Annotated in this window: 54 protein-coding genes (1 of these 54 running past the window's edge); 38 read left to right on the top strand and 16 right to left on the bottom strand. The window is 65.7% G+C overall.

All coding sequences use genetic code 11. The features are described 5' to 3' along the window. From rbsK to DBZ32_RS20720, 4 genes are all read left to right on the top strand, one after another. A protein-coding gene (gene rbsK, locus DBZ32_RS20735) for a ribokinase (protein WP_235830293.1) crosses the window boundary here: on the top strand, positions 1-319 show its final stretch. Its footprint begins 590 nt before the window's first position; the window shows 319 of its 909 coding nt (coding positions 591-909); its start codon lies off the left edge, out of view; the stop codon is at positions 317-319. Further along, positions 319-1764: a sugar ABC transporter ATP-binding protein gene (locus DBZ32_RS20730; protein WP_119169170.1), complete on the top strand. Its 1446-nt coding sequence runs from the start codon at positions 319-321 to the stop codon at positions 1762-1764. The genes rbsK and DBZ32_RS20730 overlap by 1 nt, the downstream gene beginning before the upstream one ends. Next, entirely contained in the window at positions 1745-2776 is a 1032-nt protein-coding gene (locus tag DBZ32_RS20725) for an ABC transporter permease (protein WP_119169169.1), read from the top strand. The genes DBZ32_RS20730 and DBZ32_RS20725 overlap by 20 nt, the downstream gene beginning before the upstream one ends. A gap of 67 nt (positions 2777-2843) precedes the next feature. Further along, a complete protein-coding gene (locus DBZ32_RS20720) occupies positions 2844-3737 on the top strand; it encodes a D-ribose ABC transporter substrate-binding protein (RefSeq protein ID WP_208539353.1) in 894 nt (297 codons plus the stop codon). A gap of 205 nt (positions 3738-3942) precedes the next feature. Here the strand turns inward: DBZ32_RS20720 and DBZ32_RS20715 are convergent, their stop codons facing one another. From DBZ32_RS20715 to DBZ32_RS20685, 7 genes are all read right to left on the bottom strand, one after another. Further along, positions 3943-5190 (bottom strand): ABC transporter substrate-binding protein, encoded by a 1248-nt coding sequence (locus DBZ32_RS20715; RefSeq protein ID WP_119169167.1) that lies wholly within the window; start codon positions 5188-5190, stop codon positions 3943-3945. A 102-nt stretch (positions 5191-5292) separates the two neighbouring features. Then, positions 5293-5835, bottom strand: a complete 543-nt coding sequence (locus tag DBZ32_RS20710; RefSeq protein ID WP_119169166.1) for a carboxymuconolactone decarboxylase family protein — start codon at positions 5833-5835, stop codon at positions 5293-5295. Continuing rightward, the gene (locus DBZ32_RS20705) at positions 5783-6784 is read right to left on the bottom strand and encodes a branched-chain amino acid ABC transporter permease (protein ID WP_119169165.1); all 1002 of its coding nucleotides are present in this window, start codon (positions 6782-6784) and stop codon (positions 5783-5785) included. Before DBZ32_RS20705 ends, DBZ32_RS20710 begins: the two co-directional genes overlap by 53 nt. Continuing rightward, complete coding sequence (locus tag DBZ32_RS20700; RefSeq protein WP_208539352.1) at positions 6781-7644, bottom strand: branched-chain amino acid ABC transporter permease; 864 nt, start codon at positions 7642-7644, stop codon at positions 6781-6783. The genes DBZ32_RS20705 and DBZ32_RS20700 overlap by 4 nt, the downstream gene beginning before the upstream one ends. After that, positions 7641-8399: an ABC transporter ATP-binding protein gene (locus DBZ32_RS20695; RefSeq protein WP_208539351.1), complete on the bottom strand. Its 759-nt coding sequence runs from the start codon at positions 8397-8399 to the stop codon at positions 7641-7643. The genes DBZ32_RS20700 and DBZ32_RS20695 overlap by 4 nt, the downstream gene beginning before the upstream one ends. Continuing rightward, entirely contained in the window at positions 8396-9196 is an 801-nt protein-coding gene (locus DBZ32_RS20690; protein ID WP_119169164.1) for an ABC transporter ATP-binding protein, read from the bottom strand. Before DBZ32_RS20690 ends, DBZ32_RS20695 begins: the two co-directional genes overlap by 4 nt. Positions 9197-9204: 8 nt before the next feature. Continuing rightward, a complete protein-coding gene (locus DBZ32_RS20685) occupies positions 9205-10185 on the bottom strand; it encodes a TauD/TfdA family dioxygenase (protein ID WP_119169163.1) in 981 nt (326 codons plus the stop codon). Positions 10186-10294: 109 nt separating this feature from the next. Here DBZ32_RS20685 and DBZ32_RS20680 point away from each other — a divergent pair, with 109 nt between their 5' ends. The 8 genes from DBZ32_RS20680 to DBZ32_RS22220 all read left to right on the top strand — a co-directional run bounded on the left by DBZ32_RS20680 (position 10295) and on the right by DBZ32_RS22220 (position 18683). After that, entirely contained in the window at positions 10295-11149 is an 855-nt protein-coding gene (locus DBZ32_RS20680) for a LysR substrate-binding domain-containing protein (RefSeq protein ID WP_119169162.1), read from the top strand. Between the two features lie 162 nt (positions 11150-11311). Continuing rightward, positions 11312-12367: a magnesium chelatase ATPase subunit I gene (bchI, locus tag DBZ32_RS20675; protein WP_119169161.1), complete on the top strand. Its 1056-nt coding sequence runs from the start codon at positions 11312-11314 to the stop codon at positions 12365-12367. Between the two features lie 7 nt (positions 12368-12374). Continuing rightward, positions 12375-14174: a magnesium chelatase subunit D gene (locus DBZ32_RS20670; RefSeq protein WP_119169160.1), complete on the top strand. Its 1800-nt coding sequence runs from the start codon at positions 12375-12377 to the stop codon at positions 14172-14174. A 96-nt stretch (positions 14175-14270) separates the two neighbouring features. Then, positions 14271-15194, top strand: coding sequence for an alpha/beta fold hydrolase BchO (gene bchO, locus DBZ32_RS20665; RefSeq protein WP_119169159.1), 924 nt, complete (start codon positions 14271-14273; stop codon positions 15192-15194). A gap of 50 nt (positions 15195-15244) precedes the next feature. Further along, positions 15245-16798 carry a phytoene desaturase gene (locus DBZ32_RS20660; RefSeq protein ID WP_456236570.1) on the top strand — a complete coding sequence of 518 codons (1554 nt, stop codon included), beginning with the start codon at positions 15245-15247 and terminating at the stop codon, positions 16796-16798. A 16-nt stretch (positions 16799-16814) separates the two neighbouring features. Further along, on the top strand, positions 16815-17900 hold the full coding sequence (locus DBZ32_RS20655) for a phytoene/squalene synthase family protein (RefSeq protein WP_119169158.1): 1086 nt from the start codon (positions 16815-16817) through the stop codon (positions 17898-17900). A 105-nt stretch (positions 17901-18005) separates the two neighbouring features. Next, positions 18006-18503 (top strand): TspO/MBR family protein, encoded by a 498-nt coding sequence (locus DBZ32_RS20650; protein ID WP_235830292.1) that lies wholly within the window; start codon positions 18006-18008, stop codon positions 18501-18503. Positions 18504-18506: 3 nt separating this feature from the next. Beyond that, on the top strand, positions 18507-18683 hold the full coding sequence (locus tag DBZ32_RS22220) for a hypothetical protein (RefSeq protein ID WP_162906890.1): 177 nt from the start codon (positions 18507-18509) through the stop codon (positions 18681-18683). An 84-nt stretch (positions 18684-18767) separates the two neighbouring features. Here DBZ32_RS22220 and DBZ32_RS20645 read toward each other — a convergent pair whose 3' ends face one another. Beyond that, positions 18768-19475, bottom strand: coding sequence for a carotenoid 1,2-hydratase (locus tag DBZ32_RS20645; protein ID WP_235830291.1), 708 nt, complete (start codon positions 19473-19475; stop codon positions 18768-18770). Positions 19476-19594: 119 nt separating this feature from the next. Next, positions 19595-21181 (bottom strand): 1-hydroxycarotenoid 3,4-desaturase CrtD, encoded by a 1587-nt coding sequence (gene crtD / locus DBZ32_RS20640; protein ID WP_119169157.1) that lies wholly within the window; start codon positions 21179-21181, stop codon positions 19595-19597. Between the two features lie 117 nt (positions 21182-21298). Between crtD and DBZ32_RS20635 the strand changes: the two genes are divergently transcribed. From DBZ32_RS20635 to pufC, 12 genes are all read left to right on the top strand, one after another. Continuing rightward, positions 21299-22171, top strand: a complete 873-nt coding sequence (locus DBZ32_RS20635) for a polyprenyl synthetase family protein (protein ID WP_119169156.1) — start codon at positions 21299-21301, stop codon at positions 22169-22171. Further along, complete coding sequence (locus DBZ32_RS20630) at positions 22164-23348, top strand: acetylserotonin O-methyltransferase (protein ID WP_235830290.1); 1185 nt, start codon at positions 22164-22166, stop codon at positions 23346-23348. Before DBZ32_RS20635 ends, DBZ32_RS20630 begins: the two co-directional genes overlap by 8 nt. Positions 23349-23529: 181 nt before the next feature. Next, a complete protein-coding gene (bchC, locus tag DBZ32_RS20625; RefSeq protein ID WP_119169155.1) occupies positions 23530-24468 on the top strand; it encodes a chlorophyll synthesis pathway protein BchC in 939 nt (312 codons plus the stop codon). 74 nt (positions 24469-24542) lie between these two features. Beyond that, positions 24543-25514: a chlorophyllide a reductase iron protein subunit X gene (locus DBZ32_RS20620; protein WP_119169251.1), complete on the top strand. Its 972-nt coding sequence runs from the start codon at positions 24543-24545 to the stop codon at positions 25512-25514. Positions 25515-25534: 20 nt separating this feature from the next. Then, complete coding sequence (gene bchY, locus DBZ32_RS20615) at positions 25535-27151, top strand: chlorophyllide a reductase subunit Y (RefSeq protein WP_235830289.1); 1617 nt, start codon at positions 25535-25537, stop codon at positions 27149-27151. Further along, positions 27145-28602, top strand: a complete 1458-nt coding sequence (gene bchZ, locus DBZ32_RS20610) for a chlorophyllide a reductase subunit Z (protein ID WP_119169154.1) — start codon at positions 27145-27147, stop codon at positions 28600-28602. Before bchY ends, bchZ begins: the two co-directional genes overlap by 7 nt. Positions 28603-28794: 192 nt before the next feature. Next, positions 28795-29079 carry a hypothetical protein gene (locus DBZ32_RS20605; RefSeq protein WP_119169153.1) on the top strand — a complete coding sequence of 95 codons (285 nt, stop codon included), beginning with the start codon at positions 28795-28797 and terminating at the stop codon, positions 29077-29079. A gap of 152 nt (positions 29080-29231) precedes the next feature. Further along, entirely contained in the window at positions 29232-29453 is a 222-nt protein-coding gene (pufB, locus tag DBZ32_RS20600) for a light-harvesting antenna LH1, beta subunit (RefSeq protein ID WP_119169152.1), read from the top strand. Between the two features lie 13 nt (positions 29454-29466). After that, positions 29467-29664, top strand: a complete 198-nt coding sequence (gene pufA / locus DBZ32_RS20595) for a light-harvesting antenna LH1, alpha subunit (protein ID WP_119169151.1) — start codon at positions 29467-29469, stop codon at positions 29662-29664. A 110-nt stretch (positions 29665-29774) separates the two neighbouring features. After that, positions 29775-30599 (top strand): photosynthetic reaction center subunit L, encoded by an 825-nt coding sequence (pufL, locus tag DBZ32_RS20590; RefSeq protein ID WP_119169150.1) that lies wholly within the window; start codon positions 29775-29777, stop codon positions 30597-30599. A gap of 12 nt (positions 30600-30611) precedes the next feature. Further along, on the top strand, positions 30612-31589 hold the full coding sequence (pufM, locus tag DBZ32_RS20585; RefSeq protein ID WP_119169149.1) for a photosynthetic reaction center subunit M: 978 nt from the start codon (positions 30612-30614) through the stop codon (positions 31587-31589). Then, entirely contained in the window at positions 31586-32665 is a 1080-nt protein-coding gene (gene pufC, locus DBZ32_RS20580; protein ID WP_119169148.1) for a photosynthetic reaction center cytochrome PufC, read from the top strand. The genes pufM and pufC overlap by 4 nt, the downstream gene beginning before the upstream one ends. Positions 32666-32952: 287 nt before the next feature. Here pufC and DBZ32_RS20575 read toward each other — a convergent pair whose 3' ends face one another. From DBZ32_RS20575 to DBZ32_RS20545, 7 genes are all read right to left on the bottom strand, one after another. Further along, complete coding sequence (locus tag DBZ32_RS20575) at positions 32953-33477, bottom strand: DUF3833 domain-containing protein (protein WP_119169147.1); 525 nt, start codon at positions 33475-33477, stop codon at positions 32953-32955. Between the two features lie 27 nt (positions 33478-33504). Further along, the gene (locus DBZ32_RS20570) at positions 33505-34002 is read right to left on the bottom strand and encodes a TspO/MBR family protein (protein WP_119169146.1); all 498 of its coding nucleotides are present in this window, start codon (positions 34000-34002) and stop codon (positions 33505-33507) included. Between the two features lie 47 nt (positions 34003-34049). Further along, complete coding sequence (locus tag DBZ32_RS20565; protein ID WP_119169145.1) at positions 34050-35288, bottom strand: geranylgeranyl diphosphate reductase; 1239 nt, start codon at positions 35286-35288, stop codon at positions 34050-34052. A gap of 22 nt (positions 35289-35310) precedes the next feature. Next, positions 35311-36651 (bottom strand): BCD family MFS transporter, encoded by a 1341-nt coding sequence (locus DBZ32_RS20560; protein ID WP_119169144.1) that lies wholly within the window; start codon positions 36649-36651, stop codon positions 35311-35313. Positions 36652-36664: 13 nt separating this feature from the next. Further along, positions 36665-37600, bottom strand: coding sequence for a chlorophyll synthase ChlG (chlG, locus tag DBZ32_RS20555; protein ID WP_119169143.1), 936 nt, complete (start codon positions 37598-37600; stop codon positions 36665-36667). 186 nt (positions 37601-37786) lie between these two features. Further along, positions 37787-39226 carry a transcriptional regulator PpsR gene (gene ppsR, locus DBZ32_RS20550; RefSeq protein ID WP_119169142.1) on the bottom strand — a complete coding sequence of 480 codons (1440 nt, stop codon included), beginning with the start codon at positions 39224-39226 and terminating at the stop codon, positions 37787-37789. Next, positions 39186-40097 carry a cobalamin B12-binding domain-containing protein gene (locus tag DBZ32_RS20545; protein WP_162906889.1) on the bottom strand — a complete coding sequence of 304 codons (912 nt, stop codon included), beginning with the start codon at positions 40095-40097 and terminating at the stop codon, positions 39186-39188. Before DBZ32_RS20545 ends, ppsR begins: the two co-directional genes overlap by 41 nt. A 403-nt stretch (positions 40098-40500) precedes the next feature. Between DBZ32_RS20545 and bchF the strand changes: the two genes are divergently transcribed. The 14 genes from bchF to DBZ32_RS20475 form a co-directional block, all read left to right on the top strand. After that, a complete protein-coding gene (gene bchF, locus DBZ32_RS20540) occupies positions 40501-41082 on the top strand; it encodes a 2-vinyl bacteriochlorophyllide hydratase (RefSeq protein WP_119169140.1) in 582 nt (193 codons plus the stop codon). Beyond that, a complete protein-coding gene (locus tag DBZ32_RS20535) occupies positions 41079-42374 on the top strand; it encodes a ferredoxin:protochlorophyllide reductase (ATP-dependent) subunit N (protein ID WP_119169139.1) in 1296 nt (431 codons plus the stop codon). Before bchF ends, DBZ32_RS20535 begins: the two co-directional genes overlap by 4 nt. Positions 42375-42378: 4 nt before the next feature. Next, entirely contained in the window at positions 42379-44022 is a 1644-nt protein-coding gene (bchB, locus tag DBZ32_RS20530; RefSeq protein ID WP_119169138.1) for a ferredoxin:protochlorophyllide reductase (ATP-dependent) subunit B, read from the top strand. Next, entirely contained in the window at positions 43997-47836 is a 3840-nt protein-coding gene (locus tag DBZ32_RS20525; protein ID WP_119169137.1) for a magnesium chelatase subunit H, read from the top strand. Before bchB ends, DBZ32_RS20525 begins: the two co-directional genes overlap by 26 nt. A gap of 61 nt (positions 47837-47897) precedes the next feature. After that, on the top strand, positions 47898-48782 hold the full coding sequence (bchL, locus tag DBZ32_RS20520; protein ID WP_119169249.1) for a ferredoxin:protochlorophyllide reductase (ATP-dependent) iron-sulfur ATP-binding protein: 885 nt from the start codon (positions 47898-47900) through the stop codon (positions 48780-48782). Next, positions 48782-49498 (top strand): magnesium protoporphyrin IX methyltransferase, encoded by a 717-nt coding sequence (gene bchM / locus DBZ32_RS20515; protein ID WP_119169136.1) that lies wholly within the window; start codon positions 48782-48784, stop codon positions 49496-49498. Before bchL ends, bchM begins: the two co-directional genes overlap by 1 nt. Then, positions 49495-50946 carry a BCD family MFS transporter gene (locus DBZ32_RS20510; RefSeq protein ID WP_119169135.1) on the top strand — a complete coding sequence of 484 codons (1452 nt, stop codon included), beginning with the start codon at positions 49495-49497 and terminating at the stop codon, positions 50944-50946. The genes bchM and DBZ32_RS20510 overlap by 4 nt, the downstream gene beginning before the upstream one ends. Before the next feature lie 41 nt (positions 50947-50987). Then, positions 50988-51767, top strand: coding sequence for a photosynthetic reaction center subunit H (gene puhA, locus DBZ32_RS20505; protein ID WP_208539350.1), 780 nt, complete (start codon positions 50988-50990; stop codon positions 51765-51767). A gap of 37 nt (positions 51768-51804) precedes the next feature. After that, positions 51805-52527, top strand: coding sequence for a photosynthetic complex putative assembly protein PuhB (gene puhB / locus DBZ32_RS20500; protein ID WP_162906887.1), 723 nt, complete (start codon positions 51805-51807; stop codon positions 52525-52527). Positions 52528-52575: 48 nt separating this feature from the next. Then, a complete protein-coding gene (gene puhC / locus DBZ32_RS20495; RefSeq protein WP_119169132.1) occupies positions 52576-53115 on the top strand; it encodes a photosynthetic complex assembly protein PuhC in 540 nt (179 codons plus the stop codon). Further along, complete coding sequence (locus DBZ32_RS20490; RefSeq protein WP_119169131.1) at positions 53112-53414, top strand: hypothetical protein; 303 nt, start codon at positions 53112-53114, stop codon at positions 53412-53414. The genes puhC and DBZ32_RS20490 overlap by 4 nt, the downstream gene beginning before the upstream one ends. After that, the gene (gene acsF, locus DBZ32_RS20485) at positions 53411-54547 is read left to right on the top strand and encodes a magnesium-protoporphyrin IX monomethyl ester (oxidative) cyclase (RefSeq protein WP_119169130.1); all 1137 of its coding nucleotides are present in this window, start codon (positions 53411-53413) and stop codon (positions 54545-54547) included. Before DBZ32_RS20490 ends, acsF begins: the two co-directional genes overlap by 4 nt. Positions 54548-54566: 19 nt before the next feature. Beyond that, on the top strand, positions 54567-55472 hold the full coding sequence (gene puhE, locus DBZ32_RS20480; protein ID WP_119169129.1) for a putative photosynthetic complex assembly protein PuhE: 906 nt from the start codon (positions 54567-54569) through the stop codon (positions 55470-55472). A gap of 45 nt (positions 55473-55517) precedes the next feature. Continuing rightward, positions 55518-55898 (top strand): aminotransferase class I/II-fold pyridoxal phosphate-dependent enzyme (locus tag DBZ32_RS20475; protein WP_119169248.1); only part of this gene is annotated, 381 nt, incomplete at its 3' end.

The following is a 55898-nucleotide window of genomic DNA, read 5'->3' as shown; positions in this document are numbered from 1 at the left end:
CCCTGAGATCGCCGTCGAAAATCTCGCGGCACGGGTTCCAGCCGTCGTGCTGACTCTGGGCGCGGCCGGCGCCTGTTGGGCCGAGCGCCGCGCTCTGGGTCGTGTCCCCGGTTTTGCTGTCGAGGCTGTCGATACGACAGGGGCGGGAGACTCCTTTACCGGCGCCTTGTCGGTGGCATTGGGGGAGGGGTTGGCGCTGCCCGACGCGGTGCGGTTCGGGAACGCCGCCGGCGCGCTCGCGGCCACCCGAATCGGTGCCCAGCCGGCGATACCGAAACGCGCCGAGATCGATGCCTTCCTCGCCGGGCGGAGCGCCTGATGCCGCTTCTGGAGATGCGGGGGATTACGAAGAACTTTGGGTCTTTCCAAGCGCTCAAGGGCGTCGATTTCACGCTGGAAGAAGGCCAGCTTCACGCCCTGGTCGGTGAGAACGGTGCCGGCAAGTCGACGCTGATGAAGATCGTGTCCGGTGTCGAGCGGCGCGACGGCGGCACGATGACGGTCGCCGGTGAGCCGGTAACCCTGTCGAACGTCGCCGATGCCCGGGCGCGCGGCATCGTCATGGTGTATCAGGAACTGGCCCTGGTCCCCAGCCTCAGCGTTGCGGAAAACCTGTTTCTGGGCGACCTGCCGCCGGTCCTCAGCCACCGGGATCTGCGGGTCCGCGCCGCGGCGCTGCTGCGCGATATCGAGCTGGATATCGATCCGGCGGTCGAGGTGGAGCGACTGAGTATCGGTGAGCAGCAGCTTGTCGAGATTGCCGGAGCCCTGGCGCGCGAGGGCCGCATCCTGGTGCTGGACGAACCCACGGCGGCCTTGTCGGCCCATGAGACGGAACGGCTGTTCCAGCTCATCGAGCGGGTGCAGCGCAGCGGCGTGGCCGTGGTCTACATTTCCCACCGGCTGGAAGAGATCTTCCGGATCGCCGACCGAGTGACGGTGCTGCGCGACGGCGCGCTGGTCGGCTCGGTCTCCGTGTCCGACGCCACCCCGGAACAGGTCGTCCAGATGATGGTCGGCCGTGCCGTCCGCGCCCAGGAGCAGGTCAGCCGCAGGACCGGCGGGCAGCCGGTGGGAACCTTCCGATTTCAGGCTGATGGGTTGGAGGCCAACGAGATTTGTTTGGCAGCCGGCGAGGTTGTCGGTCTGGCCGGTGTCATCGGCTCCGGGCGCAGCCGTGTGCCGGCGGCGCTGTTCGGGCTGGAGGGCGAGGCGGACTGGGACGGCCGGCCGATCCGGTCGCCGCACGATGCGATCGGCCGCGGGATCGTGCTGGTGCCCTCGGACCGCAAGAGCCAGGGTCTGGTTCTGGGAATGTCCGTCCGCCACAACCTGACCCTGGCGGTCCTGAAGAAGGTGTCGAGACACGGCCTCCTGTCGCCGCGCCGCGAGCAGGAGGAAGCCCGCACCTGGATCGAGCGTTTGTCCTTGCGACCGCCCGACCCAATGAAGATCGTCGGCGAACTGTCCGGCGGAAACCAGCAGAAGGTGGTGGTCGGCAAAGCCCTGGCCACGCGGCCGAAGGTGCTTCTGCTGGACGAACCGACCCGCGGCGTCGACATCGGCGCCCGGGCCGAACTGTACGACGTGATCCAGTCCTTGGCATCCCAGGGACTCGGCATCCTGGTTTCATCCAGCGACACCGAAGAACTCGTCGGTCTTTCCGACCGCATTCTGGTTTTCCGCGAAGGGCGCGTCGCGACCGAACTGGTCGCCCCGGTCGCGCATGAGGAGGTGGTTGCCCATGTCACAGGGGCCCAATAAAGAGCGCAACGGATCGGGGGGCGGAACGCCCCGGCCGCTGTTCGACTGGGGCACCCTGTTGGCCCGGTTCGGACTGGTGCTGGCGCTGCTGGCGCTGATCGTTGTCTTGTCGGTGATGTCCGACCGGTTTCTGAGCTGGAACAACATCGTCAATATCCTGCGGCAGATCTCGATCAACGCCATCATCGCCTTCGGCATGACCGTGGTGATCATCGGTCGCGGCATCGACCTGTCGGTTGGATCGCTGGTGGCGCTGACCGGCGTGATCGGCGCCAGCATCGCGGTTCTCGGTGTTCCCGAACGAGGCCTGGAGCCGACCTTCCTGCAGCTGGCGTATCCCTGGCTGGCGATGGGCGCCATGCTGCTGATCGGCACCCTGCTTGGCCTCTGGAACGGCGCCTTCGTGGCCTATGCCGGCATTGCCCCCTTTATCGTCACCCTGGCCGGTCTGACGATGTTTCGCGGCGGCGCCTTGGCCTACACCGAAGGACGCCCGATCAGTGGCATGCCGGAGGCGATATACCAGATCGGTAACGGCGAGATCCTGTGGCTGCCGACGCCGATCTGGATCATGCTGATCTTCTTGGCTGTCTCCTACTTCCTGCTGCGGCACACCTCGCTGGGCCGGTCGATCTACGCCATCGGCGGCAACGAGGAAGCGGCCCGGCTGTCCGGCATTCCGGTGCGGCGGGTCAAGCTCTTCACTTACGCCTTTTGCGGTTTTGCCGCGGCGCTGGCGGCGATCATCCTGACCTCGCGGGTCAACTCCGGCCAGCCGTCGGCCGGCGTGGCCTTCGAACTGGACGCCATCGCCGCCGTCGTGGTTGGCGGCACATCGCTGTTCGGTGGCCGCGGCGGCGTCTTCGGAACGCTGGTCGGCGCCCTGATCATCGGCGTCATCAACAACGGGATGAACCTGCTGGACGTCCCGTCCTTCTACCAGCAGATCGTCAAGGGCGGCGTGATTCTGGCCGCCCTGCTGATCGAGCGCATCGTAGCGAAGCGCCGCTGAACCCTGGACCGCCGGACTCGCTTGAGTGAAGTGTTGCGATCAACGAAGCAAATGAGGAGGACTGCCTGTGCGTAAGCTCATGTTGACGGCTGTCATCGGCCTGATGGCCAGCCCGGCCCTGGCCGAAGACGGCACCATCGGTTTGTCGGTGTCGACCCTGAACAACCCCTTCTTCGTCACCCTGCGCGACGGTGCCCAGGAAGCTGCCGGCAGACTCGGCCTCGACCTGGTGGTGGTGGACGCCCAGGACAGCGTCTCGAAGCAGGTCTCGGACATTGAGGACCTGGTGACCCGCGACGTGCAGGTGCTGATCGTCAATCCGACCGATTCCGACGCCGTCATGCCGGCCGTGCGCGGCGCGATCGAAGCCGGCATCCCGGTCGTGGCCGTCGACCGAGGCGTCAACTCCGTCGAGCTGGCCTCTTTCGTGGTCTCCGACAATGCCGCCGGCGGTGTGCTGGCGGGAACCTTCATCTGCGAGCAGATCGGCTCCGAGGGCAGTGTCGTCGAGCTCGAAGGCATTCCCGGCGTGTCGGCCACCCGCGACCGCGGCGCCGGCTTCAACGAGGCCATCGCCGAGAGCTGCCCGGACGTCGAAGTGGTGGCCCGCCAGACCGCCAATTTCAACCGGGCCGAAGGGTTGTCGGTGATGGAGAACATCCTCGTCGCCCAGCCGGAGATCGATGCCCTCTTCGCCCATAACGACGAGATGGCACTGGGCGCCCTGCAGGCCGTCGAGTCCTCGGGCCGCGACATCCTGGTGGTCGGTTTCGACGCGACCGATGACGCGGTCGGGGCGGTGGAGGAGTGCCGCATGGGGGCCACCGTCGCCCAGCAGCCCGACCAATTGGGCGCGCAGGCGATGGAGATCGCCAGCGAGATCATCGCCGATGGGCCTCCGGACGCGCAGGTCGACGTCTTCGTCGACCTGCGTCTGGTGACCAACGACGCCTGCGACTAAGCGTCGGCTAGAGCGCGATCGTCTCAGGCGGAAGCGCTTCGCTTCCGCCTGAGACGCGGATCGCCCTCTCAACTGATGGTGAGAGCAGGATCGCTTCGAGACGGAGTTGACCGTCGACTCCGTCTCGAGGCGTGAAATTCGCTCTAACCGGGCCTCCCCGAGGCTTTGTCTGGGAAGGGGCGACCTCTCAAGTGCCGGCGCCAGGTCAGGTGATGACCTGAACCTTCACGTTCTCGCCGTCGCGGATCACGCGATGGAGGAAGTGGCGGTTCACCTGGTCGCCCTGATCGTCGAAGTCGCAGTCCGATCCGGCGCCGATGAAGTCGATGTCCTCGCCCGCACGCAGCAGATCCAGCGCTTCGATCGGATCCATGGTCTTCACGCCGCCAGGGTTTGCGAGACCCATCACCTCTTTCGTCCAGACCTTGCCGTCAGCGTTGCCTGCCTTCTCGATCGCCAGTGCCGTCATCGACATCTGGTCGTAGGCATTTCCGGCGAAGAGGAAGACCGTATCCGCGGACTCGCCCATCTCCGTGAGGAAACGCTTGTAATTTTCGCTGTCGATCGGCGGCGCCGGCTGAAAGTGATGCACGCCTTCGGCGATTTCCGCGCCGACGTTCTCCAGGAACTTGCCGTTGGCGTCAGCGGCGATCGAGAGGGAGGTGATCGGCGTGGTGAAGCCGGCGCGGTAGTACTCCTTCACGATAGAGCTGAAGTCGGTCAGCAGGCCGGGGATGAACACGCCGTCCGGCTCCATGGCGAAGACCTCTTCGACCTCGGCGCGATACGACGGCTGATCGGGGTTGTAGACCACCTCCTTGACGATCTCGCCGCCGTTGCGCTCGATCTCTGCACGGAAGGGCTCGACCATCGAGATGACGAAGGGATTTTGCTGCGCCAGCACGGCCACTCTGTTCTGGCCGTTCTGCTGCATGATCTTCGCGCCGGCAGGTCCCCATTGCGTGCTCTTGGCCTGGAAGCGCCAGATGTGCCCTCCGTGCGGCTCCTGGGTCACGGCGTCGGCGGCGCAGGAGACCATCATGACCTTGCCGGCGTCGAGGATCAGCTGCTTGGAGGCCATCGCGATCGGGCTGCCCCAATAGCCGATGATCGCCTCGACCCGGTTCACCTCAAGCAGTTTCTTCGTGGCCGCAACGCCGGCGGTCGGAATGCTCTCCGAGTCCTCGATGATAAGTTCGATCTGCCGGCCGCCGAGCAGGCCGCCCGCGTCGTTGATCTGCTTGGCCACGAGACGCGCGGCCTTCTCCATTTCCGGACCGTAGGCGCCGGTCGCGCCGGTGAAGGGAATGACCATGCCTATGGGGATCGGCTCGTTGGCGGCGGCCGGGCGGACCCAGGGCGCTGCCACGGCGGCTCCGGCCAGGGCGCCCATGCCCTGAAGCGCCCGGCGCCGGGTGATGGAGGTTCGGGTGGATCGTTCGGTCTTGGACATCTTTCCTGTCTCCTCGTGAAACTCTGTTTTCTTTGAAGTGCTCTCCCTCGGCCCGATCTTTGCGGGCTCGTGTTCGTCGCGTGGTCAGGTTCGTGGCAATGGTCAGGCCTGTTCGGCTTCGGTCTCCATTTGGATCATCAGCGCGTCGTTGAAGCGGTTGAAGAAGCCGCAAAGGGCGATGCGCAGGGTCAACTCGACGATCTGCGCTTCGGTGAAGTGCGCGCGCAGCCGCTCGAACATGCGGTCGCGGATCCGCTGGGGCGTCTGGGTGACCTGGATCGCGTATTCGATGACGACCCGATCGGCCTCATCCAGTTCGGGGTGGTCGTCGTAGTCCAGGATGCGCGCGATGCCGGCCTGCGAAACGCCCTCGACCTCCAGGACGGGGGCATGATGCGCAACGCAGTACTCGCAGTCGTTCAGCTTGGAGACGACGACGATCGCCAACTCGATGTAACGCCAGGGCACGGCTTTCTCGCGCTTCAGATCCATCAGCAGCGCCGGGATATGCTCGACGGCCGCCGGCACGTGCGCCATTACCTCGACCTGATTGCGAAAGGGGCCGTAGGTGCCGGCGTAGGCCTCGAAGATTTCAGCGATCCGGGGCGGCAGCGCGGACGATGGGACGGGACTGACGCGGGCCATTCTGGTCTCCAGGTTGTGGCAAGGTGGGATGCGGGGCGTCCGGCCTGTCGAGCAGGCGGCCGGCGCTCAGGCGCGGCTCCCGGCCGAAGCCCTGCGGGTAGAAGATCAGGAAGAGGATGAGGCCGAGTCCGATCAGGATCAGGCGCACTGCGGCGAGCTGATCGGAATCGAGAACCTCGACGAAGTCCTTCAGGAAGCGGCTGCCCTCCAGCAGCACCATGACCGTACAGGCGCCGAGCAGGATGCCGCGATTGCTGCCGCGGCCTCCGGCGATCACCGCCATGAAGGCATAGGCGGAGACGATCGGGGTGAACTGGCTGGGGTCGATGTAGCTGAAGAAGAAGGCGTGCAGGGCACCGGCGATCGCGGTGACACCGCTGCCGATGGCGAAGGCGATCACACGGGTGCGCACCACGTTCTTGCCCAATGTCGCGGCCACGACGCTGTCCTCGCGCACCGAGCGCACCAGGCGCCCGAACGGCGAGCGCGTCAGGCGCTCGAGACCGAGGAAAACGCCGAACAGCACCAGAAGGCAGAGTCCGAGGAAATAGACTTCGTAGGACCCGGCGGGAACGAGATCGAAGAAGGGGCGGGGAATGCCCGGCAGGCCCAGCGCGCCGCCGGTCAGCCAGGCCTCGTTCAGCGAGACAAGGCGGACGATTTCGCCGAATCCCAAGGTGACGATGGCGAGGTACTCCTCGGCCAGTCTGAGCGACAGCAGCGCGACCAGGGCACCTGCCGCGGCGCAGATCGCGATCGCGCCGAAGGTCGCCGCCACGGGGCCGACCCCGGCCATGGCCAGCAGCGCGGCGGTGTAGGCGCCGAGGGCGAAAAAGCCGACGATACCGAAATTGACCATGCCGCAGAGGCCCCACTGCAGATTGAGGGCGAGCGCGAGAATGGCGGCGATGCTGACGAGGGTGAGGATGGTGACGAGGTAGGCGATCACCGCGCGATCCTCACTTGGCCCAGTAGTCCCTGCGGACGGAAGAGAAGCAGCAGTGCGATGGCGACGAAGCTGACGGCCTGTCGATATTGGGACTCGATGACGAGCACGGAGAGTTCCTGCACCAGGCCGACCGCAAGCGCCCCCAGAACGGCCCCCACCGGGCTGCCCAACCCGCCGAGAATCGCCGCCGCGAAGATGGTGATGATGTAGCTCCAGCCCATCATCGGATCGATCGCGCGGTCCATGCCGACCAGCACGCCGGCGATGACGGTCAGGCTCGCGGCCAGGATCCAGGTCCACATGATCGTGCGGTCGCGATCGATGCCGCGCGCGGCTGCCAGCGAGGGGTTGTCGGCGACGGCGCGCATGGCGCGGCCGAGGGGACTGTGACGCAGCAGCAGGTAGACCGCCGCCATGGCCAGCAAGGTGACGATCGCGGTGGTGATCTGCTCCGGGTTGATCCGCAGACCGGCGATACGGTAGGGCCGTTCGATCGGGATATCGAAGTTGCGGGCGAGATTGCCGAAGAACAGGCGGCAGACGTTCTCGAGGATGAAGGAGAGGCCCATCGAGGCGACCAGGAGCGTGATCGGACCACGGTCGCGCAGTGGTCGGAAGACCAGTTTGTCGCTCGCCACCATGATCGCCGAGAAGGCGAGGATGGCTGCGAAGGCCGCGGCCAGCAGCGGTAGACCGGCGAGCGTGTTGAAAGCCCAGGCCAGGTAGGCTCCGGCCGTCAGCATGCCGCCGATCGCGAAGTTGGGGAACTTCAGGATCGAGAAGATCAGGGTCAGCGCGACCGCCGGCAGGGCGATGATCATGCCGGTGATCAGGCCGTTGATGGCGAGCTGAGCGATCATGCCGCGCGGCCCAGGTAGAGTTGGTGCAGGTCGTGGTCGGCGAGCAGGCGGTCGGCCGCCGTGACCAGCCGCACTTCGCCGGCGACCAGCACCAGGGCCGTGTCCGAGAAGGGCAGGGAGGCCGCCACGTTCTGCTCGATCATGAAGATGGTAACGCCTGAGTCGCGCACCGTTCGCACGGCGGCGAAGATCTGCTCCACGAACTTGGGCGACAACCCCGCGGAGGGCTCGTCCAGCAAGAGCAGCTCCGGGTTCGCCATCAGGGCGCAGGCGAAGGCCAGCATCTGACGCTGTCCGCCGCTGAGGTTCCCGGCCTGCAACTGCAGCCGTTCGGCCACGTCCGGAAACATCTCCAGCACCTTGTCACGCTGCGTTTTCGTCGCGACGCGGGTAGCGTCCAGGAACTCGGTCGCGAGCTTGAGATTCTCGCCGACCGTCATGTTGCGGAAGACGTTGTGCTCCTGCGGAACGTAGGCCAGGCCGTTGTTCACCCTCTGGTTGGCGGGCAATCGTGTGATGTCGCTTCCGAGCAGATGAACCGCACCCTCCCGCGCGGGCACGAGACCTGCGACCGCCTTGATCAGCGTGGATTTGCCGGAGCCGTTCGGCCCGACGATCGTGAAGATCGCGCCCGGCGGCACCTCGAAGCTCACACCCTTCAGAATGTCGCCGGCGCCGTAGCCGACTCGCAGATCGCGGACCGAAAGCGGCGCTATGAGCGCGGACGAAGCGGATGCGGAGACGGCCGGCGTCACGCGACGCCTCCCAGATAGGCTTCGACCACCCGCGCGTCCCGCGTTACCTCCTGAAAGGAACCGCCGGTCAGGTTGCGGCCTTCCGCGAGGACGTCGACGCGATCGGCCAGCTCGGCCACCAACTCCATGTCGTGTTCGACCAGGCCGATGGTCAGTCCCTCGTCGCGCAGCTCGCGGATCGTCCGCGCCAATTCCCGGACCATCGGCGGACTGACGCCCGCCGCCGGCTCGTCGAGCAGGATCAGTTTCGGCTCGAGCATCAGGGCTCGCACGAGTTCGAGCAGCTTCTTCTGGCCGCCCGAGAGCCCGGCCGCCGGCATGTCGGCCAGCCGGAACAGGCCGACGCGCTCGAGCAGCTCCTCTGCGCGCCGGGCGAGCCGGCGTTCCTCGCGCCGGACCGTCCGGGGCATCAGGAAGGCGGCGAAAGGGCTCTCGATCTCGACCGGCTGACCGGCCAGCAGGACGTTCTCGAAGACCGTGAGCTGGGCCAGTTCGCGCGAGATCTGAAAGGTGCGCATCAGGCCGCGCTTGGCCCGCCGATAGGGCGGCAGGGCAGTCACGTCCTCGCCATCGAACAGGATCCGGCCGCTGTCCGGCCTGTAAAGGCCGCCGATCAGGTTCATCAGGGTCGACTTGCCGGCCCCGTTCGGTCCGATGATGGCCGTAATCGTTCCGGCTTCGATGGAGAGCGAGCAGTTGTCGACGGCGGTCACGCCCCCGAAGTGCTTCGACACACCTTGGATCGTGAGCAGGCCGGAGTCGGCCTGGCCGGTCGCTTCGCGCGGCACCACCGTCATACTCGCTCTCACCCGGGGTAGGACCTGTCTCCGCTGTCGCGGAGCCAGAGCCTGACGAGATGCCGGCGGCGCTCCGGCGCTTCGAAATCTTCGAACTGGGTACGGCTGTGACCGACGGTCAGGTTGTGGACGAACTGCACCTGGCCCGCCTCCATGGCGAAGTCGAACTGCAGGTCGGGATCCGCGAAGACCTGCTGAAGGGCGTCGATGGCCTGCCGCCCCTCCGAATCCAATTCCTCGCCGCGCATGGCATAGGCGTTGCGGACCTGATGCAGACCCAGCCTGGCCTGAACTTCTCCCGCCGCATCCACGAAGATCGGCGCGGCGAAAGTCGGATCCTCGTCATCACGGTGTTCGCGCTGCCGGTCGAACCAGAAGGGTTCGTAGAGGCGCGGCACGACCTGAGGTGCGCGCTCGAGCAGCGCCCGGTGCGCGGTCTGGAAGCTCATCACCCGGCTGCGGCCGCCGCTGCGTGCGGTCTTCAGGCAGAGCAGTCCGACCACCTCCGGCATTCGCGCGTTGTAGGCGTTATCGTTGTGGAAGGTCAGGTCGATGTTGGTCTTGTCCGGCCGGACACCGGAGCCGGGATCCGCCTTCAGGCCCGTATCCCGGACGTCGTAGATCATGGTGCCGTCGAGCTTCTGGGCGACCGGCCGGCAGACCAGCGAGGACAGCAGCCAATAGCAGGCCTTGGCTTCGTCGGAGGTCATCTCCTCGACCGGCAGCCGGTCGACCAGACAGAAGCGCGGCCCCCCGTCCAGCAGGCGCTGGATCTCCGCGGCAAGGCGGCGACTGGCCGGCAGCTCGAAAACCGACGGCGAGAGCAGGATCGTCGGCAGCGGACGGTGCCGGAGATGCGCGACGACGGCCAGCATCTCCTCGCGAACCTTGGCGTCGACGGGAAGCGTCACGCGGTCCAAGGCGATATCGCTGCGGACCCAGGCACTGCGTCCGCCTGTTCGATCGGAGGCCGATTGGGGTTGAGACATCTGGTTCACTCACGTCCGATTGCGCGCGCCGAGGCAGAAAACGCTAGTCGAATGGATACAGAAGCGGAAATGATGTTTCGAACTGTATTTCATTAGGAACTGTTATGTGATGCGTTACGATGTCGATCCGGTCCTGCTGCGCACGCTGATCGCCGTGGTCGATCATGGGGGGGCGACGGCGGCGGCACGGCAGCTTTCCCTGACCCAGTCGGCGGTCAGTCAGCATCTGCGGAAGCTGGAGGGACACCTCGCCTGCAAACTCTTCGAGCGGCAGGGCCGCCGCCTGATGCTCACGGCGACCGGCGAAGTGGCGCTCGGCTATGCGCGGGGCATTCTGCGCATGCAGGACGAGATGAAGGCACGCCTGGACCGGCCGCCGGTGGTCGGCACCGTCCGCCTGGGCACGCCGGACCTCTATGCCGCCTACCTTCTTCCCTCGGTGCTCGGAGAGTTCGGCCGGGCCTTTCCCGAAGTGCAGATCGAGCTGCGCTGCCGCCTCAGTCACGTCCTGCTCGACGACCTGGGGCGCGGCGAGATCGATATCGCGCTGGTCACACGCCAACCCTCGATGGCGGGCGGCAGCCGGGTGCGCGACGAGCAACTCGTCTGGATCTCCGGCCTGGGCCTCGACGCCACCGCCCGCAGTCCCCTGCCTCTGGCGATGTTACCGGCGGGAAACCTCTATCGGACCATGGCGCTCGACGCGCTCGAGAGGTCGGGGCGGCAGTGGAAGGTCGTCTGCGAGAGCGCGAGCATCGGCGGCCTCTACGCCGCCGTCATGTCCGGTCTCGCCGTCTCCGTTGTCGCGCGCAGCACCGTCACGGCCGACGTCCGGGAGGTCGGACGTGCCGAAGGCCTGCCCAACCTGCCGAGCGTCGAACTCATTCTCTACCGTGCGCCCAACGCGACCTCCGATGCCGTGCGCTGCCTGGAGGACTACATCCGCCGGAAACTGCGGGTCTGAAGCACTTCCTGTCGCCAGTTCGATTCTGGGCCGTCGCGGCCTCGAGAACGTGAGGTTGGTAAGCAAAGGCAGAAAGTATAGGTTTGCGGTTGTGCCGATGATCGAGAGACGGGGCAGGGAAAACAGCATGGGCAGTTGGCCGACAACCGGGGAGCCCGACGCATGAGTTCTGCGGCGAAGCGGCTCGCTTTCCCCTTTCCGGCGATCGTCGGGCAGGAGGAGATGCGGCAGGCCTTGCTGATTTCCGCCGTCGACCCCGGTATCGGCGGCGTTCTGGTGTTCGGCGACCGGGGAACCGGCAAGTCGACGACGATCAGGGCGCTGGCGGCCCTCCTGCCGGAGCAGCAGGTGATACTCGGCTGTCCCTATGGCTGCGACCCGGCAACGCCGCAGGGGCTTTGCCCCGTGTGCGAGCCTGCGGACCCGGCGCACGGTCATGAGCACCTCAAGCCGAAGGTGGCCAAGGTGCCGGTCCCTGTCGTCGATCTGCCTCTCGGCGTCACTGAAGATCGCGTGGTCGGCGCGCTCAACCTGGAACGGGCCTTGACCCACGGCGAGAAGGCCTTCGAGCCCGGTTTGCTGGCGCGGGCCAACCGGGGCTTTCTCTATATCGACGAGGTCAATCTCCTGGAAGACCACATCGTCGATCTCCTGCTGGATGTTGCGGCCTCCGGCGAGAATCTGGTCGAGCGGGAAGGCCTGTCGGTTCGGCATCCGGCCCGCTTCGTGCTGATCGGCTCGGGGAACCCCGAAGAAGGCGAACTGCGCCCGCAGCTGCTCGACCGCTTCGGTCTCTCCGTCGAAGTCACCACCCCGGAGGACCTGGACACGCGGATCGAGGTCGTTCGCCGTCGCGACAACTTCGAGCGCGATCCCGCCGCCTTCTGCGAAGTCTGGGCGAAGGACAGCGACAAACTGCGCCGCCGTCTCCTCTCGGCGCGCAAGAAGCTGAAGGGCGTCGAGGTGTCGGAGGCGGCCTATCGCCGGGCGGCGACGCTCTGCGTGTCGCTCGGAACAGACGGCTTGCGGGGCGAACTTACCCTGGTGCGGGCAGCGCGGGCGTTGGCTGCTCTGGAGGGCAAGGCGGCCGTTTCGGACGATCATTTGCGACGTATCGCGCCCTCCGCGCTTCGCCACCGCCTGCGCCGTGATCCTCTGGACGAGGCCGGTTCCGGAGTGAGGGTGGAGCGGGCCTTGGGGGAGGTCTTCGCTGCCTGACTCCGTTATGCCTGACTCGGCCGTCGCTCCTCCGTCCGAAGATCCGCCTCCCGGACTGCGGGCCTGGCGGACCGCCGGGCTGGCGGCGGCGGTTTTCGCAATCGATCCGAGAGGCCTCGGGGGAGTCGTGCTGCGCGCCCAGGTCGGCCCCGTTCGCACGCGCTGGACGGCGCTGCTGAAGGCCTTGCTGCCGGCTGATTTGCCGGTCCGGCGGGTGCCGGCCGGTATCTCCGACGACCGCCTGATCGGTGGGTTGGACCTGACGGCGACCTTGCGCAGCGGCAAGCCGGTTGCCGAGAAGGGCTTGCTGGCCGAGGCAGACGGTGGCGTGCTGGTCCTGGCCATGGCCGAGCGGTTGTCGCCCGCCGCGGCGGCGCGAATTGCCTTGACCCTGGACAGCGGCGAGGTGGCCGTCGAGCGCGACGGCCTGGCGGCCCGGCTACCGGCGCGTTTCGGCGTCGTGGCGGAGGACGAGGGATTGGCGGACGAAGCTCCGCCCGTCGTGCTGACCGAGCGCCTGGGTCTCTTTCTGGATCTCGAGCGGCTCTCGCTGCGCGACCTGGTCGAGCTGCCGCTGGATGCCGAAAAGGTGGCGGCTGCGCGCGCGCTCCTGTCTCGGGTCGAGGTCGGCGAAGGGACTCTCGAAGCGCTGTGCGGAACTGCCGTCGCCTTGGGCATCGCCTCTTTGCGCGCGCCGCTCAGGGCTCTGCGTGCGGCCTGCGCTCTCGCTGCCCTGAGCGGCCGGACTGAGGTCGAGGACGCCGATGTTGAAACGGCCGCCGCGCTCGTGCTGGCCCCGAGAGCGACGCGGGTGCCGATGTCGGCTCAGCCGAACGAGCCCGAGGAGGAGACGCCGCCGAGCGAGTCCGAGCCCTCGCCCGAGGAGCCTCGTGACGACAGCGATGCCGGCGAAAGCAGCGAACCCGATCTATCCGACAGGGTGCTGGAGGCCGCGGCGGCGGCGATTTCCAGAGGGCTGCTCGATAAGCTCAAGCTGGCCGGTCAGGGTCCGCGCGGAACGCAGACGGCCGGTACGGCGGGTGTCGCCAAGCTCTCGTTGCGCCGGGGGCGGCCGATCGGCGCGCATGCCGGACGGCCCAGGCCGGGTGTCCGGTTGAATCTGGTGGAGACTCTGCGGGCCGCGGCCCCCTGGCAGCGGCTGCGGCGGCCCGGTACGACGGGGCAGACCGGCGCCCGGATCGCGATCCGAGCCGAGGACTTCCGGGTCACGCGCTTCAAGCAGAGGAGCGAGACGGCGACGATCTTCGCGGTGGATGCCTCCGGGTCGACCGCCTTCAATCGCCTCGCCGAAGCCAAGGGGGCCGTGGAGCTGCTGCTGGCCGACTGCTACGTGCGCCGGGATCAGGTCGCACTGCTCGCCTTTCGCGGCAGCACGGCCGAGCTCTTGCTGCCGCCGACCCGTTCGTTGGTCCGCACCAAGCGCGCGTTGGCCGCCTTGCCAGGCGGCGGCGGAACGCCCTTGGCGGCGGGGATCGATGCGGCCGCCGGGCTCGGCATCGATCTGCTGCGGCGAGGCATTACGCCGTTGCTTGTCTTCTTGACCGACGGCCAGGCCAACATCGCCCGCGACGGCCAACCGGGCCGCCCCCAGGCCCGGGAGGATGCCGAGGCCGCCGCCCGCCGGCTGGCGAACCAGCGGCTGACGGCCTTGCTGATCGACACCTCGGCACGGCCCAACGAGAAGGCACGCTCGCTTGCCGCGGTCATGGAGGCGCTCTATCTGCCGCTGCCCCAGGCCGACGCGCGCAAACTCGATGCGGCCGTTCGCGCCACGCTCGCGGGCTGAGCTTCTGCTGTAACATACCGGCGGGCTTGGCTCCGATCCGGATGATCGGTTGCGAAAGCGCGGGGCAGAGGAACTGGCGGAACGGACCGGAAGCTGATGTTCGGCGAACGCTTGAGGTGGGAGAGAGACGGGCACGACTGGCCGAACCGGAAGGCCAGCCGGTTCGTGCAGGCCGGACGACTGCGCTGGCACGTACAGGTGCTGGAAGCGGAGCCACCGCGCGATGAGGCACCGGTGCTGCTTCTGCTGCACGGGACCGGTGCCTCCAGCCACTCCTTCGGTGATCTGGCGCCATTGCTGGCGCGGCATTTTACCTGTGTGATTCCGGATCTGCCGGGCCACGGCTTTACCGATCTGCCGCCGCTCCGGGGATTGTCGCTGCCGGCCATGGCGCGCGGGCTGCAAGCGCTTCTACGCCAGCTCGATCTTTCTCCCACACTGGTCGCGGGACACTCGGCCGGCGCGGCCGTTCTGGCGCGCATGTGCCTAAAGGACCAGATTGCGCCGGCTGCCTTGATCGCGCTCAACGGCGCGCTGCTGCCTTATCCGGGCGCCTCCAGTCCCTGGTTCGCGCCGACCGTCAAACTCGCGGTCTGGAATCCGGTCGTCCCGCGCGTCTTCTCCGCGCGTGCGGATGAGCGGAGCGTTCGGCGTCTGATCGCCGGGACGGGGTCGACCCTGAAGCCGCGCGGGATCGATCTCTACGGCCGTCTCGCCCGCAACTCGGTCCATGTGGCCGGCGCGTTGGGCATGATGGCCGGCTGGGATCTGTTGTCCTTGCGGCGTGCGCTGCCGAAGCTGGAGGTGCCGCTGGCGCTGTTGGTGGGGAGCGAGGATCGCGCGATTCGACCCTATCAGGCGCGTCAGATTCTCGAACAGGTGCCGGGTGCGGAGTTGATTCTCTTCGAGGGCTTGGGCCACCTGGCGCATGAGGAGGACCCTGCCGGCACGGCCGAGGCCATGCTGCGGGTCGCGCTCAAGCACGGCCTTCCGGTCGAGGCGACTGTCAAATTAACTTGACGGTCTTTTATGTAGTGACGGCTGGACGAATGGCCTGCTAGGCTTTCGTCATGCGCGCGATGGATATCAGCGGGCGCGACGGGGCATTGCCCGTCGACAGGCCGGACGAAGGGCGGGACGGGCGGCCCCACGCCGTGATCATCGGCAGTGGCTTCGGCGGCCTCGCGGCCGCCGTGCGATTGGGCGCGCGCGGTTATCGCGTGACGGTGCTGGAGAAGCTCGACGCGCCGGGAGGCCGCGCTTACGCCTTTCGTCAAGATGGCTTCGTTTTCGACGCTGGACCGACCATCGTTACGGCGCCCTTTCTGTTCGAAGACCTTTGGGCGCTTTGCGGCAGGCGCTTCGCCGACGACGTTACCCTGCAGGCGATGGATCCTTTCTATCGGATCCGCTTCCACGACGGCGCTCACTTCGACTATTGCGGCGATCCGGAGCGGATGCGAGCCGAGGTTGCGCGTTTCTTTCCCGGCGATGTGGCGGGTTACGAACGCTTCCAACGGGAGACCGAAACGGTCTTTCGCATCGGGTTCGAGGAATTGGGCCACGTGCCCTTTGCGCGCGTGTCGGACATGCTGCGCGTTCTGCCGGACCTCTTGCGGCTCGGCGGCCATCGCTCTGTCTACGGCATGGTGGCGAAATACCTACGCGACCCAAGGCTGCGCGTCGTCTTCAGTTTTCATCCCCTGCTGATCGGGGGCAATCCCTTCGCTGTTACATCGGTCTACACCCTGATCAATCACCTGGAGCGCAAATGGGGCGTCCATTTTGCGATGGGCGGCACCAACGCGCTGGTGCGCGGGCTGGCGGGCCTGATCGCGGGGCAGGGCAACGCGATCCGCTGCAACGCGGAGGTTGCGGAAATCCTGCTCGATGGCCAACGCGCCGTTGGCGTGCGTCTTGAGAGCGGCGAGACCGTCGCAGCCGATCTCGTCGTCTCCAATGCGGATACCGCCTGGACCTACAAACATCTCCTGCCGCAGGCCGCACGGAAACGCTGGCGCGACCGCAAGCTGGAGCGGGCGAACTACTCGAACGGTCTCTTCGTCTGGTACTTCGGCACCGACCGGCGCTACGAGGATGTGCTGCACCACACGATCCTGCTCGGCCCGCGCTATCGTGGCCTGATCCGCGATATCTTCCGGAACAAGAGGCTGAGCGACGACTTCAGCCTTTACCTCCACCGTCCCACGGCGACCGATCCCTCGCTGGCCCCGGAGGGCTGTGACGCCTTCTACGTTCTGTCGCCCGTACCGCATCTGGATAGCGGAATCGATTGGGCGGAAGCGGCCGAACCCTACCGCCGCAAGATAGAGGCTCACCTGGAGGCGACGTTGCTGCCGGGTTTGAGTGCGTCGCTGATCAGCCAACGCATGATGACTCCGGCCGACTTCGAGACCCGGCTTCTGAGCTACAAGGGCGCCGGCTTCGGTATGGAGCCGCGCCTGACCCAGTCGGCCTGGTTCCGGCCGCACAACGCCAGCGAAGATATTGAGCGCCTCTACATTGTCGGTGCCGGAACTCATCCGGGCGCGGGCTTGCCTGGCGTGCTCTCCTCCGCACGCATTCTCGATGAGGTGGTTCCCGATGCAGCCGCACTGGTCTGAGCCCGGCTTTCGTCCCATGCTGGCGCGGGCAGCCGATCGTACCGCTTGCCGCAGTCTGATCCGTCAGGGGTCGAAGTCTTTCTATCTGGCGTCTTTGCTGTTACCCGCGCGGATGCGCGAGCCGGCCTACGCGCTCTATGCCTTCTGCCGGTTGGCTGACGATGCGGTCGACGAGCAGGCCGGGGGGTGCGGTCTGGCCGCGGTCGCGCGTCTGCGGGATCGGTTGGAACGTGTCTACGACGGCCGACCGGAAAACGTGGCGGTCGACCGCGCCTTTACCGAGGTGATCGAGCGCTACGCAATCCCCCATGTCCTGCCGGAAGCTCTGATCGAGGGTTTTGCCTGGGACGCCCAAGGCCGCAGCTACGAGACTTTCAGCGACGTTTTGGCCTATGGGGTACGGGTTGCCGGGTCGGTCGGTGCGATGATGGCGCTGCTGATGGGCGCACGGTCTCCGGAGGCGGTCAGCCGCGCTTGCGACCTGGGCGTCGCGATGCAGTTGACCAATATCGCGCGCGACGTCGGCGAGGACGCGCGGGCCGGTCGGCTCTATCTCCCTCAGGCCTGGTTGCGCGAAGCCGGCATCGATCCTGCAACCTGGCTGGCCGCCCCCGGTTTTCAGCCGGAGATCGGCGAGATCGTCGCGCGGTTGCTCGCCGCAGCCGAGGGGCTCTACCTGCGCGCCGGCCCCGGCATTGCCGGCTTGCCGGCGGCTTGCCGGCCCGGCATCTACGCCGCCCGCTATCTTTACGCCGAGATCGGCCGGGAGGTGGCGCGCCGCGGCCACGATTCGGTCTCGTCGCGCGCCGTGGTCGCGCGGGGCAGGCAACAGGTCTTGCTCTGGCGTGCCTTGGCATCGTCGGCAGCGCCGACCAACGCGCCGAACTGCGCGCCCCTGGCGGAGGCGGGTTACCTTGTCGAAGCCGTTGCCGGTGCGCCGCTGCGGCGCCGTTCGGTCGGTGCGCAGAACCCCTGGTGGCACCTGGGGGCGAACATCGGAGCCGGCCTCGAGATTCTGGGGCGGCTCGAGGAGCGCGAGCGAGAGGGACAGGCGGCGGCTGCGGCGTCGTCTGGCTCCGTGGAGGCGGCAGGTCAAGGCTGACGCCGATCGGCAATCCCACGCCCGAACGGTAAGATGGCTTGCAGCCAGCGCTTTCTTTCCCAAGTCTAGCGTTGGCCGATTTTACAGTCGTACGCTGGACACACAGTGATCGAGACGCTGACCAACCCTGTGAACCTTGCTCTCCTGGGCTTCGTCGCGGCGAATTTCCTGGTGGCGATGAGCGGAGCCTTCTTCAAGCCGGGGGCTTGGTACAAGGACTTGCGCAAGCCGAGCTGGGTCCCGCCGAACTGGCTGTTCGGCCCGGTCTGGATGGTGCTCTACGGTATGAACGCCTTCGCCGGCTGGCTGGTCTGGCAGAAGGTCGGGTTCGAGGCCCTGGCCGTGGTCGTCTATCTGCTTCAGCTCGCATTCAACGCCTTTTGGTCCGCGGCCTTCTTCGGGCTGCGGAACATGCGTCTCGCGCTCTACGACGCCGGCCTTCTTTGGTTGGCCGTCGCCGCGAACATCGCGGTCTTCGCTCAGTTCGATACCAGGGCGGCCCTGCTTCTCGTCCCCTATCTTTGCTGGTCCGCTCTGGCCTTCACGCTGAACTACAGGATGGTGCAGCTCAATCCGGCAGCCACCCGGCAAGCGGAGGCTTGAGACATGAGCGGCGCGGGACTGAAGCTGTTGGAGCTGATTCTGCTCCCGGGCCTGGTCTTCGCGTGGGGCTTCTGGGAGCTGTATCAATTGAAGAAGCACAAGCAGAAGCGCGAAGCCGAGAAGAAGGCCGAGCAACTCCGGACGTCAGACGGAGACGGCGGCAGCCGGACTCAATCCTGACATCGCCCTCTCACCTGATGGTGAGAGTAGGAGTCACGCCCTAGGTGGGATCGCCAGAGCGAGTCCATCTAGGGCGATCCTGCTCTATCCGGGCCTGCGCGGCATGCGAAACGGCAGCATCAGCTTGATCAGCGGATTGGCGAAGCGGTCGAGATCGAGACTCTCGTGTACCGCCTCGACCTCGCGGCTGCAGAGCCGGCCGGTGAGCTGCGAGCGGGTATAGAAGGGCGCGTCTTCGAAGGTCCGCACGAGTCGAACCTCTCCTCGGTCGCCGCGCGCGGGCCTGCGCACGCCCCATAGGCCGGATCGCAGGGCGGTTTGGGGCGGGAGTTCGATCTCCGCGACCTCCCCGCGCCGATCGAAATCGAGGCCGAGCGAAACCTCGCTGCCGTCGCGGCGTTGTGCGTCATAGGCGATGGTCGTGCCTTCGTCATGCGCCGCGCGGGACCAGGCCCAGAAGCGAAAACCGGTCTCCAGCGGTTCCTCACCGCCGTTGCTGTCCAGATACGCGGGACCGGACCAGTGGAGATCCGGACTGTCCAGTTCCACCTCGATCCGGCTGACGGGTGCAAGCGGCCACCAGCGGTGGCGTTCCTTGCCGTCCAGGACGAAACTTCGTTCGGTCAAGGCTTCGGGGAGCAGCCGCACGCGGCCCCGGACCCGGCGCGGGAGGGGAACGGCGATCTCGTCGATCTCGACGGTCAGGGCACTGCCGTCCCAACGGAGCGCAGAGGGACCGATGGACAGACGGCTTGCGCTGCGTTCGAGCGCGGGGCGCCCGCGTTCCGTCATGGCCCAGCGCGCGCGGGGACCGTAAAGCGCGACGTTCAGGCAGACATGGTTCTCCGGCTCCCGGCGTCCCGCCCAGGCGTAGTAGGGCGAGAAGACGCTGCCGACGAAGGCGATGATCGTCAGTCCGTGGCGCCCGTCGTCGCTGAGCGCGTCCAGATACCACCAGCGATACCCGCCCGGAACGACCGGCGTCGCGAAGTCGAGTCCGCCAGCAGGCGCTCCACCGCCAGCCGGCCCGACAGTGCCGCCATCGGGACTCCCGGACCGGGATGTACGCTGCCCCCCGCCAGGTAGAGACCCGGCAGCTTCGAGCGTGCGCCCGCCCGTTGGAAGCTCGCGGTCCAGCCGTGCGAGGCGCGGCCGTAGAGCGCTCCGCCCGTCGCCGGGAACAGCCGATGGAAGTCGTTCGGCGTCGTCGCCTGCATCGTGTCCGGCCGTGGCTCGATCTCCAGGCCGCAGCGGCGCAGCAGGGCGAAAGCTCGCTCCGCGCATTGTTCAATCTCCTCTGAATTCAGGGGATGGCGATCGCCGCGCGGCGGCGCGTTGACCAGCAGATAGAGGCGCTCGTCGCCGTCCGGGCGGGACCTGTCCTCGCCCCGGTCATCCTCGTCCCGATCTTGGGCGCAGAGGTAGACGGTCGGCTCGTCGGGCAGGCGATCCTGTCTGAAGACGGCATCGAATTCGGCCCGGTAGGCGTCGGAGAAGAAGACGTTGTGATGCTGGAGCGGAAAGCCGGCCGGCCGTCCCAGCAAGGTCCAGACGATGGCGGAGAGGGAGCGTTTGTCGACCGGCATTCCAGGCACGGCGCGCCCTGCCGCGCGCCCCAAGAGGCCGGTCGAGAGCGCGGCCGCGTCGCCGTTGAAGATCACGCTTTCCGCCGGCAGCACCTCGCCGTTCGCCAGTCTGACGCCGCTCGTGCGGCCGCGTTCGACCAGGATCTCCGCGGCTTCGCATCCATAGATCACCTGCGCGCCGCAGTCGCTCGCCAGACTGCTCATGGCTCTGGCCAGGCGATGCATCCCTCCTCTGATTCGCCAAAGCCCCTCAAGTTCGACATGCGCGACCAGCATCAGCGTCGCCGGGGCATCGAAGGGGGAACTGCCGCAATAGGTCGCGTAACGGGCGAAGAGTTGACGCAGTCGCGGATCCTGGAAGTAACCGCCAAGTGCGCTCCAAAGGCTGGCGAAGGGCTTGATCGCGGTCAGGTCCGGAATGCCGGCGCGGCGGGTCAGTTCCAGCGGGCCGGGACGTTGGGCGGCGATGTAGCTGTCCTTCAGCGTCTCGAAGATCCGTCTGGCGTCTTGGCGGAAAGCCTGGAAGCGCGGTACCTCCGAAGCGCCGGCGAAGGCGCCGATGGCGTCGTCGTTGCAGGCTGGATCGGCAAAGAGGTCGAGACGGCTGCCGTCGGTCCAGCCATGGCGGGCGAGGGTTTCTGCGCGCTCCAGTTCGAGGTGGTCTTCCAGGCTGGTTCCGGCTTCCGCGAAGAGCGCGTCGAAGACCCACTTCATCGTGAAGACCGTTGGGCCGGCGTCCAGCAGAGCGCCGCCGGCGGCCACCTCCCGCATCTTGCCGCCCGGAGTCTCCGCTCGTTCGACCAGCGTGACCTGCAAGCCGCGTGCTGCCGCCGTGATGGCTGCGGCCAGTCCGCCGATGCCGGCGCCGATCACCACGACGCGCTCCGCTGCGGCTGGATCGGGAATAGGCATCTGTCAAAGACTCCTGCCAGCTCGTTCGAGAAAGAGGCATCGAAACTGTACAACAAACTTGACAGTTAGAAATGACAAGTTAGCCTTACATGCATCTTTTGTGCGGAGGAGGCTGCAATGGATGCTGCCACGCGAATCGAACAGGCCTTGAACGGGGCCGTGGCGCGCGCGGAGGTCTCTACGGCACCTCCGAAGCTGGCGGCGGCCATACGCTACGCCGTCTTTCCCGGTGGCGCGCGGGTCCGACCGCAGCTCTGTCTCGCGGTCGCCAGGGCCTGCGGCGACGATACGCCGGCCATGAGCGATTCGGCGGCCGCTGCGGTCGAGTTGTTGCACTGCGCCTCGTTGGTGCATGACGACCTGCCTTGTTTCGACGATGCCGATCTCCGCCGGGGCAAACCGACGGTTCATGCCGTCTACGGCGAAGCGCTCGGAGTCTTGGTCGGCGATGCTCTGATCGTGATGGCCTTCGAATGCCTGGCGCTGGCGGGCGCCGCGATGCCCCAACGGCTGCCCGCGCTGACGGTGACGGTGGCGCGCTCCGTCGGTACGCCCAGTGGCCTGATCGGGGGCCAGGCGTGGGAGAGCGAACCCAATCCCGATCTTGGCCGGTATCAGCGTGCCAAGACGGGTGCGCTCTTTGTCGCCGCCAGTGTGGCCGGCGCGGTTTCGGCAGGTGCCGACCCGGGTCCCTGGCGCACTCTGGGCGACCGGCTGGGCGAGGCCTATCAGGTTGCCGACGATCTGCGCGACGCGCTTTGTACGCCGGAGGAACTGGGCAAGCCGGCCGGTCAGGACGAGGCCTTGGGCCGCCCGACCGCTGTCGCGGAGTTCGGCTTGGAGGGCGCTTGTGTTCGCCTTCAACAGCTTTTGGAGGAAGCGGTCGACTCGATTCCCGCTGCTCCCGGTGCCGAAGAACTGAGACAGTTGGTGCTGCTTCAGGCCAAGCGGCTGACGCCGAAGCACTTGGTCCGGGCGAGCGTTGCCTGAAGTCGCCCAGCCACGCGAAAGCGATCCGGCGGGGCTGTCCCGCACCGGCGAGACCGGTGGCATGAGGCCGACCCTGCACGACCGTTGGCTGGAGTGGCGCGATCGGCTCCTGTCCAGCCCCAGGTTTCAGCGCTGGGCAGCGACCTTTCCTCTGACGCGACCGATCGCACGGCGCCGGGCTGCCGCGCTGTTCGACCTCTGCGGCGGCTTCATCTACTCGCAAATCCTGCTGGCCTGCGTGCGCCTGCAGCTGTTCGAGAAGCTGGCTGATGCGCCGCAGACCGTCGCCCAGTTGGCGCCGAGACTCGCCCTGAGCGAGGCACAGACCTATCGTCTGCTCGAAGCGGCGGTGGCCCTGAAGCTGGTTCAGAAGCGCAGCGCCGGAAGCTATGGCCTGGGGCCGCACGGCGCGGCTCTGCTCGGCAACGGCGGGGTCGCCGAGATGGTCGCGCATCACGCCCTGCTCTACGAGGATTTGGCGGACCCCGTCGCCTTGTTGCGCGGCGAGGTCGGCGAAACCCGCCTGCAGCGCTTCTGGGCCTACGCCGGAAATCCCGCTCCGGAAGAGGTGGCGCCCCCGGGGGTGACCGGTTACTCCGACCTGATGTCCGCCTCCCAAGCGATGATCGCCAAGGAGGTGCTGAACGCCTATCCGCTGGCGCGTCATCGCTGTCTGATGGATGTCGGCGGCGGGCAGGGGACCTTCCTGCTGGCTGCGGCGCGGCGCTGGCCGCAACTGCATCTGCGTCTTTTCGACCTGCCGGCGGTGGCGGCCCGCGCCGAGTCGGCTTTTGCGATGGCGGGGTTGGGCGCGCGCGCCGCGGCGACCGGCGGTGACTTCCATGGCGATCCGCTGCCGGGTGGCGCCGACGTCATCTCTCTGCTCCGCATCGTTCACGATCATGACGACGAAGCGGCGCTGGCCCTCTTGCGGTCGGTGCGCATGGCGTTGCCCGAAGGCGGCCGCCTGCTGCTGGCCGAGCCGATGAGCGGTGCGCCTGGCGCGGAGCCCGCCGGTGCCGCCTACTTCGGCTTCTATCTGCTGGCGATGGGCAGCGGGCGGCCCCGTTATCCGGAAGAATTGAAAGCACTGCTGGCCGAGGCTGGATTTCGCCGCAGTCGACTCGTCGCAACCGATCGGCCTCTGCTGACCAGGCTTCTGGTGGCCGAAGCATGAGGATGAGGCGGAAAGAGTCTTTGGCCCGGCGCGCCCGGCAGCAGGCCGACTTGCGATAGCTCAAAGTTGACAGCGTATGTGTAATGTAGTCTTGACATATACGGCCGTAAAGTTACGCTGACATGTGTGGTGGAAAGGCATCCCGACAGAGGTGCCGCGACCTTCGGGAGACAGGCACAAAATGGAAACAACGGCGGTTGTGCTGAGGGAACCGGGAGAGCTTGCGCTGGATCGCGTCGGCTTGAACGATCCGGCCGCCGCCGACATCGTCGTTCGGACCGAATGGTCCGGGATCAGCACCGGGACCGAGCGTCTTCTCTACAGCGGCAAGATGCCGTCCTTTCCCGGGATGGGCTATCCGCTGGTTCCCGGCTACGAGTCGGTGGGCCGGGTGATCGAGGCTGGCGTCGACTCGGGCCGCACGGTCGGCGAGCGGGTCTATGTGCCGGGCACCAACGCATATCGGGATGTTCGGGGGCTCTTCGGTGGCGCCGCCGCGCGCCTGGTGGTCGCCGGTGACAAGACCGTCCCGCTGGGTGACGGTCTTGCCGAAGACGGAACTCTCCTGGCCCTTGCCGCCACTGCCTATCATGCGATTGCGGGCGGGGGCGATCGGCTTCCGGACCTGATCGTCGGTCACGGCGTCTTGGGGCGGCTGCTCGCGCGCATTGCCTGCGCCGAGGGCGGCTCTCCCACCGTTTGGGAAGTCAATCCCGACAGGCGCGACGGCGCCGAGGGTTACCGCGTCATCGATCCGACGGAAGACGAGGTGCGCGGCTACAGCGCCATCTACGACGTTAGCGGCGCCGACGGCTTGCTCGACAGCTTGATCGGCAAGCTGGCACCGGGCGGCGAGATCGTGCTCGCAGGCTTCTACAGCCAGCCGCTCAGCTTCGCTTTTCCTCCGGCCTTCTTGCGCGAGGCGCGGCTGCGCGTCGCCGCCGAGTGGAAACGCCCGGACTTGCTGGCGGCCAAGGGTTTGATCGACGGGGGCAAGCTGTCTCTCGCGAACTTGATCACCCACCGCGCACCGGCCGCGTCTGCGGAGGCGGCCTACCGCACCGCCTTCGAAGACCCTTCCTGCCTGAAGATGATCCTGGATTGGAGTGAGCGCTCATGACGGCGGCCCCAAATTTTTCCAAGTCCGGTAACTCGGCGCCCGATAACGCCGCAACGGCCAACGCCTCGGCGCAGATGCATCAGCGTCTTCGCGAGGAGGCGGCGATCGAACCCGAAGCCCCCAGCACCGGCCCGGTGACCAAGGAAACGCAGATCATCGCGATCTACGGTAAGGGCGGCATCGGCAAGTCCTTCACGCTCTCCAATCTCAGCTACATGATGGCGCAGCAAGGCAAGAAGGTGCTGCTGATCGGTTGCGATCCGAAATCGGACACCACCTCTCTGCTGTTCGGTGGCAAGGCCTGCCCGACCATCATCGAGACCTCCTCGAAGAAGACCTCGGCCGGCGAGCAGGTCCAGATCGGCGACGTCTGCTTCAAGCGCGACGGTGTCTTCGCCATGGAGTTGGGCGGTCCCGAGGTCGGACGTGGTTGCGGCGGGCGCGGAATCATCCATGGTTTCGAAACGCTGGAGAAGTTGGGCTTCCACGACTGGGGCTTCGACTTCGTTCTACTCGACTTCCTGGGCGACGTCGTTTGCGGCGGCTTCGGACTGCCGATCGCCCGCGACATGTGCCAGAAGGTGATTGTCGTCGGATCCAACGACTTGCAGTCGCTCTACGTTGCCAACAACGTTTGCTCGGCGACTGAGTACTTCCGCAAGCTGGGCGGCAACGTCGGCGTCGCCGGCCTGGTGGTGAACAAGGACGACGGAACCGGCGAGGCCAAGGCCTTCGCCAGCGCGGTCGGCATTCCCGTACTCGCCTCGATCCCCGCACATGAGGACATCCGCCGCAAGTCGGCTAACTACCAGATCGTCGGTTATCCCGGCGGCGAGTGGGGCGGTCTCTTCGAAGAGCTGGCCAAGAACGTCGCGGAGGCGCCGCCGCGAGAGCCTGCGCCGCTCGATCAAGACGGCCTGCTCGCTCTCTTCTCCGCCGCCGAAACCGGACGCGACGTCGTGCTCCAGCCAGCGACGCTTGAGGATATGTGCGGCGGCGCAGTGGTGAACAAGCCGTCCCTCGAAGTGGTCTACGACGAGGTCTGAGAGAGGTTGAGCGATCTTAAATGACACGCAAGATCACAGATCCCCTCATGACCGCCGCTCCGGACGCCGGCGGTCCCGCGCCGAAGCCGGCCGAGGGTCGCGTCGCGCCCGATATCAACGAGTCCGACATTAACGTGAAGGCGACCGAGACCGACGGACTCGGTTGCCACGCGGGCAAGGCCGAGTTGAAAGCGGCGGCGGAGAAGGCCGGTAAGTCAGAGACTCTGGATCGCTACGCGCGTGACTACCCGACCGGCCCGCACGATCAACCGCAGTCCATGTGTCCCGCCTTCGGGTCCTTGCGCGTCGGCCTGCGCATGCGGCGCACCGCGACGGTGCTATCCGGCTCGGCCTGCTGCGTCTATGGCTTGACCTTTACCTCCCACTTCTACGGCGCGCGCCGAACCGTCGGCTACGTCCCCTTCAACTCGGAGACTCTTGTCACCGGCAAGCTGTTCGAGGACATCCGCGACGCGGTCCACAAGCTGGCGGATCCCGAGCTTTACGATGCGGTGGTGATCACCAACCTCTGCGTCCCGACGGCCTCCGGCGTGCCGCTGCAGCTTCTGCCGAAGGAAATCAACGGCGTCCGCATCATCGGCATCGACGTCCCGGGGTTCGGGATACCGACCCACGCCGAGGCCAAGGACGTGCTGGCCGGGGCCATGCTGAACTACGCACGCAGCGAAGCGGAGCAGGGCCCGGTGGCCGCGCCCCGCGGCGGTGCCAGCGAGGCGCCGACGGTGACGCTGCTCGGCGAGATGTTCCCGGTCGATCCGGTCACGCTGGCAGCACTCCTGAAGCCGCTGGGCCTGGCGACGGGTCCCACCGTGCCGACACGGGAGTGGCGCGAGCTCTATGCCGCTCTGGACTGCGCGGCCGTGGCCGCGATCCATCCCTTCTACACCGCTTCGGTGCGCGAGTTCGACGCCGCCGGCCGGCCCGTCGTCGGCTCGGCGCCAGTCGGAGTTGACGGCACGGCAGCTTGGCTGGAGGCCATCGGCAAGACCTGCAACGTACCCGAAAAGCAGATCGATGCCGCCAAGGCTCAGTTCCTGCCGGCCATTCGCACGGCCCTGGCCGGGGCGCCGATCGACGGGCGGATCACGCTCTCCGGCTATGAAGGCTCGGAGTTGATCGTGGCACGGTTGCTGATCGAGAGCGGTGCCGACGTTCGCTACGTCGGAACGGCCTGTCCCCGGACCGTCTGGTCCGATCCAGACCGGGAGTGGCTGGAGAGCCGTGGCGTCATGGTGAAGTACCGGGCGTCCCTGGAAGACGACCTTGCGGCCTTCGCCGAGTTCCAGCCGGACCTCGCGGTCGGTACGACGCCGGTGGTGCAGAAGGCTAAGGAGCAGGCGGTGCCGGCGCTCTACTTCACGAATCTCATTTCCGCCCGGCCCTTGATGGGACCGGCGGGGGCGGGCTCGCTCGGCCAGGTGGTCAACGCCGCACTCGGCAACAAGGCGCGTTTCGAGGAGATGGACAGTTTCTTCGCGGGCGTCGGCAAGGGACACGCCGCCGGCATTTGGGAAGACCTGCCGGTCGCGCCGAAAGCCGCCTCGAAGCCTGTTGCCAAACCGCAAGCGAGCAAACCCCTCAAGCAGCAGTCCGCGAAGGAGGCCGGCGCATGCTAGTGCTCGACCACGATCGCGCCGGCGGCTACTGGGGTTCCGTCTACGTCTTCACGGCCATTAAGGGCCTGCAGTGCATCATCGACGGTCCGGTCGGCTGCGAGAACCTGCCGGTCACCTCGGTGCTGCACTACACCGATGCTCTGCCGCCGCACGAACTGCCGATCGTCGTCACCGGTCTCGCGGAAGAAGAGCTGGGCCAGAAGGGCACCGAGGGCGCCATGAAGCGCGCCCATGAGGCTCTCGATCCGAGCCAGCCGGCGGTGGTGGTGACGGGCTCGATCGCCGAGATGATCGGCGGCGGCGTCACGCCCGAGGGAACCGGGATCCGACGCTTCCTGCCGCGCACCATCGACGAGGACCAGTGGCAGAGTGCCGACCGCGCCATGAACTGGCTTTGGACGGAGTTCGGCCTGCGCAAAGGCAAGGCGCCGAAGGAGAGCAAGCGCCCCGAGGGTGCCAAGCCGCGCGTCAACATCATCGGGCCGGCCTACGGCATGTTCAACATGCCGAGCGATCTCGCCGAGGTCCGCCGCTTGGTCGAAGGCATCGGCTGCGAGATCAACCAGGTCTTCCCGCTGGGCAGCCATCTGAAGGATGTCGGTCGACTGGTCGATGCGGATGTCAACATCTGTCTCTACCGCGAATTCGGACGACTGCTCTGCGAGGGACTGGACAAGCCTTATCTGCAGGCGCCGATCGGTCTGCACTCGACCACCAAGTTCTTGCGGACGCTCGGCGAGTTGACGGGGCTCGATCCAGAGCCCTTCATCGCACGGGAGAAGCACACCACCATCAAGCCGATCTGGGATCTCTGGCGCTCCGTCACCCAGGACTTCTTCGGCACCGCAAGCTTCGCCATCGTTGCAAATGAGACCTACGAGCGCGGTGTGCGTAATTTTCTGGAAACCGAACTCGGTCTGCCCTGCACCTTCTCGTTCCGACGCAGCGCCGGCGTGAAACCCGACAATGAAGCCGTGCGGGATGCGGTGCGGACCAAGACGCCGCTCATTCTCTTCGGCAGCTACAACGAGCGCATGTATCTGGCGGAGATCGGAGCGCGGGCCATGTACCTCCCGGCTTCCTTCCCCGGGGCCATCGTCCGGCGTCACACTGGAACGCCCTTCATGGGCTATGCCGGCGCAACCTATCTGGTGCAGGAAGTCTGCAACCAACTGTTCGACGCGCTCTTCCACATTCTGCCGCTGGGCACCGAGCTGGACCGGGTCGAGCCGACGCCCTCCAGGCTGCATCGCGAGCTCCCCTGGTTGCCCGAGGCGCAAAAGGCGCTGGACGATCTGGTGGCCGCTCACCCGGTGTTGACGCGTATCTCCTTCGCCAAGCGCTTGCGCGACGGCGCGGAGGCGGCCGCGCGCCGCGCCGGCGCTGCTGAAGTGACGCTCGCTCATCTCCGCGCACCGCAAGGCGCGCAGTCGGAGGGGCAGGCGGCATGACCAGGATCTTCACAGCAGGGTTTTCACATGATGCTGCCGCTTCGCTTCGCACTGCGGGGCCGTCGGGGCGGCGCCCTTTCGACAGTCTTTTCACGGCATGGCGACAAGAGGCGGTCGCCATTGCCGCACGACGGGGGATCGCTCGGCTTAGCGGAGCGAACCGTTCAACGGCCTCTCAGCGGAGTGACGTTCATGTCTGATTTCGCTCTTCGTCACAGCACCAACGTCGAGGCCGGATTGCCTGGCCATGGCAGCCGCTCGGGCCAGGTGCGCAATCGCCGCCGGAACGCGGGAAGCTACGAATTCTGGCTCTACTTTGCCGTCAGCTTTCCGATCTTTCTGACGATTGCCGTTCTGGCACGTTTGCTGCCCCGTTCGTGGCGACCGGGTCTGACGGAGCTGCGCGGCAAGGGGTCGGTCTTCGGCGAAGCGAAGGCGGCCGCGAACCGGGTTCTGCCTTTTGTCTTCATGACCTGAAGACAAAAGACAAGGAGATCGTCTGGCTCCGGCCAGGCAATGCGACGGTAACGGGCTCATCCTCCCGATTGGGAGGACAACCTGGACCGATCCCAGCCGTACGGGATGGGTACGGCAGCGGCCTTAAGGCCATGTGATTGGAGGCTGCGTTCATGTCGGAACGTTCCTTGACCGGTCTCAACGAAGACGAGGCGCAGGAGTTTCACGGCATTTTTGTGAAGAGTTTCATCATATTCACGGGCATTGCCGTGCTTGCGCATATCCTCGCCTGGTTGTGGCGGCCCTGGCTGCCGGGACCCGGCGGCTACACCGATGCGGCTATGCTTGACGGTGCGAAAGATATCGCGCTGCAGGCTCTCACGTTGATCGGATAGGGAGAGACGAGAGATGTGGAGAATCTGGATGATCTTCGACCCGCGTCGCACGCTGGTCGCTCTTTTCACCTTCCTGTTCATTCTGGCGTTGCTGATCCACTTCATTCTGCTCAGCACCGACCGGTTCAACTGGCTGGAAGGTCCCACGGGTGCTGCGGGTGCCGCGTCCCAGATGTCGGCCTTGCCGTCGGACGAGATTTTGCGCTCGTAGGACGGACGCCGAGCATCGACCCGGCGGTGGTGGAAGGCGCGTGTGTCGTCTGACTCGTTCGCCCTTCCACCACCGGTCTGGGCCGGCAAGTCTCCTGGAGGTCTCAAGCGATGGCCATGCTCAGTTTTGAACGGAAGTACCGCGTGCGGGGCGGGACCCTGGTTGGAGGAGATCTCTTCGACTTCTGGGTCGGCCCTTTCTTCGTCGGGTTCTTCGGCGTCACGACGATTTTCTTCTCGGCACTGGGAACTGCACTGATCCTATACGGTGCGGCGATCGGCCCGACCTGGAACCCCTGGACGATCAACATTGCCCCGCCAGATCTGTCGTACGGGCTCGGATTTGCACCCCTGAAGGAAGGCGGTCTGTGGCAATTGATCACGATCTGCGCGATCGGTGCGTTCGTCTCCTGGGCGCTGCGCCAGGTCGAGATTTGCCGAAAGCTGGGCATAGGTCTGCATGTGCCGGTCGCCTTCAGCTTCGCGATTCTCGCCTATGTGAGTCTTGTCGTGGTCAGACCCGTCCTGTTGGGTGCGTGGGGCCACGGTTTCCCCTACGGCATCTTCAGCCATCTCGATTGGGTCTCCAACGTCGGCTACCAGTACCTGCACTTTCACTACAACCCGGCGCACATGATCGCGGTGACCTTCTTCTTCACCACGACCTTGGCGTTGGCGCTGCACGGTTCGCTGGTTCTCTCGGCTGCCAATCCCGCCAAGGGCGAACCGGTCAAGACGCCAGAGCACGAGGACACGTTCTTCCGGGATTTCATCGGCTATTCCGTTGGCACGCTCGGCATCCACCGTCTGGGCTTGTTCCTGGCGCTGAACGCGGGGTTCTGGAGCGCCGTCTGCATCGTGATCAGCGGTCCCTTCTGGACCCGTGGCTGGCCGGAGTGGTGGAACTGGTGGCTCGACCTGCCGGTTTGGTCTTAGGAGGTCCGCAGCATGGCTGAATATCAGAATCTTTTCACGCAGACCCAGGTGCGCGGGCCGGCGGAGGCTGGCGTCCCGATTGACGAGAGCTTCTGGCCCCGCCGCGGGACACCCGGCTTCAACCATCTGCTCGGCCGCATCGGAAACGCGCAGATCGGTCCGATCTATCTGGGCTGGTTCGGTGTCACCTCGCTGCTCTGCGGGTTCATCGCCATCGAGATCATCGGGCTGAACATGTGGGCGTCGGTGGGCTGGGACCCAGTGCAGTTCGTCCGGCAACTCTTCTGGCTGGCCCTTGAACCGCCACCACCGTCCTACGGCCTCAGTCTGCCGCCGCTCAATCAGGGTGGTTGGTGGCTGCTCGCGGGCTTCTTTCTGACGGCCTCAATCATTCTCTGGTGGATCCGTACCTACCGGCGGGCCATCGAACTCGGCATGGGCACCCATGTAGCCTGGGCCTTCGCCTCGGCGATCTGGCTCTACCTGGTTCTCGGCTTCATCCGACCGCTGCTGATGGGCAGCTGGGGCGAGGCCGTACCCTTCGGCATCTTCCCGCACCTGGATTGGACGGCAGCCTTCTCGATCCGCTATGGCAACCTCTTCTACAATCCCTTCCACGCACTCTCGATCGTCTTCCTCTACGGCTCGACACTGCTGTTCGCCATGCACGGCGCCACCATCCTGGCGGTCTCCCGTCTGGGCGGAGACCGGGAACTGGACCAGATCGTCGATCGGGGTACGGCGGCGGAGCGGGCCGGGCTGTTCTGGCGCTGGACCATGGGCTTCAACGCGACGATGGAATCCATCCACCGTTGGGCTTGGTGGTTCGCCGTTCTGACGACCCTGACCGGTGGGATCGGCATCCTTCTGACCGGAACCGTGGTCGACAACTGGTACCTCTGGGCCGTCAAGCATGACTTCGCCCCGATGTATCCGGAGGTCTATCCAACGGTACCCGATCCGTCTCTGACGCCGGGAGCAGCCCAATGAAATTCCACATTCCACCTTTTGCGACCCGCTTCGGTATCGCCATCGTCGGGTTGCTGGTGATCCTGGCTTTCTTCGCGGCCCCCATCGCAACCGAGACGGTCCAGCGCGGCTATCGAGGTACGGGCAAGGAGGTGGTGCTCAACGCCAACACGGTGGAGCGCCAGCTGGAAGCCAGTCAGGTTCCGGCCGAGCCGTGGCCTTTGGAAGAAGGGGAAGGTCCCTTGGCGTCCGAGGTTTATGAGAACGTTCAGGTGCTGGGGCATCTCAATGTCGGCAATTTCGACCGCCTGATGGCGGCCATGACCGAGTGGGTCTCGCCGGAGCAGGGCTGCACCTATTGCCACAGTGAGGATGGCAACCTGGCCGATGATGGGATCTACACCAAGGTCGTCTCGCGCCGCATGATCCAGATGACGCAGCATTTGAACAGCCAGTGGACGAACCACGTCGCCGAGACGGGTGTCACCTGCTATACTTGTCACGCCGGTCAGCCGGTTCCGGAGAATATCTGGTTCGACGATCCGGATGCACTCTACGCTGGCGGTTTGGTTGGCGATCGAGCAGGCCAGAACATCGCGGCTCCGGAAGTCGGCATGACTTCGCTGCCGCAGGATGTCTTCCGGCCCTTCATACACGATGAAGCCAACATTCGGGTTGTCGGCAACGAGGCCTTGCCCCACGGCAACGAGCGGACGATCAAACAGACAGAGTGGACCTACGGCCTGATGATTCACATGTCCGAATCGTTGGGGGTCAACTGCACCTACTGTCACAATTCGAATAACTTCGGGTCCTGGGAACAGGCACCGGCGAGTCGTGCCGTTGCCTGGCACGGTATCCGTATGATGCGCGATCTCAACGTCAACTATCTGGAGCCCCTTGGGCCGGTCTATCCGGACATGCGCCTCGGCCCGCTGGGCGACGCGCCCAAGGCCAACTGCGCGACCTGCCACCAGGGAGTCTACAAGCCCTTGTTCGGTGCGCAGATGGTGCTCGACTATCCCAGCCTGCAACAGCCGGGACCGGCCGACCTTCAGGATCCGCCGACCCGCCAGACCGGCCAAGTGAGCAACTAAACCGGACCGCGATCGTTCGGACCGCTAGAAAGCCCGAACGATCGCGTTTTTGCTCCAAGCCGTCTCAGGCCAGTCAAGACCCTCCACTCGGGCCGTCTCCTCCATCATGAAGGCGGCCCTTTTTCTTTTCCCGTTTGATTTGAGTTGTGGCCGTTCAAGGCCTTCGGTCGGCACGTGAGCGGACCGCATCTCACCGCCCCGCCGGTGAACTGCGGAGGTTGTCCGATTTGCGGGCGTCCGTTGTGGTACGACCGCTCTGCTGAGAGGGACTCCAGTACCGGAGGCGATCAGCCTTTGGCGAAGACGATCGTCGCTTCCCCGAGAAGCAGGCCGAACTTGGTTACCCGGGCGCGATTGATCAGCTTGCCGTCCGACTGCAGGAACATGCGGTCATCGAAATCGACGAGCAGACGCTTGGTGCCGAGCGGCAGGGAGAAGCGATAACGCCAGTGAAGCTGGTTACCGACGACCCGACCGCGGGCCTCGCCGATCACGTCGTCTGCGGTACCGCGGTACCCGTTCCGGCCATCCGGCACGATGCGCCAGATGCGCTGTTCAATCTGGCCGTCGTCGTAGACGAAGTCTTCGGTGAGGGTCAGTCTCTTTCCGTCCCAGTCGCCTTCTATCTCGACATCGAACTGACGCTTCAGCTTGCCGAAGCGATCCTGGAAGAGACCCCAGGCGCGCGTATGGCCGGCAAAGTAGTCTTCCAGCCGCAACAGCGGGCGGGCGACGGCCTTGCTTCGGGTCTTCGCGGCGCTGTTTCGCCGTGGACCGGCGCCGCGTCCCTCCGTGTCCGTCCAGACGGCCATAGCGGTCTCTCCCTTCCTTTCTTTGTCTCAACCGAAGGGCGGATTCATTCGCACCACGGCCAGATTGAGTGCGGCAGCCACGCTGACCCACGCGAGATAGGGCACCAACAGCAAGGCGGCCATTCGGGCAAAACGCCACAGGATCACGATCAGCACGGCGATCGAGGCCCAGAGAAACAGAACTTCGATCGAGGCCCAGTCGGGTCTGCGAAAGGTGAAGAACAACGCCGACCAGAGGACATTCAGGAGGCCGTTGAGCAGGAACAGCATTAGCAGGGCGTCGCGGACGCCGCGGTTCGGCGCCGCCCGCCAGGCGGTCGCGGCGGACAGCACGGCCAGGCCCAGAACGACGGTCCAGATCACGCCGAAAGCCCAGTCCGGCGGTCTCCAGCTCGGTTGTTCGAGCGACTGATACCAAGGACCCAGGTCGGTCATGGTGCTGCCCAGTGCAGCGACCAGAACCGCAACGACGGCGGCGACCAGAATCGGCAGAAGCTTCTGGTCGCGCCGCGTTGATCGGAGCATCGTTCCCCGACCTGTCGTATCTTGTCCTGTCGTGCCCTGACCGTCGGTCACGGAGACACCACGCGCAGCAGGTGGGCCATGTCTTTCAGGAAGATACGCAGGTGTGCGCCGGGCCGGGCCTTGACCAGCTTCTTCTCCATGTAAGCCTGCCAAGTCAGGTACTGGACGTCCGGATCCTGGCAGATGGAGACGAAGCGCTCGCGTCTCCGGTCGCTCGAGTACCAGAACTTCTGCATCATCCCGAGGATCCAGAAAACCCGCCCATGCGCACGCATGAACTCTTTGCGGGCGCCGGTGAGCTGTCGCACATCGCCCGTACTCAAGGTACGTTCGGCCGCATGAGCCGCCAACTGGCCGCCGAGCATGGCGTAGTAGATTCCTTCACCCGAGGCGGGAGCGACGATTCCGGCCGCATCGCCGGCGGCGATTACGTCGCGACCGTTGTCCCAACGCTTCAGGGGTTTCAGTGGGATCGGCGCACCCTCCCGGCGGATGGTCTCGTTGCCGCTCATGCCGGTGGAGCTTCGCAAGGCGTCGACGGCACCGCGCAGGGAAAATCCCTTGTTGGCGGATCCGACGCCGACACTCGTCGACTCGCCGTGCGGAAAGACCCAGGCGTAGAAGTCCGGCGAGAGCTTACCTTGATAGTAGACGTCGCAGCGGTCGCTCTCGAAGCTTTCGGACTCTTGCTTCGGCGAGGCGACGATCTCGTGATAGGCGAAGACGCAGGGAACCCGCTCGGCATTGGGGATGCCTGCCTGTTTGGCGACCTGGGAGCGGGCGCCGTCCGCGGCGATGATCAGCCTGCCACGTGCGCGCATCAGCTGCTTGGCTCCGGAGGCCGCGCCTCTGGAGTAGGAGATGACGGCCGTTCCATCTCTATCGCGTTCGAAGGCCTCGAAGGTGCCCGTGCGGCGCTCTGCGCCGTCGCTAGCGGCGCGCTCACGCAGCCACTCGTCGAACTCGCAGCGGTCGACCATGCCGACGTAGCCGCCCTCGATGGGCATGTCGACGCCGCGATCGCTCGGCGAGATCATGCGCGCTTTCGTAATCCGCGCCTTGAGCAGGTGATTTGGGATGGCGAAATCGCGGATCAGCCGGGGTGGAACGGCCCCGCCGCAGGGCTTGATCCGCCCGGCCCGGTCGAGCAGCAGAACGGATCGGCCGGCGCGCGCCAACTCGCTGGCAGCCGTCGCGCCGGCCGGGCCGCCGCCTACCACGATGACGTCGAAGACCTCCGAAGTCTCCGGCTGCAACTGCTCCGGGACATGGTTTGCCTGAGTCATTGTCGCCTCCTCCTGACCCGCGCTACTGGCTGGCGGCGGGCATGCTTACGCCTGTCGTTTTGAAGTCGGTCTCCGTCTTGCGGCCAAGGCCGATGGCGAGGTGGGCCGCGACCAGGAACAGCAGTCCCTCGGCGAGAAATACGGTCGCATAGGCGGCCGCCGGCGAGGCGATGGTCAGTCGCGCAAGATCGATGGCCGCGGTTCCGAGAAAGCCGCCGAGGCCGAAGGCGACGGCCTGAGCCGCGCCCCAAAGGCCCATCCGCACGCCTTCACGTGACCCCGCACCTTTGGTGGCCAGTCTCATCATCGAGCCGATGGCGGCGACCGCGAAGGCGCCGTTGGCGACGCCCAGCGCGAAGACCGAGGGTTGCAACGGCCAGCCGCCGCCGATCAAGCCGCCGAACGCGAGATTGGCAAGGGCCAGAGCCGAAGCGATGCAACCGCCGACGATCCAGGTCTGCAGCGATCCGATCCGGCGCTGCCGCGCCGCGCTTCCCAGGACGCCGACCAACAGCATGCCGACGAAAACCCCGGCATGCTGCACGCCGGCCAATTGGGTCGATTGCCCCGGCGTCAGCCCGAAGACCGTGCCCGCGAAGGGTTCGAGGATCAAGTCCTGGGCGCTGTAGGCCAGCATGGAGACGAAGACGAAGATCGCAAAGCGGCGCGCTTCGGGTTCGGCCCAGACCTGCTCGAGCGCTTCCCGGAAACTGCCGTCCACGCGCGGCTGCGACGGGGCAAGCGTATCACCGCGAGCGCCGGTCCTCTCGACCCCGGCAAGCGCCAGAAGGGTCAGCAGAAAGGCAAGCCCGGAGACCGTACCCGAGACCAGCACCAGTCGCCGGGGCGAGAAGGGATCGAGAAAATGGCCGGCCAGCATCGCGGTGATCACGAAGCCTGCGATCATCATCATCCAAACCAGAGTGGCCGCCGCCGCGCGCCGGCGCGCCGGAACCTGGGTCGCCAGCAAGGTCAGCAGCGCCGTACCGGCGGCCCCCACGCCGCCGCCGATCAACACGAATGCGCCGGTCGCCAGGGCGATACCGGCGAGCAGGTTGCTTGCCATCCAGGCCGTCGCCACGGCCGCACCCAACCCGCCGAGCGCCAAGGCCGCCATGCCGCCGACGATCCAGGGCGTGCGTCTTCTGCCCTTGTCCGAGCCGTAGCCCCAGCGCGGGCGCAGAACCTGCAAGGCGTAGTGCAGCGCGACGAGGGCGCCGGGCAGCATCGCCGGCAGAGCCAGTTCGACCACCATGATCCGGTTTATGGTCGAGGTGGTCAGCACGACGATGGCGCCGAGGGCCGTTTGCACCAGGCCCAGACGAAGGATGCCGAGCCAACCGAGAGATCCGGCCGGGCTCATGGGAGGTCTGCACTCATGACGTGCCCACGGCTGTCAGCGCAGCCATTTCGGGGCGGATCGCGAAAGCGCAGATCAGCATTCCGGCGACGTAGAGGGTCGTACCGGTGGCGTTGTACCAAGGTGCCAGTTCCCGCGGGCGGCCGATCAGGCGGATCATCAAGATAAGCTGGAGCAGAAGCAGGCCGGCAACGGCGGCTGCGTAGATGGGGTGGCCCCAGTCGAACAGCAGCCAAACCACGACGGCCTGGGGAAGCGCCATCACCAGACAGGCGAACTTGGCGGCACGCGCGACTCCTAGCTGTACGGGCAGGGAGCGCACACCCATCTGCCGATCGCCTTCGACCGCCTTGAAGTCGTTCAGGGTCATGATGCCGTGGGCGCCCAGGGAGTAGAGCGCCGCCAGGATCACGATCTTCCAGTCGGGGGCCATCGCCATCATCAGGGCGGCTCCGGTGAACCAGGGGATGCCCTCGTAGGCAAATCCACAGGCGGCATTGCCCCACCAGCCGTTCAGCTTCAGGCGGGCCGGCGGCATCGAGTAAGCCCAGGCCAGCAGAAGGCCGATCAAGGCCGCCCAGAAGACCCAGACGCCCAGGACCCAGGCGACGATCAGCGACATGACCGACCAGACCACCGCTATGTAGAGGCCCCAGCGGCCCGGGACGCGTCCCGAGGGGATCGGGCGATCCGGTTCGTTGATCGCGTCGACGTGGCGGTCGAACCAGTCGTTGACCGCTTGGCTGGTGGCGCAGACCAGCGGGCCGGCCAGCGCGATCCCCAGAAGAATTTCCCACCAGCGCTCGAGCAGAGGCACACCGGACGACACCACGCCGCACATGAGAGCCCACATCGGTGCGAACCAGGTGATCGGCTTCAGCAGCTCCAGCACCGTTCCTGGCGCCGGATAGGCGCGGGCGCGGGCGGCAGTCTCGATTGCGCGATCGCTCATGACTGTAGTGTTATGTTGACGTCAAAAAGTGTCAAGCAAACGCGACAATCGTTCCGCCCGGACGGACGAGTTTTGATACGCATCAATTTCCGGTTTCGGGGCGAGAGCGGACGCGCGAAGGAGATGCGGATTGAAGCCGGTTCGGCAGACGGAGCCGGACGACGATCTCCCGGAACCGGATCGGCTCTACCCGGCTTCGGTTTCCTCGCCGATGCCGTAGCGCCGAAGCTTCGCATAGAGGCTCTGACGGCTGAGACCGAGCATCTGCGCCGCCGAAGCGCGATTGTCGCCGGTCAGTTTCAGAGCCGCCTCGACACAAAGCCGCTCGATGATATCGGTGGTATCGCGCACGAGGTCCTTGAGCGGGACACGGCCGACCAACTCCGTCAGTTGCTCGACCGACTGCGGCAGCTCTTCGCTTGGCCTGAAGCTCGTTGCCACCCGCTTACCGATGGATCGGATGACGAAGCCTATGCAGGGCTCCTCGCCGTTCTCCACCGATACGGCCGAGACCATCACGTCATCGGTGGTGCCCAGTTCGCTGTGGATCACCGTTGCATAGTCGCTGACCGATCCCTGTTCGCGCAGGGACTTCACCAGCACCTGGCTGTCGACACCTGGACGGCCGAGCCAGCGCTCGAGCGGTTGGCCGATCGCCTGCTCGTCGCCGACCAGCTGAGCCATCTCCAGGAAAGCCGCGTTGGCGCTCAGGATCTTCCGACCGAGGTCCGTCACCACGAAGCCGTCGGGCAAATTCTCCATCACGCGGGCCACGCGAGTCTCGGCCTCAGGCGGTTGCTTCTGATCGAGCGGCCCGACGAGTGGCGCAAGGCGTACAAGAATATGAACCGTCTTGTCCTGGCGGAACAGGGTGGCGGAGATCGAGATCGGCTGACTGGTCGAAGCCAGCGTCGCTTCGGTGCGCTCCGCCTTACCGACGGCGCGCACCGTTGCCACAAGCGTCTCCGCGGCCTGGCGCGACTTCGGTTTGAAGAGATCGAGGAAAGCCTTGCCGGCGATGCGCTTTTCACCGCTGCCGAGCAGCTTGGCGGCTGCCGGATTCGCATCGATGATGCTTCCGCTGCCGGCATCGACGATCAATACGGCTTCAGATGAGATCTGGAATAAAAGCCGGTAGCGCGTCTCGGCGTGGCGGAGGCGGGCGTACTCCCGTTCCATAGACTGCTGATAGTCGATCAAGCGCTGTTGCGCGTCGGTCAGCACCCTTTGGTCACGGCCGATCGCGACAATCCGGCCGTTTTGCCCCGCCTGCAGGACCGCGTAGCGAACCAAGAAGGACTCGTCGCCAGCCGAAATATGATTTACTTCGCGCCAGCGCGGCGGCGCCGACTCTTGAGCTTCGTGGATCAGTCGTTCGACTTTGGCTCGGCTTTCGACGGTAACGGTCTCGATCCAGGGCCGTCCGATCCAGGACTTGGCACTTTCCAAGCTGGAGCATTCGGGCCCAAGGGCAACGTCGTGAATGGTACCGTCTGGATTGACGACGAGGGCGATATCCGCCGCCGTCGCAATGAGATCGGCCGCAAATCCGGCATCGAGATCCCCGAGCGAGGACTCCGGCGTCCTAAACTGAACGGCGCTGTCGTGCGAGACCCGCGGCTCCATCGTGCTTCCTGTTTTTCCTCGTCGGCGCGGCGGCGGCCGACACGCAGGGCGGCGCCGACAAACGATCGGCTTCCAGAACCGCCAAGCACCCATCTCCGGCCATCCCATCGGCTCCGGCACGCGATACCAGATCGGGACGTTCGTTGAATGCGTTACCTCCTACCAGGAAGGAGATACCCGGATTGCGAGACACTTGACGCAAAGATCGGATACAGGACTGCAGGCCATCGAGCAACCCAACACGGCTCATGGAGAAACCGACAACTGTGAACCACTCTTTGCGCAGAAGCTTGCTGACGGATCTGTTGTCCGCGGAGGCGACCGTGACCTCCCAACCGGCGCGACGCAGGAAATGCTCGACCAGGGACAAGCCGAAGGCATGCTGTTCGCCCGGTGCGGGCATCAGCAGGATCCGCCGGCCGGGATGTGCCTCGTCGGTGTTTTCCGCTTCGAAGTCGGGACTGAGCTCGCGCAGGATCTGCTGCAGCCGGGCGAGTCCGATGGTGACGTCGATGAAGCTGCACTCGTCGGCCAGCCAGAGATCGCCCAGAAACTGAGCGCAGGGCGCCAGCAAGTCCAGAAACAGGCAGTCGAGCGATGTGCCGTGCGCGCGCAGCAGCTCCAGATGCGCCAGGGCAACGCCGACGTCCTGGGAGATGACCAGCTTGGCGAAGGCTTCGATGTCGCTCGCATTCGGAACCCGATGCATGTCGAGCACCACCGGCATGCCGTTTTCCGCTTGCCCGCTCTCCGACGTGCCATGAGCGAGCTTCAACCTTGGAATGATTTCGCCTTCGATCGTTCGAGCCAGTCGCGCTCGCTTTTGGGACTCTTCGAAGTCCGAAAGGGGCGTCTCGCTCGATCCGCGCACGGGCGATTCGATGCCGTACTGTTTTTCTCGTGGGTTGTGCTTTACGGAAATACTGTCGCGACGCTGAAACACTGAACCGGTTTCGCTGTGTCCGCCCAACGCTCCCATGGTTTCCTCCCCGGGGCTTGGTCGTTCCCGTTTTCCGGGAACATGGTTAATTTCCCATAACTAGCCCAACACGAGTCATAAAACCGTTCAATCGAAACCGACGCTCTTCCGGTCAGCTGCCTGATTTTTGATCTAGGTCAGCCGCAACCGACACAGTGACCACAGTGTAAGTAAGGGAATCGCCGTATGTAAAGCAAATTGAACGTCCAGCAAAGTTGACACTTTCGATCCGGCGAGACTAGAGTCTCTTCAACGCGAACGATACGTGCGAACAGGCGCGAAGGAGACGCGGGGAATGGACCAAGGGATTGGTCGGGTGAGGAACACAGGTAGGGAAGCGCAGGTGGAGGCGGCTTTGTCCGTACGGCAGCCTCTCTACACGCCTGAGCAGCGTTTGCGGCGCGACGCCTCCCGTTGGACCCTGGTCCAGGGCATCCTGGCTCCCCTGCAGTTCTTGGTTTTCCTGATCTCCCTGGGGCTGGTGCTCCGGACACTCGCCACAGGCGAAGGTCTCGCGGTCGCCCATGCCTCGATCGTGGTCAAGACCCTGGTCCTCTACAGCATCATGGTGACCGGGGCGATCTGGGAGAAAGAGGTTTTCGGCAAGTACCTCTTCGCCCCGGCTTTCTTCTGGGAAGACGTGTTCAGCATGGGCGTCATCGCCCTGCACACGGCCTACCTGGTCGCGCTGACGACCGGCTGGTTGGGGACCGAAGGCCTGCTCCTGCTCGCGCTCGCCGCCTACCTCGCCTATGTCGTGAACGCGGCTCAGTTCCTTTGGAAACTGCGTCTGGCACGCTTGGACGAGGCACGCCGGAGGCGCCCCGAAGATCGGCCGCTGGGGGCCGCGGCACCCGCGATGGAGGCTGCGAAATGAGCCAGGTCGCGACGACGCTTCCGACACCTTCCAAAGCCGGCGCTTGCAGCGCGCCCGAGGTCTTGCGCGAGCGCGGTCAACGGGAAGTCTTCTGCGGTCTGACCGGGATCATCTGGTTGCACCGCAAGATCCAAGACGCTTTCTTCCTGATCGTCGGCTCGCGGACCTGTGCGCACCTGATGCAGTCCGCCGCCGGCGTGATGATCTTCGCCGAGCCGCGCTTCGGCACGGCGATCATCGAAGAGCGCGATCTGGCCGGCATGGCCGACGCCAATGACGAGCTGGACAAAGTGGTGTCCCGGCTGCTGGCGCGGCGACCGGATATCAAGCTTCTGTTTCTGGTCGGCTCCTGTCCCTCGGAGGTCATCAAGCTCGATCTTTCCCGCGCCGCTCAGCGCTTGTCCAAGCAGTTCATGCCGGATGTGCGAGTGCTGAATTACAGCGGCAGCGGCATCGAGACGACCTTTACCCAGGGCGAGGATATGTGCCTCGCCGCACTGGTCCCGGAGCTGCCGGCCGAGACGTCCGACGCCGAGCCCTCTCTGATGCTGGTCGGGGCCTTGGCCGATGTGGTCGAGGATCAGTTCCTCCGCAGCTTCAAGGCGTTGGGACTCGACAGGATTTCGGTTCTGCCGCCGCGGCGCTCGACGGACCTGCCCGCGGTCGGGCCGAACACCCGCTTTCTGCTGTGCCAGCCGTTCCTCGGTGAGACGGCGCGCCTGCTGGAGGAGCGGGGCGCCCAGCGTCTGGCGGCGCCCTTCCCCTTGGGCGTGGAGGGGACCACGGCCTGGCTCAAGGCGGCCGCCGATGCCTGGCAGGTCTCGGAGCAGCGGTTCCGCGAGGTCACGGCGCCGGCCCAGCAGCGGGCGCGCATCGCCACCGCGCGCTACCGCGATCAATTGGCCGGCCAGCGCATTTTCTTCTTTCCCGATTCGCAATTGGAGATCCCGATCGCCCGCTTTCTGGCGCGTGAGCTGGACATGCAGCTGATCGAGGTGGGCACGCCCTACCTGCATCGGCAGCACATGTCCGAGGAGTTGGCGCTGCTGCCGGAGGGGGTTCAGCTCAGCGAGGGTCAGCATGTCGACCGTCAGATCGATCGCTGCCGTGCGGCTCAGCCCGACCTGACGGTCTGCGGTCTGGGCCTGGCAAATCCTCTCGAGCAGGAAGGGCTGACGACGAAGTGGTCGATCGAGCTGGTCTTCACGCCGATCCAAGGGTTTGAGCAGGCCGGGGATCTCGCGGAGCTCTTCGCGCGTCCGCTGGTCCGCCGGACGAAGCTGGAGGTCTAGGGGCATGCAACTGACCGTCTGGACCTACGAGGGCCCGCCACACGTCGGAGCCATGCGGGTCGCGACGGCGATGCGCGAGGTGCACTACGTGCTGCATGCTCCGCAGGGCGACACCTATGCAGATCTGCTCTTCACCATGATCGAGCGGCGCGACCGGCGTCCGCCGGTCACCTACACGACCTTCCAGGCGCGCGACCTCGGCAGCGACACCGCCGAGCTGTTCAAGACGGCGGCGGCGGAAGCCGTGGAACGTTTTCAACCTCAGGCCCTGATGGTCGGTGCTTCCTGCACGGCCGAATTGATCCAGGACGATCCGGGCGGCCTCGCCAAGGCGCTGGGTCTGTCCCTGCCGGTGGTGCCACTGGAACTGCCCTCCTATTCGAAGAAGGAAAACTGGGGAGCGGCGGAGACGTTTTACCAGATGGTCCGCACGCTGGCCGGACCGAACGCGCCGGCGCCGGGCGTGACCCGCCCGGAGCGCCCGGCCGATGCGCGGCCGAGCTGCAATCTTCTAGGCCCCACGGCCCTGGGGTTCCGCCATCGCGACGATGTCCTCGAAGTGACGAAGCTGCTGCAGTCGATCGGCGTCGAGGTCCAGGTCGTGGCGCCCTTGAACGCCACACCGGCCGATCTGGCGCGACTGGGAGACGCGGACTTCAACGTAGTCCTCTATCCGGAGATCGCGCAGACGGCGGCGGGCTGGCTGAAGCGGACCTTCCGTCAGCCGCACACCACCGTCGTTCCCATCGGGATCGGTGCCACCCGCGATTTCCTGGCCGAGGTCGCCGAACTTGCCGGAGTCGATCCGGGCCCCGCCCTGGCCGGTGCACCGTCGCGTCTGCCCTGGTGGTCGCGCTCGATCGACTCGACCTACCTGACCGGCAAGCGCGTTTTCGTGTTCGGCGACGGCTGCCACGTCGTTGCCGCCGCCCGCATCGCCCGAGAAGAACTGGGCTTCGAAGTGGTGGGTCTCGGCACCTACAGCCGTGAGATGGCCCGCGAGGTCCGGACGGCCGCCGAAGGCTACGGCCTGGAGGCTCTGATCACCGACGACTATCTGGAGGTCGAGGAGCAGATCGAGGCCTTGCAGCCGGAGTTGGTCCTCGGCACCCAGATGGAGCGGCACATCGCCAAGCGGCTCGGTGTCGGTTGTGCCGTGATCTCCGCACCGGTGCACGTTCAGGACTTTCCCGCGCGCTACGCCCCGCAGATGGGCTGGGAAGGCGCGAACGTGATCTTCGATACCTGGGTCCATCCCTTGATGATGGGTCTGGAGGAACACCTGCTCGGCATGTTCCGCGAGGACTTCGAGTTCAACGACGAGGCCGGCGGTTCGCACTTGGGCCATGGCAGCAAGCGATCGGGTCCCGAGGCTCCGGTCGAGAGCCGCGAGGCAGCGCCGGGTCCGGAGACGGCAATCCCACAGACTTCGACCGCCGAAGCTATGGCCTCCCAGACCACGACCCCGGAGACGACGACCCCGGTCGCACCGTTCTGGACGGCAGAAGCCGAGTCGGAACTCGGTAAGATTCCCTTCTTCGTTCGCGGCAAGGCGCGCCGCAACACCGAGCGCTTCGCCAACCAGCGAAGCATTTCAGCCATCACTGTCGAGACGCTCTACGATGCCAAAGCCCACTTCGGCAAATAGCACGCCGTCCGCCGCGAAGGTTTCGGACCGGGATCTTTCGGCCGGCGCCGTTCCGATCCGCGTCGTTCTGGTGACCCTGGACCGTCATTTGGCGAGCGCCGCCGCGCGCGCCGTCGGAACGTTGAAGCGCGATCTTCCGGGATTGGAGTTCGGTTTTCACGCCGCCACCGACTGGGCCAACGATCCGGACTCCCTCGCGCGTTGCAAGGCGGACATCGCCCGCGGTGACATCGTTGTCGCCTGCATGCTCTTCGTCGAAGAGCACATTCAGGCCGTGCTGCCGGACCTGCAGGCGCGGCGCGACCAGTGCGACGCCATGGTCGGCTGCATCTCGGCCGGTGAGATCGTCAAGCTGACGCGCCTCGGTCGTTTCGCCATGGACGGCAGCAGCCAGGGCGGCATGTTGGCGCTCCTCAAGCGCCTTCGCGGCGGTAAGAGCAAGGATGGCCAGAAGGGCATGAGCGCCGGCGCCAAGCAGGTCGCCATGCTGCGCCGCCTGCCGAAGATCCTGCGCTTTATCCCGGGCACGGCCCAGGACGTCCGGGCCTACTTCCTGACCCTGCAGTATTGGCTCGCCGGTTCGGAACATAACATCGTGCAGTTGGTCCGGTTCCTGGTCGACCGCTACGCCGCCGGCCCCCGCAGCGCCTTGCGCGGCACCCTTCCGGCCAAGCCGCCGCTCGATTACCCCGACCTCGGTCTCTATCATCCGCGCTTGACCGCGGGCATTGCGGAGCAGCCGGGCAAGCTGCCGCGTCTGAAGCCGGCGCAGCGCCAGGGCCGCGTGGGCTTGTTGCTGATGCGTTCCTACGTTCTGGCCGGCGACACAGGTCATTACGACGGCGCCATCGCCGCGCTGGAGGCCGAGGGCCTGGAGGTCGTTCCGGCCTTTGCGGTCGGCCTCGACCAGCGCCCGGCGATCGAGGCTTTTTTCCTGCGTGACGGCCGCCCGACCGTCGATGCGGTGGTCTCCCTGACGGGCTTCTCTCTGGTCGGCGGTCCAGCCTACAACGACGCCGAGGCAGCCGAAGAGATGCTGGCCGCCCTCGATGTGCCTTACATCGCCGCACAGGCGGTGGAGTTCCAAAGCCTGGAGCAGTGGGGCAACTCGAGCCGCGGGCTGATGCCGGTCGAATCGACCATTCAGATCGCAATTCCCGAGTTGGACGGCGCCACTGGTGCGGCCGTCTTCGGCGGCCGCTCCTCCGGCTCGGGCGAACTCTGCCAAGGCTGCGATCGTCACTGCTGCTTCGAGGCGGCGGGCGCCCAGGACATGCACGTCTGCCATGACCGCGCCGAGGCTTTGGCGGCGCGCGTCGCCAAGCTCGTCGCCTTGCGTAAAGCCGAGGTGGCGGAGCGGAAAGTCGCTATCGTGCTGTTCAACTTCCCGCCCAACAGCGGCGCCACCGGCACGGCGGCCTACCTCGACGTCTTCGCCTCCCTGCATGCGACGCTGCAGGCGATGCATCGGGAGGGCTATGAAGTCGAACTGCCGGACTCGGTGGAGGCGCTGCGCGCCCGCCTGCTCGAGGGTAACGCCCAGCAGTATGGAGCCGACGCCAACGTGGCGGCTCGCATCGCGGTCGACGACCATGTCCGGCGCGAGCCTTGGCTGAAGGATATCGAGGCGGCCTGGGGTTCCGCGCCGGGGCGTCAGCAGACCGACGGACGCAGCCTCTTCGTGCTCGGCGCCCACTTCGGCAAGGTCTTCGTCGGCGTCCAGCCCGGCTTCGGCTACGAGGGCGATCCGATGCGGCTATTGTTCGAGCAGGGTTTCGCGCCAACCCATGCCTTCAGCGCTTTCTATCGCTGGCTGCGCGAAGACTTCGGCGCTCATGCGGTCCTGCACTTCGGGACCCATGGCGCCCTCGAGTTCATGCCGGGCAAGCAGACGGGCATGTCGGGCGCCTGCTGGCCCGACCGTCTGATCGGCGCGCTGCCGAATCTCTATCTCTATGCCGCCAACAATCCGTCAGAAGGCACGATCGCCAAGCGCCGCTCCGGCGCGACGACGGTCACCTACATGACGCCGCCCGTCACTCACGCCGGACTCTATCGAGGGCTGAGCGAGCTGCGCGCCTCGCTCGATCACTGGCGGGGACTGCCACCCGACGCAGAGACGGAGCAGTCGGAGCTTGCGACCTTGATTCAGGCCCAGGCCGCGGAGGTCGATCTGGCCGAGCCGGAGCCTCTTTGGAATGGTGACGCCAATCAACGGATCGGCCGCTTGAGCGCGGAGTTGAGCGAGATCGAGCAGTCGTTGATTCCGCACGGCCTGCATGTGGTCGGGCAGGCGCCGAGTCCCGAGGAGCGGGGCGAACTGCTCTATGCGATGGCGGAGCTTGAGCCCGCAACGGCCCCTTCGCAAGCCGCCGTGGCCGCCCTGGTTGCCGGTCGGACGGCGGAGGAAGCGGCCCGGATCGACGGCCACGGAGAAGACCAGGCGCGCATCTCCGTGCTGTCCGAACTGGCCGAGGCGAACGCCAAGATGCAAGGCGATCACGAGATCCGCGGTCTGCTGCATGCCTTGGAGGGCGGCTACATCCGGCCAGTTCCGGGTGGCGACCTGCTGCGCACGCCGCAGATCCTGCCGACCGGGCGGAACCTGCACGGCTTCGATCCCTTCCGCATCCCCAGTGCCTATGCGGTCGCCGACGGTCGCCGTCAGGCCCAGCGATTGCTCGACCGCCATCTGGCCGAGGGCAACGGGCTGCCGAACTCCGTCGCCTTCGTGCTCTGGGGCACCGACAATCTGAAGAGCGAGGGCGGGCCGATCGGTCAGGTTCTGGCGCTGCTCGGCGCCAAGCCGCGCTTCGACGGTTACGGCCGGCTTTGCGGCGCCGAGCTGCTGCCGCTCGAAGACCTCGGTCGACCGCGCATCGATGTGGTCGTCACCCTGTCCGGCATCTTCCGGGATCTCCTACCGCTACAGACAAAGCTGCTGGCCGAAGCAGCCTGGCTGGCCGCCAGTGCCGAAGAGCCGCTGGAGATGAACTTCGTTCGTCGCCATGCCCTGGCTTATCAGGCCGAACACCAGTGCGATCTAGAGACCGCGGCGCTGAGAGTCTTCTCCAATGCCGACGGGGCCTACGGTTCGAACGTCAATCAGCTCATCGAAAGCGGTGCCTGGAACGACGAGGACGAACTGGCCGAGACCTACAGCCGGCGCAAGTGTTTCGCCTACGGGCGCTCGGGTCAGCCGGAGCGGCAGAGCGATCTGCTGCAGTCGATGCTGGCCGACGTCTCGCTCGCCTATCAGAATCTGGAATCCGTCGAGGTCGGAGTGACCACGGTCGATCACTACTTCGACACCCTCGGCGGGATCGGCCGTGCGGTCCAACGTGCCCAGGGTACGTCGGTGCCGGTCTATATCGGCGATCAGACCCGGGGCGACGGCACGGTGCGCACGCTGGGCGAGCAGGTGGCACTGGAGACGCGCACGCGCATTCTCAATCCGCGCTGGTACGAAGGCATGCTCAAACATGGCTACGAGGGCGTGCGTCAGATCGAGGCGACGGTGACCAATACCGTTGGCTGGTCGGCCACCACCGGCCAGGTGCAGCCCTGGGTCTACAGCCAGGTCAGCGAGACCTTCGTGCTGGATCCCGAGATGCGCCGCCGGCTGGCGGACTTGAATCCCAAGGCGTTGGCGAAGGTCGCCAATCGTCTGCTGGAAGCGCATGAGCGCAAGTACTGGAGCCCCGACGACTCGACCCTTGAGGCCCTTCGCCAGGCCGGCGAAGAGCTTGAGGATCGCCTGGAGGGGATTGGAGACGGCGTGGCCGGCCAGGTGACCGGCGGCGTTGCCGCTTAATCGTTACGCCCGGCGGCTTGGCCGCCTAACCGTTACGCGAGGAGTGGCCTTGATGGGCAGCATGACAAGTGTTCTTCCCAAACGCGCCGACGGCGAAGGCAGCGTTCAGGTGGAGATGGACCCGAGCCTTCAGATCGGAAAAGCCAAGGTCTTTGCGGTCTACGGTAAGGGAGGGATCGGCAAATCTACGACCTCGTCCAACCTTTCCGTGGCTTTCTCGAAGTTGGGCAAGCGGGTGCTCCAGATCGGCTGCGACCCGAAGCACGACAGCACCTTCACCCTGACCAAGCAGTTGATGCCCACCGTGATCGACGTGCTGGAATCGGTCGACTTCCATTCCGAGGAACTGCGCGTCGAGGACTTCGTGTACGAAGGCTTCAACGGCGTGATGTGCGTCGAGGCGGGCGGACCACCGGCGGGGACCGGCTGCGGCGGCTACGTGGTCGGCCAGACGGTGAAGCTGCTGAAGGAACATCACCTGCTGGAAGATACCGACGTGGTGATCTTCGACGTTCTGGGCGATGTCGTCTGCGGCGGCTTCGCGGCTCCCCTGCAGCATGCGGATCGTGCGCTGATCGTCACCGCGAACGATTTCGACTCGATCTACGCGATGAACCGGATCGTCGCCGCGATCCTGGCCAAGTCGCGCAACTACGATGTCCGCCTCGGCGGGGTGATCGCCAATCGCTCGGCAGCCACCGATCAGATCGACAAGTTCAATGCCAAGGTCGGCCTGGATGTTCTGGCGCACCTGCCGGACCTGGACGAGATCCGCCGCTCGCGCCTGAGCAAGTGCACGCTCTTCGAGATGGAGACAACGCCAGCGGTCGAGGCCGTTCAGAAAGAGTACCTGCGCCTGGCCCAGATTCTCTGGGACGGCCGCGATCCCTTGCTGGCGACGCCGATGAAGGATCGCGACATCTTCGATTTGCTTGGATTCAACTGATGCCCACCACCACCTTCGCAACGCGCCGAGGCCAGCTCGAGCACTACTTTGACCGAACGGCGGTCGAGGCCTGGGCACGCCTGACGTCGGATGCGCCGGTCAGCCGGATCCGGGCGACGGTACGTGCGGGGCGCGACCGGATGCGGGCGACCCTGCTGTCCTGGCTGCCTCGGGATATGACCGGGATGCGTTTGCTCGATGCCGGTTGCGGCACGGGCTTGTTGTCGGTGGAAGCGGCGCGGCGCGGCGCGGCCGTCGTGGCGGTCGATGTCTCGCCGACTCTGGTCGGTCTGGCGGGAGAAAGGTTGCCTGCCGATGTCGATCCGGCGCGGCTCGATTTCCGGGTCGGCGACATGCTGGATCCGGCCCTGGGGCAGTTCGATCATGTCGTCGCGATGGACTCTCTCATTCACTACAAGCCCGGCGACGCCGTTCAGGCGCTGGCGCGGCTTGGTGAACGAACCACGGGCTCCATCGTCTTCACCTTCGCGCCGCGCACACCGCTCCTGAGCGCCATGCATGCGGCCGGTCAGCTCTTCCCGCGCAGCGACCGCGCGCCGGCGATCGAACCGGTCAGTCCCAGCGGCCTGCGGGCGCGCATTGGACGTTCCCCCGGGTTGGAAGACTGGCGGACGGGCCGGAGCGAGCGGATCGTCAGCGGTTTCTACACCTCGCAGGCCCAGGAATTGATCAAGGGGGAGTCGGTCGTTCGATGAGTTGGTTGCGCGACCAGATCACCGGGTCTTGGATGCGGATCGGTCCGCAGTTTCTGCCGTTTGCGGATGCGGCGAGCCGAGAACTGCCGATCGGCCGGCTGTTGCGCCTGTCGCTCTTCCAGGTTTCGGTCGGGATGGCGGTGGTCTTGCTGACGGGGACGCTCAACCGCGTGATGATCGTCGAACTCGGTGTGTCGGCGGGGCTGGTCGCGGTCATGGTTGCCCTGCCGCTGGTCTTCGCGCCGCTGCGCGCGCTGATCGGTTTCCGCTCCGACACCCATCGCTCCGCGCTGGGATGGAGGCGGGTTCCCTTCATCTGGATCGGAACGCTGCTGCAGTTCGGCGGCTTGGCGATCATGCCTTTCGCCCTCTTGGTGCTTTCGGCCGACGTGGTGCATGGACCCGAGGTGCTTGGTCATATCGGCGCGGCGTTGGCCTTCCTGCTGGTCGGTGCGGGTTTGCACACGACACAGACGGCCGGGCTGGCCCTGGCGACCGATATCGCACCGGTCGAAACGCGGCCGCGCGTGGTGGCGCTGCTCTACGTCATGCTGCTGTTGGGCATGGTTGTGAGTGCCCTGCTGTTCGGCTTGCTCCTGTCGGACTTCAGCCAGATCAAGCTGATCCAGATCGTTCAGGGCGCAGCGGCGATTACCGTCGTGTTGAACGTCATTGCCCTCTGGAAGCAAGAGGCACGCAACCCGGAGCGGACCCGAAGAGACCTGCAAAGCCCAAGCTTCCGCGAGGCCTGGGACGGCATAAGAGACGGCGGCCGGACCAGGCGTTTGCTTGTCGCGGTGTTTCTCGGCACTGCCGGCTTCTCGATGCAGGACGTTCTGCTGGAGCCTTACGGCGGCGAGATTCTGAACCTGAGTGTGGGCGCAACCACGCAGCTGACCGCGATCCTTGCCGGCGGCTCGCTGGTCGGCTTCGCGTTGGCGGCGCGCCGCCTGAGCCGGGGGGGTGATCCTTTCCGGTTGGCCGCCTTGGGAATGCTGGTGGGCATCGCCGCCTTTTCCGCCGTGATTTTCGCGGCGCCTCTGGAATCGGTGGCCATGTTTCGCGTCGGCACTGCCCTGATCGGCTTCGGCGGCGGGCTGTTGGCGGTCGGTACGCTGACGGCGGCCATGGCGATCGCCGATACCAAGGCCGCGGGCTCGGGCATGGCGCTCGGCGTCTGGGGCGCGGTGCAGGCAACGGCCGCCGGCGGCGCCATCGCCTTGGGCGGTCTGTTGCGCGATACGGTCGGACACTTGGCCTCGATCGGCGCGCTTGGGCCGGCTCTTACCGATCCGTCGATCGGCTACTCGGTCGTCTATCACCTCGAAATTCTGCTGCTGTTCGCGGCACTGGTCGCCATCGGTCCGCTCGTACGGGTGGATAGCGGCGTCGCATCGGTTCGTTTGGAAAGACCGGCGCGGTTCGGTTTGGCTGACTTCCCAGGATAGTCAGCAGGTCGCCCCGCTCTTGATCAAGGAGGTCAGCTATCATGTCAGCCAGTATCACCAGCCATATCGATGTGGCTCAGGTCGTTCTCTATACTTTCTGGCTGTTTTTCGCGGGGCTCATTTTCTACCTGCGCCGCGAAGACCGGCGCGAAGGCTATCCTCTGGAATCAGAGCTTTCCGGCAAGCCTTACGATGAAGACTCCCTGCTGATTCCCGAGAGAAAAATCTTCACCTTGGCCAGCGGCGAGCAAACGGATTCGATGCGGCGCGATCAGCGCGAGCTGAAGCTGGCACCGACCCAGGCCTGGTCCGGCGCACCCTTCGAGCCGACGGGCGATCCAATGGCCGACGGGGTCGGACCTGCCTCTTGGGCGGAGCGCCGCGACGTCGTCGAGCGCACGGCCGACGGTCACGCCAAGATCGCGCCGATGCGCAGTATGCCGGACTTCGTGATCGCCAAGGGCGATACCGATCCGCGCGGTCTGCCGGTCAAGGGCTGCGACGGTGAGGTCGCCGGCACCGTGACGGATGTCTGGATCGATCACGGCGAGCAGATGATCCGCTATCTGGAAGTCGAGTTGCCCGGCCTAAGTGGCGAAGCGACGGGGGGCGGTGCGCTGTTGCTGCCCATGGCCATGGCCAAGCTGACCGGCTACCCGGCCTATGTTCGCGTTGTCTCAATCCGTAGCGATCAGTTCGCCGGCGTTCCGCGAACGAAGGTCCCCGGCGAGGTCACGCTGCTCGAGGAGGAGAAAGTCGTGGCCTACTACGCCGGCGGCTATCTCTATGCCCAGCCGTCGCGCATGGGACCGGTGTTTTAAGGTTTCGCCGATAGAGGGCGAGAGAGGAGCAAGCACGATGTGTGAGATCGAGATCGAGGAAATTCCCGGACTGCCGGGCAAGCTGCCGGAAGGCGAGCGGCTGCTCTGGCAAGGCCGGCCAAGCTGGCAGAGCCTGGCGCGTCGTTGCTTCAAGCTCCGTTGGGTGGCCGCATACTTTGCCGTTTTCGGCAGTTGGTGGAGTATCTCCGCGTTCAGCGACAATGCCACCTTGGGCGCCGCACTGCTCGAAGGGCTGATGCTCCTGCCGATTGCGGCACTCGCGCTGGGGCTGCTGTGTGGTCTTGCCTGGCTCACCGCCCGGACCACGATCTACAGCATCACGAGCCGGCGTGTGGCTATCCGGTTCGGGATCGCCTTGCCGATGACGATCAACCTGCCGTTCTCGCGTATCGGCTCGGCGGATCTGAAGAGCTACGACGACGCCAGTGGCGACATCATGCTGTCGTTGCTGGGCCGTGACCGCTTGGCCTACCTGCATCTCTGGCCACACGCCCGTCCCTGGTGCTTCACCCGGGTGCAGCCGATGCTGCGTGGGTTGCCGCAGGTGCAGGAGGCTGGCCGCATTCTCGCCGATGCTCTCGCTGTCGCGGTCGCCGAGCGCCAGGCTGCCGAGCGGATGGCCGCCTCCGAAACCACTGCTTGCGAACCTGCGCCGCCGAGGGCGGGACGGATCCGGAAAGCATCGGCGCGCAGGCAGCCCGCCCTGCCTGCCGGCCTGCCCGTCGCAGCCGCCGAGTAGGTACGGCGCCGCAGCGCGAGCCCGAAGGTAGGAAAGGACCTAAGCCTCATGACCGCCCAGACCGATCATCTTCATCACCCCAAACCCTTTCCCAAGGGCATGCTCTGGGCGGCGGCGGCACTGATCAGCTTTTCCATCGCGATCGCCTTGATAGGACGCATGACGGATTTCGGCACGGTGCGCAATCCCGAGGCATCGCCTCGTGCGGCTTACGACCTGATTTTTGCCGACAGGGTGGACGGTTCTGTTTCGATCGCCAGTGCCGAAACGGGGCAGCCGGTGATCGCTCTGGATCCTGGCACCAACGGTTTCGCCCGTGGCGTCATGCGCGGCTTGGCGCGCGACCGCAAGCTCGAGCGGATCGGCCGCGACGTTCCCTTCCGCCTGACAAGCTGGTCCGACGGACGCTTGACCCTGGAGGATCTCGCGACCGGGCGCGAGGTCGAGGTCAATGCCTTCGGTCCGACGCAAATCGAAACCTTCGTGAAGATCATGGAGGCGGCTGGCAGGAAGGCGGCTGCCGAGGCATCGGCGGGAGCGCGAAGCCAGACCGCTGCGCCGACTGTCGGAAGGGAGACTGTAGAATGATCGCTGCGCTGTTCGGTCGCCGTGAGGTCGAGGTGCCCTGCACCGTGGAGGTGGCCAATACCTTCGAAAGTCTACATGCCCATGTCGAGCTGGCGCAGGAGAGCGATCTGAATCCGGGCGATGCCGTACGCGTGCATGGCGAGGCTATTCAGGCGTGCTACGGCGAAACCTTCAAGCTCGAGCGCCGCGCCACGGTGACACGCGCCGGCTGGCTGGAGCGCGCCTGGACACGCGTGATCGGACATTTTGAATTCATGGAGCTGCTGGATATCAGCTTCAGCGACAGGAGGAAGCTATGAGCCCTCGTTCATCACGTCATATCGCTCCCGCGGACAACGAGTATGTAAAGGCGGAACTGGCGAAGAACGGCATCGACGCCTTCGCCCAGGACGCGCCGAGCGACTCTACCTTGCGCGCGCAGGAAGACACGCTGCTCAGTCCGCGCTTCTACACGACCGACTTCGATGCGCTGGACGCGGTCGACGTCAGTCCGGTGCGTGCGGAGTGGGATGCCCTGATCGCAGAACTCGCCGAAGACCGCAACAAACTCCATTTCAAGCGCGATCCGGACTGGGCCGCGCAGGTTCAGGAGCTGCCGGAGGGGCTGCGCAAGGAGTTCATGGATTTCCTGATTTCCTCCCTGACCGCCGAATTCTCGGGCTGCGTTCTCTATGCCGAAATGCGCAAGCGCGGCACCAACCAGGACATCATCAACCTCTTCAAATACATGAGCCGCGACGAAGCCCGGCATGCCGGCTTCATAAACGACTCCCTGAAGGATTTCGGGATTGGCGTCGACTTGGGGTTCCTGACGAAAACCAAGAAGTACACCTATTTCCAACCCAAGTTCATCTTCTATGCGGTCTATCTCTCCGAGAAGATCGGCTATGCCCGCTACATTGCGATCTACCGCCATCTGCAGCGCAATCCCGACCGCCGCTTCCACCCGATCTTCAAGTGGTTCGAGCAGTGGTGCAACGACGAGTTCCGTCACGGCGAGGCCTTCGCTCTTCTGATGCGCACACAGCCCCATACGCTGCGCGGCTTAAACAAGCTGTGGATCCGCTTCTTTCTGCTCGCCGTCTTCGCGACGATGTATGTGCGCGACCACGCCCGGCCCGAGTTCCATGCCGCACTCGGAGTCGATATCGACGACTACGACATGCAGGTCTTCCGCATCACGACGGAGATTTCCAAGCAGATCTTCCCGCTTACCCTCGATATCGACAACCCGCGCTTCAAATCGCTGATGGATCGCCTATTCCGCACGGCCGAAAAGATTGATCGGGCGAAGGCACGCGGCGGGGTCGGCGGAGCCTTGGCGCGGGTGGGTCTGGCCGGGGTCGCGGCAGCCACGCTTGCGCAGCTCTATTTCTTGCCGGCCAAGCCCAATACGCCGCCGCTGGAGAGCCGGCTGGCTCCGGCTTGGTAGGAGGAACGCGGACGCCGCCATGGAAACCTACGCCGCACCAGCTCTCTTCGCGCTTCTTCTCTGGTGGTGGTCCACCGGGGCAATCCTTTGGCTGGTCGGTCTGCCGCGGAGCAGTCATCCTTGGTCGATGGCCGCCGTCACGCTGCTGCTATTGCCGATGGCGGTCTGGGGGCTGATCGCGAGCGGCGCGAACGCGAGCCCCTTCGGCGCCTATCTCGCTTTCGCCGGTGCCGTAGGTGTATGGGGCTGGCACGAGATGACCTTTCTCTTCGGTTATGTCACCGGACCGAACAGGCGACCTTGCGCGACGGGCGTAACGGGTCTCAAGCGTCTGCTGTCGGCGAGCGGGACGGTCATCTATCACGAGCTGGCGCTTGCCTTGACGGCTGCTTTACTGGTCTGGCTGCTTTGGGAGAGTCCCAACCAGGTCGGTGTCTGGACGTTTCTGGTGCTCTGGGTGATGCGCCTGAGTGCAAAGCTCAACGTCTACTTCGGTGTGCCGAACATGACCGAAGAGTTCCTGCAGCCGCATCTGTCCTATCTGACGAGCTACTTCCGCAAAGGTCCGGTCACGCCGCTCTTCGCACTGGCCGTGACGGGCGGGACGGTCGTGGTCGTCCTTGCGGCCTTGCGTGCGGTCGATCCGGCAACACCGCTCTTTGAGACAGTCGGGTTGGTCCTGGCCGGCACACTGCTGCTCCTCGCCGTCGTAGAGCATTGGTTTCTCGTCCTGCCGCTGCGCGACGCGGCGCTGTGGCGCTGGGCATTGCGTGAAGCCGCGCCGGGATCTGCGCCCGAAGGGAAGGGAGCTGTCCCGCTGCGACTGGACGTACAGGGAGCCGTGCCCCGGTCCGAATCGGTCCATGCGGAGGCACCGCAGACCCCTGTCGCTCTCCTGCAGCGCAAGATCTCCGTCGCGGGATGAAGGTTGGGATAAATAAGACGAACGCTTAAAGCGGGAGACGATTGGATGGACTACGAGTTTTTTTTCGAGGGTCAGTTGTCGGCGTTGCGCGCTGAGGGTCGTTACCGTGTTTTTGCGGATCTCGAGCGGCGTGCGGGCGCTTTTCCGCGTGCGACGCGCTACCGGGGCGATGCGACCTCGGAGGTGACGGTCTGGTGCTCGAACGACTACCTGGGCATGGGGCAGAACGCCGAGGTGATCGCGGCGATGCACGAGGCTCTGGACCGCTGCGGGGCGGGAGCGGGGGGGACGCGGAACATCTCCGGCACCAACCACTACCATGTGCTTCTGGAGCGCGAGCTGGCGGACCTGCACGGCAAGCAGGCGGCGCTGCTCTTCACCTCGGGCTACGTCTCCAACTGGGCGGCGCTCTCGACCCTGGCGGCC

The organism is Algihabitans albus (assembly GCF_003572205.1).
Taxonomy (GTDB): Bacteria; Pseudomonadota; Alphaproteobacteria; order Kiloniellales; family DSM-21159; genus Algihabitans; species Algihabitans albus.
This window is presented reverse-complemented; position numbering and strand designations above follow the sequence as displayed.

What these genes read in the sequence shown, in the direction of transcription:
- DBZ32_RS20730 (WP_119169170.1), top strand. Translation starts at nt 319, where the DNA reads ATGCCGCTTCTGGAGATGCGGGGGATTACGAAGAACTTTGGGTCTTTC.
- DBZ32_RS20725 (WP_119169169.1), top strand. Translation starts at nt 1,745, where the DNA reads ATGTCACAGGGGCCCAATAAAGAGCGCAACGGATCGGGGGGCGGAACG.
- DBZ32_RS20715 (WP_119169167.1), bottom strand. Translation starts at nt 5,190, where the DNA reads ATGTCCAAGACCGAACGATCCACCCGAACCTCCATCACCCGGCGCCGG.
- DBZ32_RS20710 (WP_119169166.1), bottom strand. Translation starts at nt 5,835, where the DNA reads ATGGCCCGCGTCAGTCCCGTCCCATCGTCCGCGCTGCCGCCCCGGATC.
- DBZ32_RS20700 (WP_208539352.1), bottom strand. Translation starts at nt 7,644, where the DNA reads ATGATCGCTCAGCTCGCCATCAACGGCCTGATCACCGGCATGATCATC.
- DBZ32_RS20690 (WP_119169164.1), bottom strand. Translation starts at nt 9,196, where the DNA reads ATGACGGTGGTGCCGCGCGAAGCGACCGGCCAGGCCGACTCCGGCCTG.
- DBZ32_RS20685 (WP_119169163.1), bottom strand. Translation starts at nt 10,185, where the DNA reads ATGTCTCAACCCCAATCGGCCTCCGATCGAACAGGCGGACGCAGTGCC.
- DBZ32_RS20680 (WP_119169162.1), top strand. Translation starts at nt 10,295, where the DNA reads ATGCGTTACGATGTCGATCCGGTCCTGCTGCGCACGCTGATCGCCGTG.
- bchI (WP_119169161.1), top strand. Translation starts at nt 11,312, where the DNA reads ATGAGTTCTGCGGCGAAGCGGCTCGCTTTCCCCTTTCCGGCGATCGTC.
- DBZ32_RS20670 (WP_119169160.1), top strand. Translation starts at nt 12,375, where the DNA reads ATGCCTGACTCGGCCGTCGCTCCTCCGTCCGAAGATCCGCCTCCCGGA.
- bchO (WP_119169159.1), top strand. Translation starts at nt 14,271, where the DNA reads ATGTTCGGCGAACGCTTGAGGTGGGAGAGAGACGGGCACGACTGGCCG.
- DBZ32_RS20660 (WP_456236570.1), top strand. Translation starts at nt 15,245, where the DNA reads ATGCGCGCGATGGATATCAGCGGGCGCGACGGGGCATTGCCCGTCGAC.
- DBZ32_RS20655 (WP_119169158.1), top strand. Translation starts at nt 16,815, where the DNA reads ATGCTGGCGCGGGCAGCCGATCGTACCGCTTGCCGCAGTCTGATCCGT.
- DBZ32_RS22220 (WP_162906890.1), top strand. Translation starts at nt 18,507, where the DNA reads ATGAGCGGCGCGGGACTGAAGCTGTTGGAGCTGATTCTGCTCCCGGGC.
- DBZ32_RS20645 (WP_235830291.1), bottom strand. Translation starts at nt 19,475, where the DNA reads ATGACGGAACGCGGGCGCCCCGCGCTCGAACGCAGCGCAAGCCGTCTG.
- crtD (WP_119169157.1), bottom strand. Translation starts at nt 21,181, where the DNA reads ATGCCTATTCCCGATCCAGCCGCAGCGGAGCGCGTCGTGGTGATCGGC.
- DBZ32_RS20635 (WP_119169156.1), top strand. Translation starts at nt 21,299, where the DNA reads ATGGATGCTGCCACGCGAATCGAACAGGCCTTGAACGGGGCCGTGGCG.
- bchC (WP_119169155.1), top strand. Translation starts at nt 23,530, where the DNA reads ATGGAAACAACGGCGGTTGTGCTGAGGGAACCGGGAGAGCTTGCGCTG.
- DBZ32_RS20620 (WP_119169251.1), top strand. Translation starts at nt 24,543, where the DNA reads ATGCATCAGCGTCTTCGCGAGGAGGCGGCGATCGAACCCGAAGCCCCC.
- bchY (WP_235830289.1), top strand. Translation starts at nt 25,535, where the DNA reads ATGACACGCAAGATCACAGATCCCCTCATGACCGCCGCTCCGGACGCC.
- bchZ (WP_119169154.1), top strand. Translation starts at nt 27,145, where the DNA reads ATGCTAGTGCTCGACCACGATCGCGCCGGCGGCTACTGGGGTTCCGTC.
- DBZ32_RS20605 (WP_119169153.1), top strand. Translation starts at nt 28,795, where the DNA reads ATGTCTGATTTCGCTCTTCGTCACAGCACCAACGTCGAGGCCGGATTG.
- pufB (WP_119169152.1), top strand. Translation starts at nt 29,232, where the DNA reads ATGTCGGAACGTTCCTTGACCGGTCTCAACGAAGACGAGGCGCAGGAG.
- pufA (WP_119169151.1), top strand. Translation starts at nt 29,467, where the DNA reads ATGTGGAGAATCTGGATGATCTTCGACCCGCGTCGCACGCTGGTCGCT.
- pufL (WP_119169150.1), top strand. Translation starts at nt 29,775, where the DNA reads ATGGCCATGCTCAGTTTTGAACGGAAGTACCGCGTGCGGGGCGGGACC.
- pufM (WP_119169149.1), top strand. Translation starts at nt 30,612, where the DNA reads ATGGCTGAATATCAGAATCTTTTCACGCAGACCCAGGTGCGCGGGCCG.
- pufC (WP_119169148.1), top strand. Translation starts at nt 31,586, where the DNA reads ATGAAATTCCACATTCCACCTTTTGCGACCCGCTTCGGTATCGCCATC.
- DBZ32_RS20575 (WP_119169147.1), bottom strand. Translation starts at nt 33,477, where the DNA reads ATGGCCGTCTGGACGGACACGGAGGGACGCGGCGCCGGTCCACGGCGA.
- DBZ32_RS20570 (WP_119169146.1), bottom strand. Translation starts at nt 34,002, where the DNA reads ATGCTCCGATCAACGCGGCGCGACCAGAAGCTTCTGCCGATTCTGGTC.
- DBZ32_RS20565 (WP_119169145.1), bottom strand. Translation starts at nt 35,288, where the DNA reads ATGACTCAGGCAAACCATGTCCCGGAGCAGTTGCAGCCGGAGACTTCG.
- DBZ32_RS20560 (WP_119169144.1), bottom strand. Translation starts at nt 36,651, where the DNA reads ATGAGCCCGGCCGGATCTCTCGGTTGGCTCGGCATCCTTCGTCTGGGC.
- chlG (WP_119169143.1), bottom strand. Translation starts at nt 37,600, where the DNA reads ATGAGCGATCGCGCAATCGAGACTGCCGCCCGCGCCCGCGCCTATCCG.
- ppsR (WP_119169142.1), bottom strand. Translation starts at nt 39,226, where the DNA reads ATGGAGCCGCGGGTCTCGCACGACAGCGCCGTTCAGTTTAGGACGCCG.
- bchF (WP_119169140.1), top strand. Translation starts at nt 40,501, where the DNA reads ATGGACCAAGGGATTGGTCGGGTGAGGAACACAGGTAGGGAAGCGCAG.
- DBZ32_RS20535 (WP_119169139.1), top strand. Translation starts at nt 41,079, where the DNA reads ATGAGCCAGGTCGCGACGACGCTTCCGACACCTTCCAAAGCCGGCGCT.
- bchB (WP_119169138.1), top strand. Translation starts at nt 42,379, where the DNA reads ATGCAACTGACCGTCTGGACCTACGAGGGCCCGCCACACGTCGGAGCC.
- DBZ32_RS20525 (WP_119169137.1), top strand. Translation starts at nt 43,997, where the DNA reads ATGCCAAAGCCCACTTCGGCAAATAGCACGCCGTCCGCCGCGAAGGTT.
- bchL (WP_119169249.1), top strand. Translation starts at nt 47,898, where the DNA reads ATGACAAGTGTTCTTCCCAAACGCGCCGACGGCGAAGGCAGCGTTCAG.
- bchM (WP_119169136.1), top strand. Translation starts at nt 48,782, where the DNA reads ATGCCCACCACCACCTTCGCAACGCGCCGAGGCCAGCTCGAGCACTAC.
- DBZ32_RS20510 (WP_119169135.1), top strand. Translation starts at nt 49,495, where the DNA reads ATGAGTTGGTTGCGCGACCAGATCACCGGGTCTTGGATGCGGATCGGT.
- puhA (WP_208539350.1), top strand. Translation starts at nt 50,988, where the DNA reads ATGTCAGCCAGTATCACCAGCCATATCGATGTGGCTCAGGTCGTTCTC.
- puhB (WP_162906887.1), top strand. Translation starts at nt 51,805, where the DNA reads ATGTGTGAGATCGAGATCGAGGAAATTCCCGGACTGCCGGGCAAGCTG.
- puhC (WP_119169132.1), top strand. Translation starts at nt 52,576, where the DNA reads ATGACCGCCCAGACCGATCATCTTCATCACCCCAAACCCTTTCCCAAG.
- DBZ32_RS20490 (WP_119169131.1), top strand. Translation starts at nt 53,112, where the DNA reads ATGATCGCTGCGCTGTTCGGTCGCCGTGAGGTCGAGGTGCCCTGCACC.
- acsF (WP_119169130.1), top strand. Translation starts at nt 53,411, where the DNA reads ATGAGCCCTCGTTCATCACGTCATATCGCTCCCGCGGACAACGAGTAT.
- puhE (WP_119169129.1), top strand. Translation starts at nt 54,567, where the DNA reads ATGGAAACCTACGCCGCACCAGCTCTCTTCGCGCTTCTTCTCTGGTGG.